50 protein-coding genes (2 of these 50 only partly in view) are annotated in these 56150 nt (G+C 66.5%); 21 read left to right on the forward strand and 29 right to left on the reverse strand.

The genetic code is table 11. From position 1 onward, the window contains the following. Positions 1–427 carry the 5' portion of a GntR family transcriptional regulator gene (locus ABIC90_RS18610; protein WP_354356562.1) on the reverse strand. The gene continues 269 nt to the left of window position 1, outside the view, so the window shows 427 of its 696 coding nt (coding positions 1–427); the start codon lies at positions 425–427; its stop codon lies off the left edge, out of view. 121 nt (positions 428–548) lie between these two features. Between ABIC90_RS18610 and ABIC90_RS18615 the strand changes: the two genes are divergently transcribed. The 3 genes from ABIC90_RS18615 to ABIC90_RS18625 all read left to right on the forward strand — a co-directional run bounded on the left by ABIC90_RS18615 (position 549) and on the right by ABIC90_RS18625 (position 3680). Continuing rightward, positions 549–1793, forward strand: a complete 1245-nt coding sequence (locus ABIC90_RS18615; RefSeq protein WP_354356564.1) for a pyridoxal-phosphate-dependent aminotransferase family protein — start codon at positions 549–551, stop codon at positions 1791–1793. Between the two features lie 109 nt (positions 1794–1902). Next, a complete protein-coding gene (locus tag ABIC90_RS18620; RefSeq protein WP_354356566.1) occupies positions 1903–2880 on the forward strand; it encodes a Bug family tripartite tricarboxylate transporter substrate binding protein in 978 nt (325 codons plus the stop codon). 38 nt (positions 2881–2918) lie between these two features. After that, positions 2919–3680: a 2-keto-4-pentenoate hydratase gene (locus ABIC90_RS18625; RefSeq protein WP_354356568.1), complete on the forward strand. Its 762-nt coding sequence runs from the start codon at positions 2919–2921 to the stop codon at positions 3678–3680. On the opposite strand, the gene ABIC90_RS18630 is transcribed toward ABIC90_RS18625, so the two are convergent. Beyond that, positions 3629–4591, reverse strand: a complete 963-nt coding sequence (locus ABIC90_RS18630; protein ID WP_354356570.1) for a LysR substrate-binding domain-containing protein — start codon at positions 4589–4591, stop codon at positions 3629–3631. The genes ABIC90_RS18625 and ABIC90_RS18630 overlap by 52 nt on opposite strands. 92 nt (positions 4592–4683) lie before the next feature. Here ABIC90_RS18630 and ABIC90_RS18635 point away from each other — a divergent pair, with 92 nt between their 5' ends. Then, a complete protein-coding gene (locus tag ABIC90_RS18635; RefSeq protein ID WP_354356572.1) occupies positions 4684–5874 on the forward strand; it encodes an MFS transporter in 1191 nt (396 codons plus the stop codon). 88 nt (positions 5875–5962) lie between these two features. Continuing rightward, complete coding sequence (locus ABIC90_RS18640; protein ID WP_354356574.1) at positions 5963–6469, forward strand: GNAT family N-acetyltransferase; 507 nt, start codon at positions 5963–5965, stop codon at positions 6467–6469. Positions 6470–6489: 20 nt separating this feature from the next. Here the strand turns inward: ABIC90_RS18640 and ABIC90_RS18645 are convergent, their stop codons facing one another. Next, complete coding sequence (locus ABIC90_RS18645) at positions 6490–8064, reverse strand: hypothetical protein (protein ID WP_354356576.1); 1575 nt, start codon at positions 8062–8064, stop codon at positions 6490–6492. A gap of 443 nt (positions 8065–8507) precedes the next feature. On the opposite strand from ABIC90_RS18645, the gene ABIC90_RS18650 reads away from it, so the two are divergent. Beyond that, entirely contained in the window at positions 8508–9383 is an 876-nt protein-coding gene (locus ABIC90_RS18650; protein ID WP_354356578.1) for a helix-turn-helix transcriptional regulator, read from the forward strand. Between the two features lie 10 nt (positions 9384–9393). Here the strand turns inward: ABIC90_RS18650 and ABIC90_RS18655 are convergent, their stop codons facing one another. Continuing rightward, complete coding sequence (locus ABIC90_RS18655) at positions 9394–10092, reverse strand: FMN-dependent NADH-azoreductase (protein WP_354356580.1); 699 nt, start codon at positions 10090–10092, stop codon at positions 9394–9396. A gap of 117 nt (positions 10093–10209) precedes the next feature. On the opposite strand from ABIC90_RS18655, the gene ABIC90_RS18660 reads away from it, so the two are divergent. Further along, positions 10210–11139: a LysR substrate-binding domain-containing protein gene (locus ABIC90_RS18660; protein ID WP_354356582.1), complete on the forward strand. Its 930-nt coding sequence runs from the start codon at positions 10210–10212 to the stop codon at positions 11137–11139. 19 nt (positions 11140–11158) lie between these two features. Here the strand turns inward: ABIC90_RS18660 and ABIC90_RS18665 are convergent, their stop codons facing one another. Further along, positions 11159–11812 carry a TetR/AcrR family transcriptional regulator gene (locus tag ABIC90_RS18665; protein WP_354356584.1) on the reverse strand — a complete coding sequence of 218 codons (654 nt, stop codon included), beginning with the start codon at positions 11810–11812 and terminating at the stop codon, positions 11159–11161. A gap of 86 nt (positions 11813–11898) precedes the next feature. On the opposite strand from ABIC90_RS18665, the gene ABIC90_RS18670 reads away from it, so the two are divergent. The 3 genes from ABIC90_RS18670 (at position 11899) to ABIC90_RS18680 (ending at position 13762) form a co-directional block, all read left to right on the forward strand. Continuing rightward, positions 11899–12738 (forward strand): NAD(P)H-binding protein, encoded by an 840-nt coding sequence (locus tag ABIC90_RS18670; protein WP_354356586.1) that lies wholly within the window; start codon positions 11899–11901, stop codon positions 12736–12738. After that, positions 12735–13220, forward strand: coding sequence for an anthrone oxygenase family protein (locus ABIC90_RS18675; protein WP_354356588.1), 486 nt, complete (start codon positions 12735–12737; stop codon positions 13218–13220). The genes ABIC90_RS18670 and ABIC90_RS18675 overlap by 4 nt, the downstream gene beginning before the upstream one ends. 98 nt (positions 13221–13318) lie before the next feature. After that, complete coding sequence (locus ABIC90_RS18680; RefSeq protein ID WP_354356590.1) at positions 13319–13762, forward strand: hypothetical protein; 444 nt, start codon at positions 13319–13321, stop codon at positions 13760–13762. Here ABIC90_RS18680 and ABIC90_RS18685 read toward each other — a convergent pair. The 19 genes from ABIC90_RS18685 to ABIC90_RS18775 all read right to left on the reverse strand — a co-directional run bounded on the left by ABIC90_RS18685 (position 13759) and on the right by ABIC90_RS18775 (position 37556). Then, positions 13759–14661, reverse strand: coding sequence for an SDR family oxidoreductase (locus ABIC90_RS18685; protein WP_354356592.1), 903 nt, complete (start codon positions 14659–14661; stop codon positions 13759–13761). The genes ABIC90_RS18680 and ABIC90_RS18685 overlap by 4 nt on opposite strands. A 118-nt stretch (positions 14662–14779) precedes the next feature. Next, on the reverse strand, positions 14780–15718 hold the full coding sequence (locus ABIC90_RS18690) for a glutathione S-transferase family protein (RefSeq protein WP_354356594.1): 939 nt from the start codon (positions 15716–15718) through the stop codon (positions 14780–14782). A gap of 29 nt (positions 15719–15747) precedes the next feature. Further along, positions 15748–17388, reverse strand: coding sequence for an isovaleryl-CoA dehydrogenase (locus ABIC90_RS18695; protein WP_354356596.1), 1641 nt, complete (start codon positions 17386–17388; stop codon positions 15748–15750). A 105-nt stretch (positions 17389–17493) separates the two neighbouring features. Further along, the gene (locus ABIC90_RS18700) at positions 17494–18510 is read right to left on the reverse strand and encodes an NADP-dependent oxidoreductase (protein WP_354356598.1); all 1017 of its coding nucleotides are present in this window, start codon (positions 18508–18510) and stop codon (positions 17494–17496) included. Between the two features lie 26 nt (positions 18511–18536). Next, positions 18537–19007 carry a PaaI family thioesterase gene (locus tag ABIC90_RS18705; protein ID WP_354356600.1) on the reverse strand — a complete coding sequence of 157 codons (471 nt, stop codon included), beginning with the start codon at positions 19005–19007 and terminating at the stop codon, positions 18537–18539. A 109-nt stretch (positions 19008–19116) separates the two neighbouring features. Beyond that, positions 19117–19914: an SDR family oxidoreductase gene (locus ABIC90_RS18710; protein ID WP_354356602.1), complete on the reverse strand. Its 798-nt coding sequence runs from the start codon at positions 19912–19914 to the stop codon at positions 19117–19119. A gap of 51 nt (positions 19915–19965) precedes the next feature. Further along, the gene (locus tag ABIC90_RS18715) at positions 19966–20199 is read right to left on the reverse strand and encodes a hypothetical protein (protein ID WP_354356604.1); all 234 of its coding nucleotides are present in this window, start codon (positions 20197–20199) and stop codon (positions 19966–19968) included. Between the two features lie 2 nt (positions 20200–20201). After that, entirely contained in the window at positions 20202–22058 is a 1857-nt protein-coding gene (locus ABIC90_RS18720) for an acyl-CoA dehydrogenase (RefSeq protein ID WP_354356606.1), read from the reverse strand. Positions 22059–22228: 170 nt separating this feature from the next. Next, positions 22229–23404 (reverse strand): acetyl-CoA C-acyltransferase, encoded by a 1176-nt coding sequence (locus tag ABIC90_RS18725; protein WP_354356608.1) that lies wholly within the window; start codon positions 23402–23404, stop codon positions 22229–22231. A 157-nt stretch (positions 23405–23561) separates the two neighbouring features. Further along, positions 23562–25031 carry a M20 family peptidase gene (locus ABIC90_RS18730; protein ID WP_354356610.1) on the reverse strand — a complete coding sequence of 490 codons (1470 nt, stop codon included), beginning with the start codon at positions 25029–25031 and terminating at the stop codon, positions 23562–23564. A gap of 25 nt (positions 25032–25056) precedes the next feature. Beyond that, positions 25057–27162 carry a 3-hydroxyacyl-CoA dehydrogenase NAD-binding domain-containing protein gene (locus ABIC90_RS18735; protein WP_354356612.1) on the reverse strand — a complete coding sequence of 702 codons (2106 nt, stop codon included), beginning with the start codon at positions 27160–27162 and terminating at the stop codon, positions 25057–25059. Positions 27163–27385: 223 nt separating this feature from the next. Then, entirely contained in the window at positions 27386–28081 is a 696-nt protein-coding gene (locus tag ABIC90_RS18740; protein WP_354356614.1) for an ABC transporter ATP-binding protein, read from the reverse strand. Between the two features lies 1 nt (position 28082). Then, positions 28083–28859, reverse strand: a complete 777-nt coding sequence (locus tag ABIC90_RS18745; RefSeq protein ID WP_354356616.1) for an ABC transporter ATP-binding protein — start codon at positions 28857–28859, stop codon at positions 28083–28085. Continuing rightward, complete coding sequence (locus ABIC90_RS18750; protein WP_354356618.1) at positions 28860–30164, reverse strand: branched-chain amino acid ABC transporter permease; 1305 nt, start codon at positions 30162–30164, stop codon at positions 28860–28862. 4 nt (positions 30165–30168) lie between these two features. After that, the gene (locus tag ABIC90_RS18755) at positions 30169–31122 is read right to left on the reverse strand and encodes a branched-chain amino acid ABC transporter permease (protein WP_354356620.1); all 954 of its coding nucleotides are present in this window, start codon (positions 31120–31122) and stop codon (positions 30169–30171) included. 78 nt (positions 31123–31200) lie between these two features. Beyond that, positions 31201–32442, reverse strand: coding sequence for a branched-chain amino acid ABC transporter substrate-binding protein (locus tag ABIC90_RS18760; RefSeq protein WP_354356622.1), 1242 nt, complete (start codon positions 32440–32442; stop codon positions 31201–31203). Positions 32443–32644: 202 nt separating this feature from the next. Continuing rightward, positions 32645–33874, reverse strand: coding sequence for a branched-chain amino acid ABC transporter substrate-binding protein (locus ABIC90_RS18765; RefSeq protein ID WP_354356624.1), 1230 nt, complete (start codon positions 33872–33874; stop codon positions 32645–32647). 148 nt (positions 33875–34022) lie between these two features. Then, positions 34023–35666 carry a 3-(methylthio)propionyl-CoA ligase gene (locus ABIC90_RS18770; RefSeq protein WP_354356626.1) on the reverse strand — a complete coding sequence of 548 codons (1644 nt, stop codon included), beginning with the start codon at positions 35664–35666 and terminating at the stop codon, positions 34023–34025. A gap of 117 nt (positions 35667–35783) precedes the next feature. Then, the gene (locus ABIC90_RS18775; RefSeq protein WP_354356628.1) at positions 35784–37556 is read right to left on the reverse strand and encodes a carboxylesterase/lipase family protein; all 1773 of its coding nucleotides are present in this window, start codon (positions 37554–37556) and stop codon (positions 35784–35786) included. Positions 37557–37763: 207 nt separating this feature from the next. Between ABIC90_RS18775 and ABIC90_RS18780 the strand changes: the two genes are divergently transcribed. The 6 genes from ABIC90_RS18780 to ABIC90_RS18805 all read left to right on the forward strand — a co-directional run bounded on the left by ABIC90_RS18780 (position 37764) and on the right by ABIC90_RS18805 (position 42562). Next, the gene (locus ABIC90_RS18780) at positions 37764–38852 is read left to right on the forward strand and encodes an AraC family transcriptional regulator (RefSeq protein WP_354356630.1); all 1089 of its coding nucleotides are present in this window, start codon (positions 37764–37766) and stop codon (positions 38850–38852) included. Positions 38853–38909: 57 nt separating this feature from the next. Next, positions 38910–40391, forward strand: a complete 1482-nt coding sequence (locus tag ABIC90_RS18785; protein ID WP_354356632.1) for a protein adenylyltransferase SelO — start codon at positions 38910–38912, stop codon at positions 40389–40391. Continuing rightward, on the forward strand, positions 40388–40798 hold the full coding sequence (gene msrB, locus ABIC90_RS18790; protein ID WP_198788542.1) for a peptide-methionine (R)-S-oxide reductase MsrB: 411 nt from the start codon (positions 40388–40390) through the stop codon (positions 40796–40798). The genes ABIC90_RS18785 and msrB overlap by 4 nt, the downstream gene beginning before the upstream one ends. Then, positions 40795–41334 carry a septation protein A gene (locus ABIC90_RS18795; protein WP_354356634.1) on the forward strand — a complete coding sequence of 180 codons (540 nt, stop codon included), beginning with the start codon at positions 40795–40797 and terminating at the stop codon, positions 41332–41334. The genes msrB and ABIC90_RS18795 overlap by 4 nt, the downstream gene beginning before the upstream one ends. Beyond that, positions 41331–41615 carry a BolA family protein gene (locus ABIC90_RS18800; RefSeq protein WP_354356636.1) on the forward strand — a complete coding sequence of 95 codons (285 nt, stop codon included), beginning with the start codon at positions 41331–41333 and terminating at the stop codon, positions 41613–41615. Before ABIC90_RS18795 ends, ABIC90_RS18800 begins: the two co-directional genes overlap by 4 nt. 161 nt (positions 41616–41776) lie before the next feature. Continuing rightward, the gene (locus ABIC90_RS18805) at positions 41777–42562 is read left to right on the forward strand and encodes a peptidylprolyl isomerase (RefSeq protein WP_354356638.1); all 786 of its coding nucleotides are present in this window, start codon (positions 41777–41779) and stop codon (positions 42560–42562) included. A 77-nt stretch (positions 42563–42639) separates the two neighbouring features. On the opposite strand, the gene purL is transcribed toward ABIC90_RS18805, so the two are convergent. Further along, positions 42640–46647, reverse strand: a complete 4008-nt coding sequence (gene purL / locus ABIC90_RS18810; RefSeq protein WP_354356640.1) for a phosphoribosylformylglycinamidine synthase — start codon at positions 46645–46647, stop codon at positions 42640–42642. A gap of 200 nt (positions 46648–46847) precedes the next feature. On the opposite strand from purL, the gene map reads away from it, so the two are divergent. Continuing rightward, positions 46848–47672 carry a type I methionyl aminopeptidase gene (gene map, locus ABIC90_RS18815; RefSeq protein ID WP_354356642.1) on the forward strand — a complete coding sequence of 275 codons (825 nt, stop codon included), beginning with the start codon at positions 46848–46850 and terminating at the stop codon, positions 47670–47672. Between the two features lie 22 nt (positions 47673–47694). Continuing rightward, positions 47695–50316 (forward strand): [protein-PII] uridylyltransferase, encoded by a 2622-nt coding sequence (locus tag ABIC90_RS18820; protein ID WP_354356644.1) that lies wholly within the window; start codon positions 47695–47697, stop codon positions 50314–50316. A gap of 30 nt (positions 50317–50346) precedes the next feature. Here ABIC90_RS18820 and ABIC90_RS18825 read toward each other — a convergent pair whose 3' ends face one another. After that, positions 50347–50679, reverse strand: a complete 333-nt coding sequence (locus ABIC90_RS18825) for a hypothetical protein (RefSeq protein ID WP_354356646.1) — start codon at positions 50677–50679, stop codon at positions 50347–50349. A 182-nt stretch (positions 50680–50861) separates the two neighbouring features. Between ABIC90_RS18825 and ABIC90_RS18830 the strand changes: the two genes are divergently transcribed. From ABIC90_RS18830 to ABIC90_RS18840, 3 genes are read left to right on the forward strand one after another with little or no spacing between them, the layout of a single operon-like run. Then, positions 50862–51545, forward strand: a complete 684-nt coding sequence (locus ABIC90_RS18830) for an HAD family hydrolase (protein WP_354356648.1) — start codon at positions 50862–50864, stop codon at positions 51543–51545. Beyond that, positions 51542–53197 (forward strand): phosphoglucomutase (alpha-D-glucose-1,6-bisphosphate-dependent), encoded by a 1656-nt coding sequence (gene pgm, locus ABIC90_RS18835; protein WP_354356650.1) that lies wholly within the window; start codon positions 51542–51544, stop codon positions 53195–53197. The genes ABIC90_RS18830 and pgm overlap by 4 nt, the downstream gene beginning before the upstream one ends. 16 nt (positions 53198–53213) lie before the next feature. Next, positions 53214–53612, forward strand: a complete 399-nt coding sequence (locus tag ABIC90_RS18840; RefSeq protein WP_354356652.1) for a PPC domain-containing DNA-binding protein — start codon at positions 53214–53216, stop codon at positions 53610–53612. Between the two features lie 15 nt (positions 53613–53627). On the opposite strand, the gene ABIC90_RS18845 is transcribed toward ABIC90_RS18840, so the two are convergent. The 3 genes in view from ABIC90_RS18845 to ABIC90_RS18855 are tightly spaced (each overlapping or abutting the next) and all read right to left on the reverse strand, a layout consistent with a single transcriptional unit that may run on beyond the window. Then, the gene (locus ABIC90_RS18845) at positions 53628–54686 is read right to left on the reverse strand and encodes an amino acid ABC transporter permease (RefSeq protein ID WP_354356654.1); all 1059 of its coding nucleotides are present in this window, start codon (positions 54684–54686) and stop codon (positions 53628–53630) included. After that, positions 54683–55684, reverse strand: a complete 1002-nt coding sequence (locus tag ABIC90_RS18850; protein WP_354356656.1) for an amino acid ABC transporter permease — start codon at positions 55682–55684, stop codon at positions 54683–54685. Before ABIC90_RS18850 ends, ABIC90_RS18845 begins: the two co-directional genes overlap by 4 nt. Further along, positions 55681–56150, reverse strand: the 3' portion of a protein-coding gene (locus ABIC90_RS18855; protein ID WP_354356658.1) for an amino acid ABC transporter substrate-binding protein. It continues 568 nt past the right edge of the window; the window shows 470 of its 1038 coding nt (coding positions 569–1038); the start codon falls outside the window, past its right edge — the gene reads right to left on this strand; its stop codon occupies positions 55681–55683. The genes ABIC90_RS18850 and ABIC90_RS18855 overlap by 4 nt, the downstream gene beginning before the upstream one ends.

Here is a 56150-nt window from a genome sequence, read left to right on the forward strand (position 1 = left end):
TGGCGGTGTGGATGCGCGCGTTCAGGCGGTAGTAGCCCGAGAGATCGCGCCGCGAAAAGCAGGCCAGCATTTCGTAGTGCAGCGCGCGCAGTTCGGCCAGTTCTTCGTCGGTGATGCGCTTGGCGGCCAGTTCGCCCGACATGCCCTCGAGCATCGCCAGCACCTCGAAGGTGTCCAGCACATCGGCCTCGGTGAGCTTGACGGCCACCGCGCCGCGGTTGGGCAGCAGGTCGACCAGCCCCTCGGCCGCGAGCAGCTTGATGGCTTCGCGCAGCGGCGTGCGCGACACGCGCATCTGCAGGCACAGCTCGCGCTCGTTGAGCTTGGCGCCGGGCGCGATGTGCCCTTCGACCAGCAGGGTGCGAAGGCGCGCCGCGACCTGGTCATGGAGGGCGAGCCTGGAGATTTCGATGATTTCGGCGGTCATGGGTTTTCCCTTTGAATGCATTTTGAATGCAAAAAATGGGACTCACAACCCCATCAATTAAGGGTAAACCATCGAACATAAATGCATTTTGAATGCAAAACTGAAAGCGAAAGGACAGTCCATGCTGCAACTCGACATCCACCCCACCGGCCGCCACTTCCTCCAGATCCCCGGCCCCAGCCCGGTGCCCGACCGCATCCTGCGGGCCATGAGCCTGCCCACCATCGACCACCGAGGGCCCGAGTTCGGCACGCTCGGTTTGAAGGTGCTCGGCGGCATCAAACAGATCTTCAAGACCAAGCATCCGGTCGCGATCTACCCCGCCTCGGGCACCGGCGCCTGGGAGGCTGCGCTCGCCAACACGCTGAGCCCTGGCGATCACGTGCTGATGTACGAGACCGGCCACTTCGCCTCGCTGTGGCAGAAGATGGCCACGCGCCTGGGCCTCTCGACCGAATTCCTGGCCGTGTCCGGCACCGACGAACATTTGCCCAACGCGCCAAGCTGGCGCCGTGGCGTGCAGGCCGAACTCATCGAAGCACGCCTGCGCAAGGACACCGAAAAGAAGATCAAGGCCGTGTGCGTGGTGCACAACGAAACCTCCACCGGCGTCACCTCCGACATCGCCTCGGTGCGCAAAGCCATCGACGCGGCCGGCCACCCTGCGCTGTTGATGGTCGACAGCATCTCGGGCCTCGCGAGCGCCGATTTCCGGCACGACGAATGGGGTGTGGACGTCACCATCAGCGGCTCGCAGAAGGGCCTGATGCTGCCGCCCGGCATCAGCTTCAACGCACTCTCGCCGCGCGCGCTCGAAGTCTCGAAGACCGCAAAGCTTCCGCGCGCCTTCTGGGCCTGGGACGAAATCGTCGAGATGAACAAGGACGGCTACTGGCCCTACACGCCCAACACGAACCTTCTGTACGGCCTGTCGGAATCGCTGGACATGATCCTCGGCGAAGGGCTGGACAACGTGTTCGCGCGCCACCAGCGCTGGGCCGCCGGCGTGCGTGCGGCGGTCAACGCCTGGGGCCTGCCGATCCAGTGCGCCGACCCTTCCGTCTACTCGCCGGTGCTCACGGGGGTGATCACGCCCGAAGGTGTGGATGCCGATGCGCTGCGCCGCTTGATTCACCAGCGCTTCGACCTTTCGCTGGGCACGGGCCTCGGCAAGCTCAAGGGCCGCATGTTCCGCATGGGCCACCTGGGCGACAGCAACGACCTCACGCTGGTGGCCATGGTCGCGGGCGTCGAGATGGGCATGAAGCTCACCGGCATCAAGCTCGCGGGCAGCGGCGCGCAGGCGGCGATGGACCATTTCGCCAACCACGCGGCCGCGCCCGTCGGCCTGCAGAAAGCCGCCTAAGCCAGAGACACACCGGCCGCAACGCGTCGCTCGAACGGCGCGGCGGCCCTTCCTGTCGGGCACATGCCCCGGCACGCATCGGACCCCCAACACAACGGAGACAAAGATGATGCAAAGACGTTCCCTCATCCAGGCCGCAGGCGCCGCGGCCGCCACGCTGGGCGTGCCCCGGCTCTTCGCGCAGGAGTGGCCCACGGGCCCGGTGCGCATCGTGGTGGGTTTTCCGCCGGGCGGCGGCACCGATGCGTTGGCGCGCGTGGTCGCGCAGAAGCTCACGATCATGTGGGGCCAGCAGGTCATCGTCGAGAACAAGGGCGGCGTTGCCGGCGTGCTCGCAGCCGACTATGTGGCACAGCAGCCCGCCGACGGCAGCACGCTCTTGATGGCCCACATCAACAGCCACGCGCTCGCGCCCAGCCTGCAGCCCAAGCTGCGCTACAACGTGGAACGCGACTTCGTGCCGATCGTGCTCGTGGGCGTCACGCCCAATCTGCTGATCGCCGCGCCGGCGCAGAAGGCGCTCACGGTCAAGGACATCGTCGCGGCCTGCAAGGCGTCGCCGGGCACGGTGAGCTTCGGCTCGGCCGGCGCGGGTTCGGCGCAGCACCTGGCGCTGGAGATGTTCAAGCTGCAGGCGGGCATCGATGCGATGCACGTTCCCTACAAGGGCAGCGGCCCGTTGCTGGCCGACCTGATGGGCGGGCAGATCCAGTACAGCTTCGAGACCATGACGGCCGCCACGCCGCATGTGAAAAACGGTCGTGTGATTGCTGTCGCTCAAACGCGCACCAAGCGCGCCAAGGGCCACCCGAACGTGCCGACGATGCAGGAGCAAGGCTTTGCGGGCTTCGAGGCCACCACCTGGTACGGCCTTGCCGGTCCCGGCAAGTTGCCGCCCGCGATCGCGCAGAAGGTGAACCGCGATGTCAATACCGTGCTTGCGATGCCCGATGTGCAGGAACGCCTGGACACCTACGGCGCGGAAGACGGCGGCGGCTCGCAGGACAAGTTCAAGCAGTTCATCAGCACCGAGATCGCCAAGTGGGCGAAGGTGGTGAAGGACGGCAACGTGCACGTGGAAACCTGAACCCGCAGCTGCCAGAATCGCGAGCCATGACCCCCTCCATGACAGCCCTCGCCGACGCCCTGATCGCCGCACGCAGCGGCAACCGCACCCTCGACGCCGCCCCCTGGACCGACGCACTGCAAGACGCGGCCCAGGCCTATCAAGTGCAGGACGCGGTGGCGGCTGCGCTCGACTGGTACGGTGACGACGGCGCCGTTGCAGGCCACTGGAAATCCGGCGGCGGCTCGCGCAGCGCAACGCTCACGCATGCGCCGCTGCCGCCGGACGGCGTGCGCCAGAGCCCGGCCCACTTCGACGACCTGATGTTCCACACGCCCGGCATCGAATCGGAAATCGCGCTGCGGCTCGGCCAGGACGTGACGCCCGAACAGGCCGCGAAGCTGAATCACGACAACGCGGCTGCGCTCATCGATGCGATGGCCGTCTCCATCGAAATCGTCGATTCGCGCTGGCAAGACCTCGCCTCCACGCCCGCCCTGCTTCGCCTTGCCGATTCGCAAGTGCACGGCGCGCTGGCGCTGGGCGAATGGCAGCCCTACACGGCCATCGACTGGGCCGCGCAGCGCTGCGAAACGCGCATCGGCGACGCCGAAGTCGTCGTACGCCAGGGCACCCATCCGCTGGGCGACCCGGCCTGGCTGCTGCCGATCTGGCTGCGCCACCTCACACGGCATGGCCAGACCGCGCGCGCCGGCACGGTTGTCACCACCGGTTCGTGGGTCGGCGTGTTGCCCTGCCGCCGCGGCGATCAGGTGACGGCCGAATTCGCCGGCATCGGCGCCGTGCGCTTGCGCGTGTAGCGCCCCTCGCCGACGCCCGAGCACGCCACCAGAAAGTCGAGCACCGCGCGCACCCGCGCGGGCAGCGTGCCGGCCTTGCCGATGTAGACCGCGTGGATCGGCTCGATCTCGCCGGGGTTGAATTCCTCGAGCACCGGCACCAGCCGCCCGGCATCGATGTCGTGCTGTATGTGATACAGCGACAACCGCGCCACACCCGCCCCCGCGATGGCCAGTTGCCGCAGCGTCTCTCCGTCGCCCGCGCGCACCGGGCCGGCGATGGGCATCGCGATCGTCCGGCCGTCGACGCGCAGCGGCCAGTCGGGCGAACTGCGGCGGTAGGTCCAGCCCAGGCGGTTGTGCGCTTCCAGTTCCTGCGGCGTTCGCGGCGTGCCGTATTTCGCCAAGTAGCCGGGCGAGGCCACGATGGCCTGGCTGGTTTCACCCAGGCGCCGCGCCACCAGGTCGGACGACGGCAGCTGGCCCCAGCGGATCGCGATGTCGGCGCGTTCGTCCATCAGGTCGACGATGCGGTCGGTGAGCGCGATGTCCAGCGTGATCTGCGGATGCAGCTCCAGCAAGCGCGGCACCAGAGGCACCAGCTTGTGATGGCCGAAGGACACGCTCGCGTTGATGCTCACCCGCCCGCGCGGCGCCGCACCGGCGGCGGCACAGCGCTCGGCTTCGTCCATGTCGGCCAGCACGCGGGTGCTGCGCTCGTAGAAATGCAGCCCTTCGGGCGTGAGCTGCAGCTTGCGCGTGGAACGGTGCACCAGCTGGATGCCCAGCCGCAACTCCAGCCGTGCAACCAGCTTGCTGATCGCCGAGGGCGTCATGTCCAGGAGGCGCGCCGCTGCGGAGAATCCGCCCGACTCGACCACCTGCACGAAGGCTTCCATTTCGCCGGATCGGTTGACATCGAGACGGGGCATGGCGAATCCTTGTCTGTGATTTCAAATCACAAGTGCATGTAGCGGCGGCATTCTAGTCACAAGCGGCGAATGTCCGCACAGTACAGCGCATCATGCCAATCGCTCTACTTGCCCTCACCGCCGGTGCCTTCGGAATAGGCACCACCGAATTCGTCATCATGGGCCTGCTGATGCAGGTGTCGACGGACCTCCATGTCTCCATCACGATGGCGGGCCTGCTGATTTCAGGCTACGCGCTCGGCGTTGCGGTCGGCGCGCCGGTGCTCACCATCGCCACCCGCAAGCTGCCGCGCAAGACCGTGCTGCTCGCGCTGATGGCGATCTTCACGCTCGGCAACCTGGCCTGTGCGCTCGCGCCCAACTACGAGATGCTGATGGCCGCGCGCGTCGTCACCTCGCTGGCGCACGGCACCTTCTTCGGCGTCGGCTCGGTGGTGGCCACCGGGCTCGTGGCGCCCGAACGCCGCGCCTCGGCCATCGCGATCATGTTCACCGGCCTCACCGCCGCCACGCTGCTGGGCGTGCCGGCCGGTGCGTGGCTGGGCCTGCAGTTCGGCTGGCGCTCGGCTTTCTGGGCCGTGACGCTGATCGGCATGCTGGCCTTCGTGGTGCTCGCGGTGTTCGTTCCCCGTGTGAAGGGTGAAAGCAAGCCCGCGCCGCTGCGCGAAGAGCTGGCCGTGCTGGCGCGCCCGCAGGTGCTGCTGGGCCTGGCGATGACGGTGCTCGGCTTTGCCGGCGTGTTCGTGGTGTTCACCTACATCCAGCCCTTGCTGACGCAGGTCACCGGGCTCTCGGAGTCGGCCGTGTCGCCGATCCTGCTGGTGTTCGGCGGCGGCCTGGCCGTGGGCAACATCCTGGGCGGCAAGCTGGCCGACCGTGCGCCGATGGCCGCGGTGCTCGGCACGCTGGTGGCGCTGGCCGTGGTGCTCGGCGCGATGCAGTTCACCATCGGCACGCCGTTCGCCGCCGTGGTCTTTGTCGGCCTGCTCGGTGTGGCCTCCTTCGCGACCGTGGCGCCGATGCAGTTGCGGGTGCTGGAAAAGGCCTCGGGCGCGGGCCAGAACCTGGCGTCCAGCCTCAACATCGCGGCCTTCAACCTCGGCAACGCGCTGGGGGCCTGGGTCGGCGGCATGGTGATCGACCACGGCCCGGGGCTGCGCGCGCTGGGTTGGGTCGCGGCGCTGCTCACGCTCGTCGGCCTGGCGATTGCGCTGTGGAGCCGCTCGCTCGATCGGCGCGAAGCCTGCGGTGCCGTGGCAGACTGCGCCTCGGCGCGGGCCTGAGGGTTTCGACTGCTTCAAGACGAAGCGGCGCTCGCGCATTCAATAGCGCGACCGAAGCACGCCGCACACAAGAAAGGCTGCAGTCGAAGTGACCCTGGCCACCCGCCCCGAAATCTCCGTTCGCGCCGCCGTTGCGGCGGATGCGCACACGCTCGCCGCCTTGTCGATCCAGGTCTGGCTGAGCACCTACACCGAAGGCGTGAGCGATCTGCTTGCGCGCCACGTGATGTCGGAGTTCACGCCCCAGAAGTTTCTTGCGCTGGCAGAGGCGCCCGATGTTTCGCTGCAGGTCGCCCTGGCCGACGAGCGCCTCATCGGCTACGCATTTGTGCGCTACGGCGTGCGGCAGCCTTTGGTGCCGGGGGCCGATTCGGAACTCTGCACGCTGTATGTGCAGGAGCCGTTCACGCGTTCGGGCGTCGGCTCCGCGTTGCTGCACGCCGCAAGCGCGGACAACGGCAAGCTATGGCTCACGGTCAATGCGCAGAACCTGCGCGCGCGCCGCTTCTACGAGAAGCACGGATTCGTCGTGAAGGGCACATCGTGGTTCGTGCTTGGAGCGGGCCGCCACGAGAACCTCGTGCTCGGGCGCTGACCGGCGCCCGACAAGAAGGTTCAGGGGTTCAATGCATCGCCCTTGCCGTCGGGCTTCGATGCGTCGTAGCGATGGTTGTCGCGCCAGTTCGCAAACCCCGGACCCGACACGACAGCCACGGGATACCAGTCCGTCGTCGGCCTGAACCTGTTGTCCAGCGCGTCGAGATTGCCGTAGCTCGCGTTGGCTGTGCGCTCCAGATAGAGGTTGTAGCCGCCGCCCTCCAGCAGGTTGCCCTCGATCCTCACGTTGTGGATCGGCAGCCAGGTCGGCTGGATAAAGAGCGCGCCGGTGTCGTTGGCGGTCGAGCAGTCGAGCCGGTTGTTGAGGAACACGGCGGTGCGACCGGGTGCGTCGCTGAAATCGCGGATGGTCGCGGCCTCGTTGTGCGAGCCGGTGGTCGCGGGGTTGCCGAAGGCGCGCAGCCCGCGCACATAGTTGCGCTCGGCGCGCGCGCTGTGTACCGCGCCGGTTTCGAAGAAGCAGATGCCCGATCCCATGCCCTGGATGAGGTTGCGCTCCAGCGTGCCGACGCCGAGGAAGGCGCAGGACTTCGCAACGGCCGAAGCGGCCAGGTGCGCGGTATCGATGTCCGAATCGCGAATGACGACGTTGCCGGCCTGCGTGGCGGTGCAGGTGCCGTCGCGGCAGGTGGTGGTTGTCACGATGTAGTCGTGGTGCTCGCCCAGGCGGTCGGGGCGTATGCACGATTTCTCCACCAGGATGTTGCCGTTCGACAGGTCGAGCGGCCCGGCGATGCGTACGCCGCTCAGCACGGCGCCCGATGCGGGCTTGAGGCTGCCCGTGTACGCCGGCAACTGGTCGCACGTGAGGCCAACGCCCGCCAGGCCGACGTTGGCGGTCGTGATGTTCCAGCCGCGCGCGGGGTCCGAAACCGGCGGTTCGGTCGGCGGTTCCTGCGGCGGCGCGGTGCCGGCCTTCAGGCCGTGGATCGCATAGCGAAGGTTGCCCTGGCCGTCGGTGCGGGTCAACTGCGCGGGCCAGGCGCTGCCGAAGTCCTGCTTCGTCCAGCGCAGCCCGCCCGCGGTGCCGCTGCCGTCCGCACCGATGCCGGCTGCAGCATCGCCCGACCAGATCGCGAGCCAGTAGGCCCCACCCTTGCGCACGGACACACGGTTTGCGAGCGGCAGATCGAGCCAGCCCGATGCCCGGGCCACCGTCCTGTCGCTGGAAGACAGCAGTTGCGGGCCGGCGTCGCCCTCGAGATAGAGCGCCGCCTTGTACGCAATGCCGCCGGCGTCGGGCCGGCCCTTGACCCACGCGCGGATGCGGTCGAGCTCGGCGTCTTCTCCGGCCGCGAAGAGATTCAGGTTGATGTAGTGCCCGCTCGAATCGACCAGGCTGTCGGTTTGCGAACCCGCATCGCTGTTGCCGAGCGCCTGGCCTGCGCTGGACGGGTTCGGCGCGTTCAACGATGCCTTCTGCGCCGGCTTCTGTGCCGACGCTGCTTCGCTCAAGCCGCTGGTTGCGCCCAGCGGGCCGCCACCGCCGGACCCGCCGCCGCCGCATGCGCCGATGGCAATTGCGCAGCTTGCCGACAGGAGAAATCGAACCCACACATGCGATGTTTTCATTCAGGAAGATTCTTTCGTTCAGAAGTTTGCCGGTCACGCCGAAGTCGCTGTCGCCCCGCTGCACCCCACTCACCAACTGCACCCGGTTGCGCGCCGTGAAGCGCCGACAACGCGGAAAGAATCAGGGGCGGTCGATGAAGGTGCCGCATGCATCGATCGAAGCCGCGGGCATGGCGCCAAATTAACAAAGGGCGTGGGCACCGCCTTGTAGATTCTTAGCTTCCAGCGCCTGCGCATCCCCCGCGATACGGCGAAAACGCGCGTGGCTGGCAATGCCGCGATGCAACTGAATACCTTCGCATGACCGGTGCGTGGGGCGCATCCATCTGAATGAAATCAGCGCTTCACGAACGCGGCAGGCGCTGGCATGCTGCGTGCCCACAACCAACAAGGCGCCAACACGGCACCCACAAGGCAATCACGCGCGAGGAGGCCTGCGCTCGATGGAAACACTGGCTTGCCGCTACTGGCGAGACGCTGACCTGACGGGTCTTCAGTTCACGGCCAGCCGGCATCTGCATCGCGAGATCCGGCCGCACCGGCACGTCGGATTCACGCTCTCGGTGTCGGACACCGAACTGCATGTGCGCACCGGCACCCGCGTGACGGTGGTGCCGCCGGGCACCTTGCTGCGCATCGCGCCGCAGGCCTGGCATGCCGTGCAGGCACGCAGCGCGCCGTGGCGCGAAGACGCGATGTACTGCAGCTCCGCCGTTGCCCGCTGCATCAGCACGGCGAGCGACGACGCGCCGATGGCGCGCGCGGCGGGCGACGATGGCGTATCGCTCTGCCTGGACGCCTCGGCGGCATTCGAATTTCTCGAGTGCCACCGGCTGCTCTACGAGCCGACGAGCACCGGCAACGAAGAAGACGCCGCTGCGGGCCGCGCCCTGTTGCGCCAGCGCCTGGCGCGATGGGTTCCGCTGCAAACGCGGCCTACACCTGTCTTCGACAGCGGCGACGCGCGCATGAACCGGCTCTACGAAGCAATCGCCGCCGGCTTTCAGCAGCGCATGACGCTCGACAGCCTCGCCGACGTGGCGGGCATGCACCCGGTGCATCTGCAGCGGCGCTTCAAGGGCGCCATGGGATTCACGCCGCACGAGCTGCTGGTGGGCCACCGCGTCGGGTACGCGCGCGACCTCATCGCCGGCGGTGCGCGCGTGACCTATGCGGCGCATGCGGCCGGCTTTGCCGACCAGAGCCACCTGCACAAGATCTTCACCAGCACCTACGCCGTGCTGCCCGGCGACTATCGCAAGCTCGCCGCGCTCGATGCGCTGCAGCCGCTGTCGGCCAGGAACGGCATTCCCGGGTAGCCGGAGCGGCTCACTGCGCAACGGCTTGCGGTTCCGTCGCACGCCCAAGTTCATCCACGAGGCGATCGACCGCAGCCTCGGCCTTGCGCATCGACTGCGCAAGCTGCTCACCGCCGAACTCGTCGCACTCCACCGCCGCGTCGAACAGGTCGGTGATGCCGATATAGCCGAAGACCGCGCGCACCGTGCCCTCGACATGGTTCAGGTGCGCAACGCGCCCGCCCGGGTCGTAGCCGTGGTCGCCGCGTGCGCCGAGCAGCACCATGCGCTTGCCGGCGTCCGCCAGCATCGGCCAGTACGGCACCGCGCCCCGCGCGCGGTCGAAGCCGAAGGTGCGGCCCACGCGCACGATGTTGTCGATGTAGGCCTTGAACTGCGACGGCACGCTGAAGTTGTACATCGGCAGGCCCACCACGATCAGGTCGGCGGCGACGAGCTGGTCGACCAGGCGGTCGCTCTTGGCCAGCACCTCGGCCATCCACGGTTCGCGCTCGGCCGGTGCGGTGAAGGCGGCATGGATCCAGCGGCTGCTGACGTGCGCGGGCGGCTGCTGGCCGACGTCCAGGTAGTCGATGCAGTCGTCGGGCCGGGCTTGCCGCCAGCGCTCGACGAAACGTGCGGAAAGCCGCCGTGTGTGCGAGCCATGCGGGTCGATGCCCGAGAGACCCGGGCGCGCGCTGGCGTCGATGTGAAGCAGGTTGAAGCTCATGGTTTTGATCGATGAATGGATGAATTGGATTGCTCTGTATTGCGCTGTCAGAATGGCGGCACAGGGCTTGAATTTATGGATAAGCTCGCCCGCTCACAAACGATCTTTTCTCCCGCCATGCAAGAGATGGATTCATCTGTCCGCCCACCGCGCCGCCTGCCTCCCCTGCTCTCGCTGCGCGCCTTCGAGGCCGCTGCCGCGCACCTGAGCTTTCAGCGCGCGGCGGTCGAGCTTTCGGTCACGCCCTCGGCCATCAGCCATCAGGTGCGCGCGCTGGAGGACACGCTGGGACAGCCGCTGTTTCGCCGGCTCACGCGGCAGCTCGCGCTGACGCCTTCGGGCCAGCGGCTGTTCGACGACCTGCGCACGGGCTTCGATGCGCTCGAAGCGGGCATCGACAGGCTGCGCCGCCCGCCGGTATCGCAGCACGTCACGCTCACCACCAACACGGCCTTTGCGGCGCGCTGGGTGCTGCCGCGCATGGCGGCGTTCCACAAGGCCTGTCCGGGCATCGAGCTGCGGCTGCACGCGAGCGACACGCTGGTCGACCTGTCGCGCGGCGATGCCGACATCGCGGTGCGCTCGGGCAGCGGCAACTGGCCCGGGCTGGTGTCGCGCGAGCTGATGCGCGAGCGCTATGCGCCACTGTGCAGCCCGATGCTGAAACTGCGCCGCGCAAGCGAGCTGCCCAGGCACCCGCTGATCCACTGCGACTGGCAGCCGCATGCGTTGGCCCCGGCGTTGTGGCCGCGGTGGTTTCGCGAGGCTGGCATCGCGCAACCACCACGGGCACTGCAGGCGCGGTTGGCGAAAGGGCTGTCTTTCTCCGATGAAACGCACGCCATGCTCGCCGCGCTGGCGGGCCACGGCGTGGCGCTGTTGAGCCTCACGCTGGCGGCCGAAGAACTGCGCAGCGGCGCGCTGGTGCAGCCCTTCGGCCCGGCACTGGACACCGGAAGCTACTTTCTAGTGACCGCAGGCGGACGAGAGAACGAGCCCGCGATCCGCGCGGTGTGGGCATGGATCGCATCGCAAGCGCCCGGCTGATGGCCGCGGCCGCGCCGCATCAGGCACGGGGTTCCGCAATCTCCCGCAATGCCATGCGCTTGAATGTTTCCACCAGCGCCGCACCCTCGGCCGGATCGACCGCAATGGCCAGTCGGATAGTGGCCTCGCCCATCTCCCAGATGAGGAATGCGGTCTGCCCGATACGCCTGGCCTGCGCGCGGCCGTGCACCTTGTGCATGGCCTCGGCCAGCATCTGGCCGCAGGCGCGGCTCTCGGCGACCTGCAGCGCCAGCAGTTGCCTGTCGGCCTGCATGCCGCTCCAGATGTCGCGCATCACGGGATGCTCGCTGACGATCGCGTAGTAGGTGTCCACGAGCGCGGCGAACGACGTCTTGAGGCTCGCGAGATCGCTCACGTCCTTCAGGCCCTCGCGGATGCACTCTCGGCTTTGCGCGTTGATGCGCTCGGCGAGCATGCGGATGAGTGCGGCCTTTTCAGGGAAGTACTGGTAGAGCGATCCGATCGAGATGCCGGCCGATGCGGCGACCTCGCTCATCTTCAACTGGTCGCTTCCGCCGCGCACGATCAGCTCGCCGGCGGCTTCGAGGATGCGCTCCACGCGCGCCTTGCTGCGCTCCTGCATCGGGCTTTTTCTGGCCGAGGGCGCTTCGATGGCGACCACCTGGGATTGCAAAGGGGCACTGCGTGTCATGGCTTCATCCCGGGTTGACATTCAAAATGTGAGTAACTATCATTTTTTACGTGAGCATTTCTCACATTATCTCCAGGAGTTCAAAAATGGCCACGGACAGCAACCCCATCCTCGTACTGGGCGCCAACGGCAAGACCAGCGGCCGCGTTCTACAGCGGCTGCGCGCCGCCGGTCACACCGTGCGCGCGGGCTCGCGCTCGGCACAGCCGCGCTTCGATTGGGAAGAGCCTGCCACCTGGACTGCCGCACTCGACGGCGTGCGCGCCGTCTACGTCGCCTACCAGCCTGACCTGTGCGTGCCCGGCGCCGTGGAAACAGTCACCGCGTTCTACGACGCAGCCGCGAAGGCCGGTGTGCAGAGGATCGTGCTGCTGTCAGGCCGTGGCGAGCCCGAAGCGCAAGACGCCGAGAAAGCCCTGCAGGCCACGCCGCTCGACTGGACCATCCTGCGGGCCAGTTGGTTCTTCCAGAACTTCAGCGAGAACTACTTTCTGGACGAGATCGTTGCGGGCGCGATCACGCTGCCCGAAGGGCTCGCACCGGAGCCTTTCATCGACGCGGACGACATTGCCGAGATCGCCGCAGAGGCACTCACCGGCAGCCGCCACAACCGTCAGCTCTACGAACTGACCGGCTCGCAGGCGCTGACCTTCCAGGAGGCCATCGCGCAGATCGGCCAGGCGACCGATCGCCAGATCGCGTGCCAGATCATTTCCAAGGCGGACTACGCGCTGGCCTTGTCCGAAGCCGGACTGCCGCCCGACGTGGCGCAGTTGGTGATCTACCTGTTCAACACCGTGCTGGACGGTCGCAACACGCCGGTCGCCGATGGCGTCGAACGCGCGCTCGGCCGCCCGCCGCGCAGCTTTGCCGACTACGTTGCGCGCACCGCTGCCAGCGGCCTGTGGGGAGCGAAGCGGTCATGAGCAAGACGATGACGGTACTGATCCTGGCGAGCGCCCTTTCCACCGCGCTTGTCGCGGGCATGTTCTACGCGTTTTCTTCGTTCGTGATGGCGGCGCTCGCGCGCATCCCGAACAGCGAAGGCATCCACGCGATGAACGCGATCAACATCACGGTGATCACGCCGAGCTTCATGGTTCTCTTCATGGGAAGCACCTTGCTGTGCGTGGTGCTCGGCGGCTGGTCAATGTTCTCGATCTCGCAGCGCGACTCGCAACTCGTGCTGCTCGCCTGCCTGTTCCATGTGGTCGGCTGCTTCGGCGTGACGGTGTTGTTCAACGTGCCTTTGAACGACCAGCTCGCAGCGACCTCGCACACCGACGGCCACGCGTTCTGGCAGACCTATCTCAAGACCTGGACGCGGTGGAACACGGTGCGAACGGCATCGTCGGCACTGGCCGCGATCGTCTTCGTCGCAGTCGCATTGCGACGGGCCGCTACATAGGTGCTTTGCATCTTGCGTTCACCAGTGGAACGTGATTTCATCCGATCAGAACAGCAATAACAAGCCGCGAGAACTCACTCTTCAGGGAGAAGATCGAAATGAAACACCATGACTCGCGCGTGTTCGCAGCACTGGCATTGCTGTCCACCTGCATGGCATCCGCCGCTGCGTTTGCAGCCGACGGGACCATTCATTTCACCGGCGAGATCGTCGCCTCCCCGTACGAAATTCGCAGTGCCGCAGTGCAAGCGCCGGCACTGCGGACCACGGCGGCCCGCCGCGTCGACGGCACGGGACCGGCCGTCGAGATTTCGTTTCTCCGACAGGACGTAGACCGCCCGAGCGGCAGCGTGAGCGTCGATGCGCTCGGCGCCCTGCCCTTGCGTACCGTGTTCACCGATGCTCGCGGTCGCCGGCATGTCATCGATACCTCGAAGGCGCAGGCCATCGGCCAGGACGGGGGCGTGCTTTCCATCGCGGCGCAGCACAAGCCGCCCGCAGGCCGCGTGGCGGCCGCGATGGTGACGGTCAGCTACAACTAGGCGCGAAGCTGCTCGCGCAGCTTCTGGCCGATCTCGGGCCTCTCGAGGAACGGGTCGGCCGGGTTCGTGACCGCCACGATGTTCTCCATGCGCGCGCGCACATTGCCCAATGCCTTGGGATGGCTGAACACGTAGAACTGGTTGTCGCTGATGGCGTCGAACACCTTGTTCGCCACTTCGGCCGCGGTGATCTTGCCGCTGCTCACCGCCTTGTTGCTCATGGCCTGGCCGATGAGCTGGCTCTTGGTGAGCTCGGTGTCCTTGGGCGCATTCGGGCGGTTGCGCTCGCTGCTTGTGATGCCGGTGGGCACGAAGTACGGGCACAGCAGGCTCGCGCCGATCTGGTCGGTGACGAGCGTCAGGTCTTGATACAGCGTTTCGGTGAGGCTCACGACCGCCGCCTTGGCGGCGTTGTAGATGCCCATGTTGGGCGGCGTGAGCAGCCCCGCCATGCTGGCGGTGTTGGTGATGTGGCCGCGGTAGGCCGGGTCTTTGGCGGCAGCCTCCAGCATCATCGGCGTGAACAGGCGCACGCCGTGGATCACGCCCCAGAGGTCCACGCCCAGCACCCATTCCCAATCGGAAACCGTGTTCTCCCACACCAGCCCGCCCGCGCCGACGCCGGCGTTGTTGAACACGAAGTGCGGCGCGCCGAAGCGCTCCTTCACGGCGGCGGCCAGCGCTTCCATCTGCGCGGCGTCGGACACATCGACCTTGCGGGCCAGCACCTCGACGCCGGTGGCTTCCATCTCGGCCTTGGCCTTGTCGAGCGCGTCCTGCTGCACGTCGACCAGCACGAGGTTCATGCCGCGTGCGGCGCCGATGCGCGCGCATTCGAGGCCGAAGCCCGAGCCTGCGCCGGTGAGAACGGCGGTCTTGCCCTTGAAGTCCTGAATCATTTGCCGGTGTCCTTCTTGCGTTGAATGTCTCTGACGTTGGAGGCGCTATTGAAATACGGAACGCGCCGCCGCGCAGTCACGAAGGTGCCCGGCGCCATCGCCTTGAGCGCTGTCTTCTTCAGGCTTCTGCTTTCTTCAACACGTAGCCGATGCGCGGGAAATGCACATGCACCGTGCCCACGCGCTCGCTGCTGCGCTCCAGCGTGTAGTGCATGCGGGTGGCGGCGATCAGCGTGCCGGTCGTTTCTTCCAGGCCGAAGCTCTCGGCGCGGATGGTCACGGCGCTGCCGAGCGGAATGCCGTGGTCGTCCTGGAAGGTGCTGTCGGTCAGCAGCGAATGCGGCGTGGCGGCCTTGGCCAAGGCGATGGCTTCGTCCGAGCTGAACTTCTCCGGTGCGCCGTGGCCGATGGCCGCCATGCGGTCCATCCAGTCGACCACCGCGGGCGTGAGGTCGAGGATGGTGCGGACCGATTCGATGCGGCGCGTGTACCAGAGCGGGTGATAGGCCGCAAAGTCCGAAATGCTCGACACCTCGCCCAGCAGAAAGGGCTTGTCGTCCAGCATGTCCGACAGGCGGCGCAGGTACGACTTGTAGGCGCTGGTGGCGTCGGCCGGGCGCAGGCGCGTCATGTTGCCGGCGCTCATCTTGCCGCGGTCTTCGCCGAAGGCCTTGAGGGCTTCGGGCGGCGCCTTGGCGAACACCTCGGCCGCGCCCCTGGGCTGCAGGTTCCAGGCCATCGCGGCCCAGAACAGCGTGGTGTCGGCCCACTGCGCAAGGATGCGCGACATGCCCTTCTCGGGCTCGGGGTAGAGCGTGGGTTCGGGCTGCAGGTGCTCCAGCACATCGGCGATGAGCGCGCTGTCGCAGTACATGTCGGCGCCGATCTGCAGGAACGGCGTCTTGCGGTAGCCGCCGGTGAGGGTTTCCACATCGGGCTTGGGCATGATCGGCGGGATGAACACCGACTTCCACGGCAGCTTCTTGGCGCCGAGGATCAGCCGCACCTTTTCCGAGAACGGCGAGGTGGTGTAGTGGTGGAGGATCAGGTCGGCCATGGTGTTTCCTGTGGGGTGTTCTTGTGTGGTCAGCGCGGCTGGGCCCGCTGGATGATCGAATCGAAATCGGTGCCCGCGCCCAGCGTGCCGAAGGCATTGCCCCAGTCGCCGCCCAGGCGCGATGCGCAGAAGGCGCCGACCACCGCGGGCGGTGCGGTCTGGGCAAGCAGCGAAGCCTGCACGGCGAGCGCCACGTCCTGTGCCAGACGACGCGCCTCCACCTCGGAGGCCATGGCCTCGATGCGCGCCGGCAGCGCGTCGGCCATGCGGTCGAGCGCGGCATGCTGCCCGCGCGCGGGCGCCAGTTCCTTCGCGAGCGCCGCCACGGCATCGCCCTTGCGCAGGCCACGCAGCAGGTCGAGCGCCATGATGTTGCCGGCGCCCTCCCAGATCGAGTTGAGCGGCATCTCGCGGTAAATGCGCGTCATGACGCCTTCGCCGCCCTCTTCCACATAGCCGTTGCCGCCCAGGCACTCCATCGCTTCCTGCGCGAAGTGGCTGCCGCGCTTGCAGATCCAGAACTTGGCGACCGGCGTGAGCAGGCGCGCCATGAGGCGTTCGTGTTCGTCGTCGGGATGGTCGAAGGCGCGGGCCAGGCGAATGGCCAATGCCGTCGAGGCCTCGCTTTCGAGCGCGAGATCGGCCAGCACGTTCTTCATCAGCGGCTGCTCGATCAGCGGCTTGCCGAAGGCGTTGCGCTGCGATGCGTGGTTGATGGCGATGCCGAGCGCCTGCCGCATGAGGCCGCTGGTGCCCAGCGCGCAGTCGAGCCGGGTCATCGTGCCCATCTCCAGGATCTGCGGAATGCCGCGCCCCTCTTCGCCCACGAGCCAGGCGCTGGCGCCATGGAATTCGACCTCGGAGCTCGCATTGGCCTTGTTGCCCAGCTTGTCCTTCAGGCGCTGGATGTGGATGGCATTGCGCGATCCGTCGGGCAGCACGCGCGGCAGGAAGAAACAACTCAGCCCGGCCTCGGCCTGCGCAAGCACCAGGAAGGCATCGCACATCGGCGCCGAAAAAAACCACTTGTGGCCGGTGATCGCATAGCGCTCGCCCCATGCGTCGCTGCCATCGCGCGCAGCCCGGGTGGTGTTGGCCCGCACGTCGGAGCCGCCCTGTTTCTCGGTCATGCCCATGCCCATGGTCACGCCGGGCTTGTCCTTGAAGGACTTGAGCGCGGGGTCGTACCGGAGGCTCGCGAGTTTGGGGCCCCAGTCGGCGTACACGGCCGCATTGCTGCGCAGCGCGGGCGTGACTGCGTAGCTCATCGAGATCGGGCACAGGATGGAAGGCTCCAGCTCGGTGAACAGCATGAAGCCAGCCGCGCGCAGCACATGCGGCGAGGCCGAAGTGCCGGTCCACGGCGTGCCGTGCAAGCCGGCCCCTACAGCGGCCTTCATCAGCGCGTGATAGCTCGGATGAAACTCCACCTCGTCGATGCGCCGCCCGAAGCGGTCGTGGGTGTGCAGCTCGGGCGTGTGGGTGTTGGCCAGGCGCGCATGCGTCTGCATCTCGGCCGAGCCCGCGGTCGCGCCCAGTTCCTGCAAAGGCCCCAGCTGCAGCGCCGGCGCGTTGAACTTCAACGCATCGCGCAGCGGCCGGTTGGTTTCGAAGAGGTTGTAGTCCGCCAGCGGTGCGGGCTGGTTGAACACCTCGTGCGTCGAGTTCATTCGCATACCTCCATGCTTCGCATTGCGGTGCGCGCTTGCTTGGGGCGGCCCGGCGCGGCGCGCATACCGGCCTCCTTGCCGTGCGTTCAGTTCATTCGAAGCAGGTCAGATCAATTTGACCAACTGCTTGCCGAAATTCTTGCCCTTGAGCAAACCCAGGAAGGCTTCGGGGGCGGATTCGATGCCCTGCGCCACCGACTCACGCGGCTTGAGCTTGCCCGTGCCCACCAGCGTGCCCAGTTCGTTCAGCGCCTCGGGCCACACTTCCATGTGCTCGCTGACGATGAAGCCTTCGATCTTCAGTCGGTTGATGAGGATCAGCGCGGGGTTGGCCAGCGGCAGCGGCGCGCCGTCGTAGCCCGCGATCATTCCGCACAGCGCCACGCGGGCGAAGGCGTTGCAGCGCAGCAGCACGGCGTCGAAGATATAGCCGCCGACGTTCTCGAAGTAGCCGTCGATGCCGTCGGGACAGGCTTCCTTCAGCGCGGCGCTCATGCTCTTGACGTCGGGGTGCTGCTTGTAGTCGATGCAGGCGTCGAAGCCGAGTTCGTCGGTCACGTACTTGCACTTGTCCGGACCGCCCGCGATGCCCACCACGCGCAAGCCGCGCGCCTTGGCCAGCGCACCGAAGGCGCTGCCCACCGCGCCGCTGGCGGCCGTGATGACCACGGTTTCGCCGGCCTTGGGCGCGATGATCTTCACGAGTCCGTACCAGGCCGTCACGCCCGGCATGCCGACCGCGCCGAGGTAGTGCGACAGGGGCACATGCGTGGTGTCGACCTTCTTCAGCGAGCCGGGCTGCGAGGCATCGACCACGCTGTACTCCTGCCAGCCGCCGAAGCCGACCACCTTGTCGCCGACGGCGAACTTGGGGTGCTTGCTCTCGACCACTTCGCCGACCGTGCCGCCCTGGAAGACCTGGCCCACGGGCTGGTTGGCGGTGTAGCTTTTCGAATCGTTCATGCGCCCGCGCATGTACGGATCGAGGCTCATGTAGTGGTGGCGCACCAGCACCTGGTTGTCGGTGAGCGCGGGCGTCTCGACGGTCACCAGCTTGAAGTTGCTCGCGGTGGCTTCGCCGTCGGGGCGGTTGTCGAGGTGGATCTGCTTGTTCGTGGGCATGTGGTTCTCCTGGGGAATTCGTTGAGTCAGTCGGTGGAAGGCGGCCGCATTTCATTCGCGCTGGCGGGGCCCGTCGGCAGACGGCGCTTCACGTACTTGAAAGTGCCGGTGGCATGGGCGCACACGCGCTCCTGTTCGTCGTAGATCTTGGCTTCGGTAAACGCCAGCGTCGCAGTGCGATGGATCAGCGTGCCGCGCGCATGCAGCGGGCCGACCGAAGGCTGCATGAAGCTGGTCTTCATCTCGATGGTGACCACGCCGGTCTCGGGCGCCACGCTGCGCGCGGCCGACGCCATGGTGATGTCCAGCAACGTCATGCAGGCGCCGCCGTGCGTCACGTCGAAGGTGTTCAGGTGCTCGGGCTTGGCGGTGTAGATGATTTCGGACTCGCCGCCCTCGAACTTCGTGAGCTCGAAGCCCAGGTGGCGCGCGAACGGAATCTGGCTCGTGTACGAGCGGATGTTGATGTCGGTAGAAGGCGGGGTTTCAGTGGTCATGGATTCCAATCGTGAGACACCGCGGAACCGGCTCCGCCGGGCCGCCGGTGTCGCCCCCGGCGAGGGGGGTGGCGAAGCGACACGAAGTGCGCGCAGCCTGGGGGAGTGCCTATGCCGCGCCCAGGACCACGCTCACGCCGCCGTCCACCGCCAGCCACTGGCCGGTGATGTGCTTGCCGGCATCGCTTGCATACAGAAGCGTCAGGCCCTTGAGGTCTTCGTCGTCGCCCAGGCGGCCGAGCGGCGCCTGGGCGGCCATCTTCTCCTCGCCCAGCGACTTGATCAGGCCCGCCGCCATCTTCGTCATGAAGAAGCCCGGGCAGATCGCGTTCACGGTGATGCCGTACTTGCCCCATTCGGCTGCCAGCGTGCGCGTGAAGCCGATCACCGCCGTCTTGGAGGTGTTGTAGGCCAGTGTCTGCATCTCGGGCGGGTTGCCGTTCAGACCGGCGATCGAGGCGATGTTGATGATGCGGCCCGTCTTCTTCGGGATCATGTAGCCGTTGGCGATCTGCTGCGACAGGATGAAGTAGCCGCGCACGTTGAGGTTCATCACCTTGTCCCAGGCCTCGACCGGATGGCTCTCGGCCGGCGCACCCCAGCTCGCGCCGGCGTTGTTGATCAGGATGTCGACCGCACCCATGCGCTGCAGCGTCTCGTCGGCCAGGCGGCGGGTGTCTTCTTCCTTCGAGCAATCGGCGGCGATCCAGCGCGCGTCGATGCCCGCAGCTTGCAACTCGGCGGCGGCCTGCTCCAGGTCGTCGGCCTTGCGCGAGCTCAGCATGATCCTGGCGCCCGCTTCGCCCAGCGCATGGGCCATCTGCAGGCCCAGGCCGCGCGAGCCGCCGGTGATGAGGGCGGTCTTGCCGGTGAGGTCGAAGAGTTGCTGGGTGGTGCGGGCAGTCATGGGTTGTCTCCGGTGTTCTGTGAGGGGGGCGGTCGGATTGCGTGTTTCTTTTTACTTGCCGTCGAGGCGGGAGCGCACGTAGATGAGCACGACACCCACCAGGGCGACCACGCCGCCGGGCACGGCCAGGGACCAGCCCAGTGTGGCGTCGGTGCGGCCCGTGGCGATGCCCAGGATCACCAGGAACAGGCCGGCGTAGATCAGGATCCAGATCCACTTCTCGAGCCGGGCGTGCGGCTTCGGAGGTTTGACGGGGGTGGGAGTGTTGGGGGCGGCGTTGGCCATTGTCAGAAAGCGTCCTCGGGCAAAGCGGTACAGGTGGGGTCGCGGCTCTCGACCACGTTGAGCCAGGCACCGATTTTCGGCAGCTCGTAGTGGAAGAAATAGTCCGTGGCGCCGATCTTGCCAGCTGTTACCGCCCTCGCCTTGTCCGCGTCGATCTCCAGCGCGCGCCGCGCCACGTCCAGCCAGATCCAGGCCAGCACCGTATGGCCGAAGGCCTGCATGTAGGGCACGGCATTGGCCAGCGCGTCGGCCGGGTCGCCGGTGGACCAGGCCGCTTCGGTGGCGCTGCCGATGCGCTGCAGCGCTGCGCCCAGCGCCTCTGCATGGGCCGCGAGCGCCGGCACCTTGGCCGTGCGGCCGATGGTTTCGGTGATGCGGCCGGCCAGCAGTTGCAGGCCCCGGCCCTTTTCCATCAGCACCTTGCGGCCCAGCAGGTCGGCCGCCTGGATGCCGTGGGTGCCCTCGTGGATCATGTTCAGGCGGTTGTCGCGCCAGTACTGCTCCACCGGAAAGTCGCGCGTGTAGCCGTAGCCGCCGTGCACCTGGATCGCGAGCGAATTGGCCTCCAGGCACCATTCGCTGGGCCAGCTCTTGGCGATGGGCGTGAGCACTTCCAGCAGCAGGCGTGCGTCGTCGGCGGCCTGTGCATCGCCGGTCTTTTGCGTGTCGACCAGCCGGGCGCAGTACAGCTCCAGCGCCAGCGCGCCTTCGCAGTACGACTTCTGCGCGAGCAGCATGCGGCGCACGTCGGCGTGTTCGATGATGCGCACCTGCGGGCTGGCGGAGTCCTTCGCGACTTGCGTGCCGGCGCCCGCCTCGGGCTTCTTCACGAGACGGCCCTGCGGTCGGCTCTTCGCGTAGTCGAGCGAGGCGTAGTAACCCGCCATGCCGAGCATGGTCGCGGCCGTGCCCACGCCGATGCGGGCCTCGTTCATCATGTGGAACATGCAGTGCAGGCCCTTGCCGGGCGCACCGACGAGGTAGCCGACAGCGCCCGCCTTGCCATCGACCGGGTACTTGCCCTCGCCGAAGTTCAGCAGCGTGTTGGTGGTGCCGCGCCAGCCGAGCTTGTGGTTCAGGCCCGCGAGCGCCACGTCGTTGCGCACGCCGGTCAGCTCGCCCTGGGGATTGACCATGCGCTTGGGCACGATGAAGAGCGAAATGCCTCGCGTGCCTGGCACCAGCTTGCCGTTCTCATCGGGGATCTTCGCGAGCACGATGTGCACGATGTTCTCGGTCAGCTCGTGGTCGCCGGAGGAGATCCACATCTTGTTGCCGGTGAGCCGATAGCGCGGGCCCAACGGGTCGTTCTGATAGTCCGCGCCATCGGGCACGGCGCGCGTGGCCACGTCGCTCAGCGACGAGCCGGCCTGCGGCTCCGACAGGCACATGGTGCCGGCCCAGCGCCCCGAAAATTCGTTCTTGGCGAACACCTCTTTCTGCATCTCGGTGCCGTGCACCATCAGCAGGTTGGCGTTGCCGCTGGTGAGCATGTTGGAGCCGATGCTCACCGAGGCCATCGCGAAGAAGCTGTTGGCCGCGGCCGACAGCGTGTAGGGCAGCTGCATGCCGCCAATGTCGTAGTCCTGCGCGGCGCTCATCATTCCCGACTCGACGAAGGCCTTGTGCGCGTCGTGCGTGGCCTTGGGCAGGATGACTTTCTCGCCGTCGAAGTGCGGCTCCTGCGTATCGACCGTGCGGTTGAACGGCGCGTATTTTTCGCGCGCGATGCGCTCGCAGGTGTCGAGCACGGCGTCAAAGGTTTCGCGCGAGTGGTCGGCGAAGCGCTCGCTCTGGTTGAGCGACTCGGCATCGAGCCAGTCGTAGAGCAGGAAGTCGAGGGTGGGACGCAGGCTCATGATTGGGTCTTGATGTGGAGGCTACCGACCTTCGCCGGTAGCGCTCGTCGGCCGGCGAAGCCAGGCCCGTTCGTGAAACACCGCGGAACCGGCTCAACCGGCCCGCCGGTGTTGCCCCCGGAAGGGGGTTGGCGAAGGCGGCGCGCAGTGCGCCGCAGACTGGGAGAGCGTCAGAGAACCTCGAACACGCCCGCAGCGCCCATGCCGCCGCCGATGCACATGGTGACCAGCACCTTCTTGGCGCCGCGGCGCTTGCCTTCGATGAGCGCGTGGCCCGTCAGGCGCTGGCCGCTCACGCCGTAAGGGTGGCCCACGGCGATGGCGCCGCCGTCCACGTTCAGGCGGTCGGCCGGAATGCCGAGCTTGTCGCGGCAGTAGATCACCTGCACCGCGAAGGCTTCGTTCAGCTCCCACAGGTCGATGTCGTTGACGGTGAGGCCCAGGCGCTTGAGCACCTTCGGAATGGCGAAGACCGGGCCGATGCCCATTTCGTCGGGCTCGCAACCGGCCACGGCAAAGCCGAGGAAACGGCCGAGGGGCTTCAGGCCCTTCTGCTCGGCGTACTTCTCGTCGACCACCACGCAGGCGCCGCCGCCGTCGGAGAACTGGCTGGCGTTGCCGGCCGAGATCAGGCCGCCGGGCATGGCCGAGCGGATGCCGCTGATGCCTTCCTTGGTGGTGCCGGCGCGGATGCCTTCATCGTTCTCGATGGCGACTTCCTTGGTGCGCAGGCCCAGCACCGGGTCGGCCACGCCGGCCAGCACAGTGATGGGGGCGATTTCTTCCTTGAAGCGGCCGGCTTCAAGCGCGGCGGTGGCCTTCTGCTGGCTCGCTGCGCCGTATTCGTCCATGGCGTCGCGGCCGATGTTGTAGCGCTTGGCGACCTGCTCGGCCGTCTGCAGCATGTTCCAGTAGATCTCGGGCTTGTGCTTCACGAGCCAGGGGTCGGCCAGCATGTGCTTGTTGGCTTCGTTCTGCACGCACGAGATGCTCTCGACGCCGCCGGCCACGTACACATCGCCTTCGCCCGCGATGATGCGTTGCGCGGCGGTGGCGATGGTCTGCAGGCCCGAGGAGCAGAAGCGGTTGATCGTCATGCCCGAGGTGGTGACCGGGCAGCCGGCGCGCAGCGCGATCTGGCGCGCGATGTTGGAGCCGGTGGCGCCTTCGGGCGTGGCGCAACCCATGATGACGTCGTCGACTTCGGCGGCATCGATGCCGGCGCGCGAGATGGCGTGCTGAACGGCGTGGCCGCCGAGCGTGGCGCCGTGCGTCATGTTGAAGGCACCCTTCCAGCTCTTCGCGAGCGGCGTGCGGGCGGTGGAAACGATGACGGCGCTGGTCATGGTGAGGTCCTTTCGGGAAGAGAGAAACAGAAGGAATGAGGGCCCAGAAGAGGTGAGAAAACCGTCGCGAGCGGCCCGAGCTTGCATTGAGGACCGGAACCGTATGTGGATACGGTGAGGACCGGAGATGCGAGATCGGGTCGCGCAGTAGGTTTGCTCATCTCTTCTCGTTGGTGTTGCTGAGGAGCCGGTGATAGAAGCCGATCATCTCGCCGTAGTTGGAGATGGCCAGGCGTTCGTTGTTGCCGTGAAAGCGTGCGAGGTCTTCGCTCTTCATGCGGAACGGCGAGAAACGGAACACCGCGTCGCTCACTAGGCTGAAGTGGCGCGAATCGGTCGCGGCGGTCATGAGGCCGGGCGCCACGACCACATCGGGGAACGACTCGCGCACGGCCTGCTGGATCGCCCGATAGCCGGTGCTGTCGGTCGGCGACACGGGTGACGGCTCGGAGTTGCCGGGGTAGCGCTTGATCTTGATGTCGTCGTTGGCCAGCGCCTTGCGCAGATGCGCCTCGACGCTGTCGATGGAGTCGCCCGGCAGGATGCGGAAGTTGACCGCAGCCTCGGCGCGGCCGGGCAGCACGTTGTCCTTGTTGCCGGCGCGCACGATGGTCAGTGCCGTCGTCGTGCGCAGCATGGCGTTGCTGCTCGGGCTCTTCTCAAGCTGGCCGCGCACCAGCGGCTCGGTGAGCCACAGGTTGGACAGCATCACGCGGTTGATGCCGCTCATCTCGGGCGCGAGCGCGCCGAACATCTGGCCGGCCACGCCCTGGATGCTGCCGGGCATCGGGTTGGCTTCGAGCCGCGCGAGCGCCGCGCTCATGCTGCCGATGGCGCTGTGCTGCGGCGGCATCGACGAATGGCCGGGGGCGGTATCGAGCGAAAGGAAAAAAGTGCCGTAGCCCTTCTCGGCCAGGCCGATCAGCGCCGCGGGCTTGGAGAGGCCGGGCAGCACGCCGTCGAGCACCAGCAGGCCCTCGTCGAGCACCCAGTCCAGGCGCACGTTGCGCGACTTGAGCAGCTCGGCGATGGGTTGCGCGCCGCGCAGGCCGCTCACTTCCTCGTCGTCGCCCATCACCAGGTAGACGGTCTGCTTCGGCTTGAAGCCGGCGCCAATGAGCAACTCGATGGCTTCCATCTGCGCGAAGAGATTGCCCTTGTTGTCCAGCGTGCCGCGGCCCCAGATGAAGCCGTCCTTGATCTCGCCGCTGAAGGGCTCGACCGTCCAGGCCTTCTCGGTGCCGGGCGCGATCGGCACCATGTCCTGGTGCGCCATCAGCGCAATGGGCTTGGCGGCGGGATCGGAGCCGGTCCATGTGTAGAGCAGCGCCTTGCTGCCGACCACTTCCTTCTTGAGGGTGGCGTGGACCTTGGGGTAGTTCTGTTCGAGGTAGGCATGCAGCTTGTCGAACTCGGCCAGGTTGGCGGCCGGATCGTCGAGGCTGGACACCGTGCGGATCGGAATCGCACCCGAAAGACGCCTGGCGGCGGCCTGCAGATCGATGTCCAGCTTGGGTGCGGGCGCCACCGCGAGCTGCTGCGATGGCGTGGTCCAGGTCTTGACCGCCACGGCCGCCACCAGTGCCAGGAGCACCAGCAGCAGCCCGAGGAAGATGCGTTTCAACATGGGCGGTCTTGATCCCGGCTCAGTCTCAGCTGAAGGACTTGCCTTCGGCCACCAGCTTCTGGATCAGCGGTGCCGGCTGCCAGAACTCGGCGTCGTCGCGCGGGTTCTTCGCAAAACGCTTCATCGACTCGGCCACATTGAAGAGGCCGACCTGCGATGCGTAGTGCATCGGGCCGCCGCGCCAGATCGGGAAGCCGTAGCCGGTGAGGTACACCATGTCGATGTCGCCCGACTTGGAGGCGATGCCGTCTTCGAGGATGTGCGCGCCTTCGTTGACCAGCGCGTACACCAGGCGTTGCACGATCTCTTCGTCGGAGATCTTGCGCGGCGTGATGCCCAGTTCCTTGCGGTGGTCCTCGATCATCTTGTTGACCAGGTCCGACGGAATCGCGTCGCGCTTGCCGGCCTGGTAGTCGTACCACCCGGCCCCGGTCTTCTGGCCGAAGCGGCCCAGTTCGCAGAGCTTGTCGGCCGTGCGGCTGTACTTCATGTCGGCGCGCTCGGTGGCGCGGCGCTTGCGGATCGCCCAGCCGATGTCGTTACCGGCCAGGTCGCCCATGCGGAATGGGCCCATGGCAAAGCCGAACTTCTCTACGGCCTTGTCCACCTGCTGCGGCGTGGCGCCTTCGTCCAGCAGGAAGCCCGCCTGGCGCGAGTACTGCTCGATCATGCGGTTGCCGATGAAGCCGTCGCACACGCCCGAGACCACCGAGGTCTTCTTGATCTTCTTGCCGATGTCCATGACCGTGGCGAGCACGTCCTTGGCGGTGGCCTTGCCGCGCACCACTTCGAGCAGCTTCATCACGTTGGCGGGGCTGAAGAAGTGCATGCCGACCACGTCCTGCGGACGCTCGGTGAACGAGGCAATCTTGTCGACGTCCAGCGTGGAGGTGTTGGAGGCCAGGATCGCGCCCTTCTTGGCCACGCGGTCCAGTTCCTTGAAGACCTTTTCCTTGACGCCGATTTCCTCGAACACCGCTTCGATGATGAGGTCGGCGTCCTTCAGGTCGTCGTAGCTCAGCGTGGTGCTCAACAGCGCCATGCGCTGCTCGTACTTGTCCTGCTTGAGCTTGCCCTTCTTGACCTGGGCTTCGTAATTTTTCTTGATGGTGGCGACGCCGCGGTCCAGGGCCTCCTGCTTCATCTCGAGGATCTTGACGGGGATGCCCGCATTCAGGAAGTTCATCGAGATGCCGCCGCCCATGGTGCCGGCCCCGATCACGCCCACGGCCTTGATCTCGCGCTTGGGCGTGTCTTCGGCCACGTCGGGAATCTTGGAGGCGGCGCGCTCGGCCATGAACAGGTGGCGCAGCGCCAGCGATTCGGGCGTGAACATCAGCGCGGTGAAAAGGCGGCGCTCTTCGGCCATGCCTTCGTCGAACTTCATCTTCGTCGCGGCCTGCACGGCGTCGACGCACTTGAGCGGCGCGGGGTAGTTCTTGGACATGCCGCCGACCATGTTCTTGGCGAACTGGAAGTAGGCATCGCCCTGCGGGTGCTTGCACGGCAGGTTGCGCACCAGCGGCAAGGCTTCGCCGGTCTTGCCGCCCACGCTCTTGGCCAGGGCCACGGCTTCCTCGAACACCGACTCGGGGGAAACAGCCAGCCGGTCGAACAGCTTCTGGCCCGGCAGGCTCGCGAGCAGTTCGCTCTTGACGGCTTCACCGCTCACGATCATGTTGAGCGCGGTTTCCACACCCAGCACGCGCGGCAGGCGCTGCGTGCCGCCCGCGCCCGGCAGCAGGCCGAGCTTGACTTCGGGCAATGCCACGCTGGTGCCGGGTGCGGCCACGCGGTAGTGGCAGCCGAGCGCCAGCTCGAGGCCACCGCCCATGCACACCGAATGGATGGCCGCGACGATGGGCTTGGGGGAGGCTTCGAGCGCGAGGATCACGCTCAGCAGGTTGGGCTCTTGCAGCGCCTTGGGCGTGCCGAATTCCTTGATGTCCGCACCGCCGGAGAACGCCTTGCCGGCGCCGGTGATGACGATGGCCTTGACCGCGTCGTCGGCATTGGCCTTGGTCAGGCCGTCGGTGATGCCGATGCGGGTCGAGAAACCGAGACCGTTGACCGGAGGGTTGGTCAGTGTGATCACGGCGACATCGCCGAGCACTTTGTATTCAGCCGTCATGCTGCGTTCCTTGGTGTGTGAAGAAAAAAAGAAGAAAAAGCACGAGTGTTCTTTTTCAGAAGATTCTAGGCTTTTGTCGCGACGCAACAATGGCATGCAGTCGCTGTAGCGACAAGCCCCCAAACCCTTCGGGCAAAGCGCCCCAAACCGTTCGGGCTGAGCTTGTCGAAGCCTGCGCGCGCCCTGGCGGCCCTTCGACAAGCTCAGGGCGAATGGATTCCGCTCAGACCTCCAGCCACTCTTTGCGAGTGGTGGAGTCGGCGCGCAGGCCGTCCGGCGTGCCGTCGAACACGATGCTGCCGTGGCCCATGACCAGCGCGCGATCGGAAATCTGCATGGCGATGGTCAGCTTCTGCTCGATCAGCAGCACCGAGATGCCCTTGTCCTTGAGCGTGCGCAGGTACTGGCCCACCAGCTCGACGATCTTGGGCGCCAGGCCTTCGGTGGGCTCGTCGATGATGATCAGGTCGGGATCGCCCATGAGCGTGCGGCACAGCGTGAGCATCTGCTGCTCGCCGCCCGAAAGCACGCCGGCTTCGTTGTGCTGGCGCTCCTTCAGGCGCGGGAACATGTCGTACATGTCGTCGAACTGCCACCGGCTGCCCTTGCCCGTGCCCTTCTGTCCCAGCAGCAGGTTCTGGTGCACCGTGAGCTTGGGAAAGATGTCGCGGTTCTCGGGCACGTAGCCGATGCCCAGGTGGGCGATTTCGTAGGCCTTCCTGCGAAGGATGTCCTGGTCTTTCCAGCGCAGCGTGCCTTCGGCATGCACCAGGCCCATGATGGCCTTGGCGGTGGTCGAGCGGCCCGAGCCGTTGCGGCCCAGCAGCGCGACGATCTCGCCGGCGCCGACCTCGAAGGAAACGCCGTGCAGCACATGGCTCTTGCCGTAGTAGGCGTGGATGTCGTGAAGCTTCAGCATGTCAGTGTCCCGCTCCTTGTGCATCGGCCACCGCGGACCCGAGATACGCCTCCTGCACGCGCGCATTGGCGCGAACGGCGGCGGGCGTGTCGAAGGCGATGACTTCGCCGTACACCACCACCGCGATCTTGTCGGCGAGGCCGAAGACCACGCCCATGTCGTGCTCCACCGTCAGCAGCGTCTTGCCGACCGTGACGTGCTTGATGAGCGAGATGAAGTGCGAGGTCTCGGTCTTGCTCATGCCGGCCGTGGGTTCGTCCAGCAGGATCACGCCCGCACCACCCGCGATCGTCACGCCGATCTCCAGCGCGCGCTGCTCGGCATAGGTGAGGTTCACCGCATGCACGTCGCGCTTGCGCTCCAGGCCGATCTGCTTGATGAGCTCTTCGGTGCGCGCATTGGCGTCGTCCAGGTTCGAGAGAAAGCGCAGGAAGGTGTACTTGTAGCCCAGGCTCCACAGCACGCCGCAGCGCAGGTTCTCGAACACGCTGAGCTTGGGGAAGATGTTGGTGATCTGGAAGCTGCGCGACAGGCCCAGCCGGTTGATTTCATAGGGCTTCTTGCCGTCGATGCGCTCGCCGTTCAGCAGCACCTCGCCGCTGGTGGGCGCGAGGCGGCCGCTGATCAGGTTGAACAGCGTCGACTTGCCCGCCCCGTTCGGGCCGATGATGGCCACGCGTTCGCCGGCGTTCACCGCCAGGTCCACGCCGCGAATGATCTCGGTCTTGCCGAAATTCTTGCGCAGCGCCTTCAGTTCCAGTGCATGTTGCGCGCTCATTTACGCCGCCTCCCGACGTTTGATTTCTGCTTCGATCTCTTCTTGCGCCTGCCCCCAGACACGCACGAAGCGGCGGCGCGCCACCTCCAGCGCGGCCAGGCCGATGGCCAGGATCACCGCCGCGCCGAGCCAGCTGCCCACGCCTGCCGTGTCGAGCGCCACGCCGAAGAAGTTCAGCGTCGGGCCCATCGCCGCGTTGAGCTGGATGTGATAGATCATCTCGATCAATGCGGCCGCGCCCACGACCACCGGCACCAGTGCCACGGCGAGCGCGAGGTACAGCCACCAGAAGCGGTCGAACTTGCCGAACTTGGCCACGCGCAGGTTCATCATGATCAGGCTCGCGATGCCGCCGGGGGCGAACATCACCATGAACACGAACACCAGGCCGAAGTACAGCTGCCACGCCTTGGAGAGCTCCGACAGCAGGATCGAGGCAAACACCAGCAGCACCGCGCCGATCATCGGCCCGAAGAAGAACACCGCGCCACCCAGGAAGGTGAACAGCAGGTAGCCGCCCGAGCGGATGGCATTGAGGCTGTCCGCGGCGTTCACGATCTCGAAGTTGATCGATGCCAGGCCACCGCCGATGCCGGCGAAGAAGCCCGCGATGATGAACGCGAAGTAGCGCACGCGCTGCGTGTTGTAGCCGATGAACTCCACGCGCTCCGGGTTGTCGCGCACCGCGTTCAGCATTCGGCCGAGCGGCGTGCCGGTGAAGGCAAACATGAGCGCGGTGCAGACGAAGCAGTAGGCGGCGATCAGGTAATACACCTGGATCTGCGCACCGAAGTTGAAGCCGAAGAAGGTAGGCCCGTACACGCGGTCGGTGGTAATGCCGCCCTCGCCGCCGAAGAAGGTGGGGAACATCAGCGCCATCGAGGCCACCAGCTCGCCGATGCCCATGGTGATCATCGCGAAGGTGGTGCCCGACTTCTTGGTCGTGACAAAGCCGAACAGCACCGCGAAGAACATGCCCGCCAGCCCGCCGACCAGCGGAATGAGCACCAGCGGAATCTGCATGCCGCCCTTGGCGCCCATGTTCATCGCATGGATCGCAAGGAAGGAGCCCAGGCCCACGTACACCGCATGGCCGAAGCTCAGCATGCCGCCCTGCCCCAGCAGGATGTTGTAGCTCAGGCAGATGATGATGAGGTAGCCCATCTGCGAGAGCATGGTGAGCGCCAGGCTGCTCTTGAACAGCATCGGCGAGACGATCAGGACGACGGCGAACAGCGTCCAGATCAGGTAGCGACCGATGTTCCAGGGCTTGAAGCGGTAGTACTGTTTTGTTGCGGTAGTCATGGCGTCAGTCCTCCCGGGTACCAAGAAGACCCTTGGGCCGGAAGATGAGGATCAGCACCAGGAACAGGTACGGCAGGATCGGCGCGACCTGCGAGATCGTGAGCTTGAGCAGCTCGTAGCCGAAGGTCTGGTCGGTCACCGTCATGCCGATGGCGCGCAGGCCTGTGGCCAGCGATTGGTCCATGGCCACCGCGAAGGTCTGGATGGTGCCGATCAGGAGCGACGCGAGGAACGCGCCGGCCAGCGACCCCATGCCGCCGACCACCACCACCACGAAGATGATGGGGCCGACCGAGGCCGCCATGGCGGGCTCGGTGACGTAGGTGTTGCCGCCGACCACGCCCGCCAGGCCCGCGAGCGCAGCGCCGCCGCCGAACACCAGCATGAAGATGCGCGGCACGTTGTGGCCCAGCGCCTCGACCATGTCGGGGTGCTTGAGCGCCGCCTGGATCACCAGGCCGATGCGGGTGCGCGTGAGCAGCAGCCACACCGAAATCAGCATCAGCACCGCCACCAGCATGATGAAGGAGCGCGACTTCGGAAACTGCGTGCCGTAGAGCGTGAAGAGCGGACCCTGCAGCTGTGTCGGCAGGCCGTAGGGCACGGTGGAGCGGCCCCAGGCCAGCTGCACCAGCTCCAGGATGAGGTACGAAAGACCGAAGGTCACCAGCAATTCGGGCACATGGCCGAACTTGTGCACCCGGCGCAGGCTGTAGCGCTCGAACGCGGCGCCCAGAAGGCCCACCAGCAGCGGCGCGATGAAAAGCGCCGGCCAGAAACCGACGATGCCCGACAGCGTGTACGCAATGTAGGCGCCGAGCATGTAGAAGCTCGCGTGCGCAAAATTGAGCACGCCCATCATGCTGAAGATCAGCGTAAGGCCAGAGCTCAGCATGAACAACAGCAGCCCGTAGCTGACGCCGTTGAGCAGCGAGATGACGAAGAATTCGACGTTCATCGGTCTTTCGGATGCGTGAAAAAAGAAAGAGGCCCGAGTGTTGAAGTCGGGCCTCGACCGGTCAGGCGACGGCTGCGATCAGGACGCGCCGCCGGGTCGCTTCATCTGGCACGTCGTGGGGGTGCTCGAGACGTAGGGCTCGTAGTACTTCACGGGAGCCAGCGTGTAGCCGGTGTTTTCCGGGCTGTACGGGTTCTTGGCGTCGGCCTTCTGCCAGCGCGTGATCCACAGGCCCTGCTGCAGCTGGTGGTCGGCCTTGCGCATCTCGACGTCGCCGTTGAAGCTCTTGAACTTCATGCCTTCCATCGCGGCCGCCACCTTCACCGGCTCGGTCGACTTGGTGCGCACGAAGGCTTCGCTGAGCATCGCGTACACCGTGTAGATGTCGGTGGTGTACATGTCGTCGTTGAAGCGCTTCTTGAACTCGCCCATCAGCGGCTGCACCGGGCCCGGCGCGTTGTAGTGGCTGTAGCCCACCTGGTAGACCTTGCCGTCCGAGGCCGCGCCCATGGCGGTCGGCGTGCCGGTGGTCACGGCGTAGTAGGTGTAGAACTTGACGTTCAAACCCGCGTCGTTGGACGACTTGATGAGCAGCGCCAGGTCGGAGCCCCAGTTGCCGGTGATGACGGTGTCGGCGCCCGAGGCCTTGATCTTGGCGATGTACGGTGCGAAGTCGCGCACCTGCGCAAGCGGATGCAGGTCGTCGCCGACGATCTCTACGTCGGGGCGCTTGGTCTTGAGGTTGTCCTTGGCGAACTTGGACACCTGCTGGCCGTGCGAGTAGTTCTGGTTGATCAGGTAGACCTTCTTGATGTCGGTCTGGTCCTTCATGAAGGTGGTGAGCGCCTCCATCTTCATGGAGGTGTCGGCGTCCAGGCGGAAGTGCCAGTAGCTGCACTTGCTGTTGGTGAGGTCGGGGTCGACCGCCGCGTAGTTGATGTAGAGCACTTCCTTGCCCGGGTTGCGGGCGTTGTGCTTTTCGAGCGCATCGATGATGGCGAGCGCGGGACCCGAGCCGTTGCCCTGCACCACGTAGCGTGCGCCTTGGTCCATGGCCGAGCGCAGTGCGCTGGTGGTTTCCTGCGGGCTCAGCTTGTTGTCGATGCCGATGATCTCGAACTTCACGCCGGCCGCGTTCTTCTTGTTGAACTCTTCGGCCAGAAACTGGAAGGTCTTGAGCTGGTTGGTGCCCACCGCGGCCATCAGGCCCGAGAGCGGGTCGAGCCAAGCGATCTTGACGGTTTCACCCTTCTGGGCCAGAGCGCCGGTGGCACTCGCGGCAAGGATGGCTGCGGTAGCGATTTTCAGAGCGAACTTCACGATCTATGTCTCCTGGTCAAACCGAATCAAAAAGCCTTGCACGAGCGTACAAGCGTTCACTGCCCCTACCCTCAGGGAATGCCCGTAAGGGGGTGGCCGCAAAGGCCCGTTTCTATCGCGCAGGCGACAGCGCATTTCTCCAATTGCTACCCGCCGGTAGACCTTTGCTACCAGCGAGTAGGAAATGCGTTCACAAAGACCCTCAGGGGCGCTTCATCTGGCAGGTCGTCGGCGTGCTCGCCACATACGACTCGTAGTACTTCACGGGAACGTTCGTGTAGCCGGTGTTCTCGGCGTCGTAGGGGTACTTGGCGCTGGCCTTCTCCCAGCGCGAGATGTAGAGGCCCTGCTGCAGCTGGTGGTCGGCCTTGCGCATCTCGACCTCGCCGTTGAAGCTCTTGATCTTCATGCCTTCGAGCGCCGCGGCCACCTTGACCGGGTCGGTCGACTTGGCCTGCACGAAGGCGGCGTCGAGCAGTGCGAAGGTATGAAAGATCGAGGCCTGCGTCAGGTCGTCGTTCATCTTCTTCTTGTAGCCGGCAAGCAGCCTCTGGATCTCGCCGCCCATGTTGTAGTGCGCGTAGGCCACCGTGTAGACCTTGCCCGCCGAGGTGGCACCCATGGCCGTGGGCGTGCCGGCGCCCGGTGCGTAGTAGGTGAGGAACTTGACGTCCAGGCCGGAGTCGTTGGCCGCCTTGATGAGCAGCGACAGGTCGGAGCCCCAGTTGCCGGTGATGACGGTGTCGGCGCCCGAGGCCTTGATCTTGGCGATGTACGGTGCGAAGTCGCGCACCTGCGCAAGCGGGTGCAGGTCGTCGCCCACGATCTGGATGTCGGGGCGCTTGACCTTCAGGTTGTCCTTCGCGAACTTGCTGACCTGGACGCCATGCGCGTAGTTCTGCCCGAGGATGTAGACCTTCTTGATGTCCGCCTGGTCTTTCATCCAGGTGGTCAGCGCTTCCATCTTCATGGAGGTGTCGGCGTCCAGGCGAAAGTGCCAGTAGCTGCACTTGCTATTGGTCAGGTCGGGGTCCACCGCCGCGTAGTTCAGGTAGAGCAGTTCCTTGCCGGGATTGCGCGCGTTGTTCTTCTCGATGGCGTCGATGATTGCGAGCGCCGGGCCCGAGCCGTTGCCCTGGGTGATGTAGCGCGCGCCCTGGTCCTGCGCCGAGCGCAGCGCGGCGGTGGTTTCCTGCGGGCTCAGCTTGTTGTCGATCGCGATGATCTCGAACTTCACGCCCGACGCATTCTTCTTGTTGAACTCCTCGGCCAGGAACTGCGTGGTCTTGAGCTGGTTCGTGCCCACCGCGGCCATCAGGCCCGACAGCGGATCCAGCCAGGCGATCTTGACCGTCTCGCCCTTCTGGGCGAAGGCGCCGGCGGCGCCCACCAACATGGCACAGGCAGCGACTGACTTGAGGACAAATGGCATGAAGAGTCTCCTGATTGAAAGGGCGGTATCGGGCGGATGCCAGCGTACAAGTGCTACTTTTTTCCACGCACAGGGATTGCCCGGAAGGAAGACCGCCGAGGCGGCCTTCCTATCGCATGCGCGACAGTGCGGGCGTGTCCCGGGGCGGTCAGAGCGTGGGTAACTTGTAGTCCTTGAGCACCTCGCGCAGCTTGGTCTTCAGGATCTTTCCGGTGGCGCCGATCGGAATCGCCTCCACGAAGACCACGTCGTCGGGAACCTGCCATTTGGCGGTCTTGCCCTCGTAGAACTTCAGGAGCTCCTCGCGCGTGACTTCGGCGCCCGGCTTCCTGACGACCGCGATGATCGGCCGCTCGTCCCATTTGGGATGAAACACGCCGATGCAGGCGGCCATGGCCACGGCCGGGTGTGCGACGGCGATGTTCTCGATTTCGATGGAGCTGATCCACTCGCCGCCGGACTTGATCACGTCCTTGCTGCGGTCGGTGATCTGCAGGTAGCCCTCGGCGTCGATGGTGGCGACGTCGCCGGTGGGGAACCAGCCGCGGCCCTGCGCGTCGGGAATGAGCGGATCGCCGCCCTCGCCCTTGAAGTACTCCTTGACGATCCAGGGCCCCTTGACCAGCAGGTCGCCGTAGGCCTTGCCGTCCCAGGGCAGCTCGTTGCCGTCGCCGTCGACGATCTTCATGTCGACGCCGAAGATGGCCCGGCCCTGCTTCATGCGGATCTGCAACTGCGCATCGGCCGGCAGCGACAGATGCTTGTTCTTGAGCGTGCACAGCGTGCCCAGCGGGCTCATCTCGGTCATGCCCCATGCATGCAGCACCTCGACGTCGTACTTTTCCTGGAAGGCCTTGATCATGGCCGGCGGGCAGGCCGAGCCGCCGATGACGGTGCGGTTGAGCTTGCTGAATTTGAGCTCGCCGGCCTGCATGTGGCCCAGCATCATCTGCCACACGGTGGGCACGCCCGCCGCGAAGGTCACGCCTTCGGACTCGATCAGCTCGAACACCGACTTGCCGTCCAGCGCCGGACCGGGAAACACCAGCTTGCAGCCCACCAGCGCCGCCGAATACGGAATGCCCCAGGCGTTGACGTGGAACATGGGCACCACCGGCAGCACCGAATCGCGCGCCGACAGGCGCATCACGTCGGGCAAGGCCGCGGCATAGGCGTGCAGCATGGTCGAGCGGTGGCTGTAGAGCGCGGCCTTCGGGTTGCCGGTGGTGCCGCTCGTGTAGCACATGCTCGACGCGGAGTTCTCGTCGAAGGTCGGCCAGTCGTAGTCGGACGGCTGCGCGCCCATCCAGGCCTCGTAGCTCACCAGGTTGGGCACGCCGCTGTCGGCCGGCAGCTTGTCGGCATCGCACAGCGCAATCCACTTGCGCACCGTGGGGCACCTGGCATGCACCGCCTGCACCAGCGGCAGGAAGCTCAGGTCGAAGCACAGGATCTGGTCTTCGGCGTGGTTGGCGATCCAGGCGATCTGGTCGGGGTGCAGCCGCGGGTTGATGGTGTGCAGCACGCGGCCGCTGCCGCTCACGCCGTAGTACAGCTCCAGGTGGCGGTAGCCGTTCCAGGCCAGGGTGGCGATGCGGTCGCTGAAGAGCAGTTGCTCGCCGTCCAGCGCGTTGGCCACCTGCCGGGCACGCGATGCGATGCCGCCCCATGTGGTGCGGTGAATGTCGCCCTCGACCCGGCGCGAGACGATCTCGCCGTCGCCGTTGTGGCGTTCGACGAACTCGATCAGCGACGAGATCAAAAGCGGTTGGTCTTGCATCAAACCCAGCATCTACGGACTCCTGAAAAAGTGACTTCATGAAAGCTTGGCGAACAACGGATTCACGCAAGCTTCGGCCACTTCCACAATGACACAAACCCGCACTGCCGGATTGAACGAAGCGGCTCTTCAAGGCGCGACGACGGGCGTGATGCTGGCCGCCGTGGGCGTGGCGTCGAGCAGCATCTGCGAGGGCCAGGTTCCCCAGGTTGCGCCCAGCTCGGGCGTGTTGGGATCGCCCTTGCGCATGAAGGCGCCCACGCTCGCGATCATGGCGTTGGACAGCGCGATGCGCCCCGGCTGGCTGGCCTTGCCGCCCATCACCTTGCTCAGCAGCGAGCCTTCGAAGTTGCCGAACACGAAGGGCAGGTCGAAGGCGTGCGAGGCGCCGTACACCTCGTTCCACGGCGCCGCCTCCTGCGACCAGTCGAGGCGGTAGTGCCAGATGTTGGACTGGCGCGTCTTCATGGTGTTGAGCAGGTTGTCGCGGCTGGCGCCGAACAGGCCCTGCGTGATGGTGTCGGTCGCCGCGTTGTAGCTGACACCCGGCTTGTCTACCGGGAGGTAGGACGGATCGATGATGTCGTTGACCGTGAGCGTGGGGGCGGCATCGGGGTCGAAGTTGAACATCATCGAAAAGCGCTGGGCGTCGGTGACGATCCAGCCCGGCTTCGGAAAGCCGATGTTCTGCAGCAGCGACGCGAAGAGCTTGCCCTCGTCGCGCGTGTTGCCGGCGAGCATGGGCACCTTGACGTAGTTGTCGGCCGCGATGGCGCCGATCGGATCGACCGGCAGCACCGTGCCGTCGGGAATGGGCGCAACGGCGCCCAGCCCGGCGGCGGTGACCGCGGTCAGCAGCGCCCCGCCCTCCTGGGCGCGCAGGTAATCGGCAATCTGCTGCGGCGTGCGCGCGGCGATGTAGACCTTGGCGGCGGCGGAATCGGCCACGGTCCCGTCGGCGATGAGAAGTTTCTCCAGGATGGCCTGGCCCTGCGCGAGCGAAGCCGATGCGGGCGACAGCGTCGGCAGCGTGAGCGGCGGCAGATTGCTGGCGAGCGAAATCCCGCCGCTCATTTCAAATGCCTTGTGAAACAGCCCCTTGGCCATCGGCGAGGTCATCACCGCCAGCAGGTTGGTGGCGCCGGCCGACTCGCCCGACAGCGTCACGTTGCCGGGGTCGCCGCCGAAGTTGGCGACGTTGCCCTGGATGAAGCGCAGCGCCGCCATGTTGTCGAGCAGCGCAAAGTTGCCCGAATCGTCGCCCGCGGTGCCGCCCGGCCGGATCTGCGGCACGTTCAGGAAGCCCAGGATGCCCAGGCGATAGCTCGCGGTGATGACCACGGCATTGGCCTTCCTGGCCAGCGTGGCGCCGTCGTACAGCGGGTCGGCCGTGTAGCCCGAGATGTTGCTGCCGCCGTGCACGAACAGCAGCACCGGCAGGTTCGTCTCCGTCGTGGCCGGGCGCCAGATATTGACGAACAGGCAGTCTTCGCTGCCGACCGGCTTGCCCAGGTTGGTGCCGATGGTGGCGTCGTAGGTGTTGCTGGTTCCGGGGCTGAAAAGCCGGCCGATCTGCAGGCAGGCGTTGCCGAAGGTCGTGGCCGGGCGGATGCCGCTCCAGGCTGCGGGCTCGACCGGCGCGCGCCAGCGCAATGCGCCGACCGGCGGCTGGGCGAACGGAACGCCCTTCCAGAACCAGGTGCCGGTCTTGGCGCTGTCGTCCACGCCTTCGATCTTGCCGGCGGTGGTCTGGCGGACCATGGGGCCGTCGGCGGGCGGTGGGGGCTCCGCCGCGGGCGGCGTCGTGGGCGGGACGATCGGTGTGAAGGAATAGCCGGAGCCAGAGCCCCCGCCGCAAGCGCCGAGCGCAAGGCAGGCCGTCACCACCATGGCGCCTGCCATGGTCTTTGCGGTTGGCCTGGGCGCGCCTTGGTTGTCCGTTGTCTCTGCTGTGTTCATTATTTGTCTCCACACCGGGTTAATCGGAATTCCTGCATCGGTGTCCGGTGCCCATACTCCGGCCGGCCGAACCCGCCAAAAAATTCTAGGAACGGACCGCGTTTCCCCCGCTATCGCAAGCGCGCCAATTCAATGACTTCAGGAGCCTCCATGCAGCAGCATTCACAGCGCCGGCCGCAACGTCGGGCGGGCTGCGCACAGCAGCCGGAGCTGCGGACCAGCTCGGCGGCCTGGCTCGAAGGCGTGCTTTCGATGTTCGAGGCCGAAGGGCTGGACGTGCCTTCGCTGCTGCGCGAAGCCGGCTTCGATCCCGATTCCCTGCACCGGCAGAACGCGCGCGTACCCGTCGACGAAATTTCCGTGCTCTGGCAGCTTGCGGTGGCACGCGCCGGCAAGTCCACGCTGGGCCTGGACCGCGACCTGGCCGCCACGCACAGCAAGCTGGGCACGGTCGGACACGCCATGTCCTGCAGCGCCGATCTGGGCGCGGCGCTCACGCGGCTCACGCGCTACATGGCCGTGATCTCGGACGCGACCGCCTTCTCGATGCAACCCGACGCCCGGGGCTGCTGGATGGTGATGGCGCACACCGGCGGCAGCCTGCCGATTCCGCGCCAGCGCGTCGAATACGCCCTCCTGACCGTGTTCATGCAGTGCCAGTGGCTCACCCGGCGCGAGTTGCAGCCGCTGGCCATGGAGTTCGTCTACCCGCCGCCGGCCGATGACCGGCTGCACCGCGCGGCCTTCGGCTGCGCGATCCGCTACAACGCGCCGGCCAACCGCCTCCTGCTGTCGGCCGCCGACATGACGATGCCGCTGCCCACCTTCCACCCGACCCTGGGCGAGATGCAGGAGCATCTGCTGGACGACCAGCTCAACCTGCTGGGCCAGACCACCACCAGCACGCTGGTGTGCGCCGAAATCGCACGCCGGCTGCCGCAGGGCGAGCCGCGCCGGCAGGACGTGGCCGCGGGCCTGGGCCTGGCCGAGCGCACGCTGCAGCGACGGCTGCAGGAGGAGTCGGAGTCTTTCCAGTCGCTCCTGGACCGCACCCGCCGCGAGCTCGCGCAGCAATACCTGGCGGAAGACCGCCACACGCTCACCGACGTGGCGGACATGCTGGGCTTCGTCGACAGCAGCAATTTCTTCAGGGCCTGCAAGCGCTGGTTCGGCCTGCCGCCGGCGCAGTACCGGGCGCGGATCTGGGGAACCTGGGACACGCCGGCGCTGGCCCACTGAGCCCGGCGCGATGGCCCGCGCGGCAAGGGGTTACGCCCGGTGCCGGACAATCCGGGCATGAGCCTGCTTGCTGAAGACACGGACGTCGCGGACCTGGGATTGCGCTGGAAACCCGGCTTTTCTACCCTGGGACCCGCCTTTCTGACCCACCTGCGGCCGACGCCGCTGCCCGACCCGTACTGGGTGGGCCACAGCGAATCGGTGGCGCGCGAGCTGGGATTGCCGCCGGATTGGCGGCAATCGGCCACCACGCTGGCGGCCCTGACCGGCAGCCTGCCTGTCGCTGGAACGCAGCCTTTTGCCACCGTCTACAGCGGCCACCAGTTCGGCGTGTGGGCCGGCCAGCTCGGCGACGGGCGGGCCATCATGCTCGGCGAAACCGACGGCGGGCTCGAAGTGCAGTTCAAGGGCGCGGGCCGCACGCCCTACTCGCGCGGCGGCGACGGCCGCGCGGTGCTGCGCTCCAGCATCCGCGAGTTCCTCTGCAGCGAGGCCATGCACGGCCTCGGCATCCCGACCACCCGCGCGCTCTGCGTGACCGGCTCCGACGCCCGCGTGTTCCGCGAAGAACCCGAAAGCGCAGCGGTCGTGACCCGCGTGGCGCCCAGCTTCATCCGCTTCGGCCACTTCGAGCACTTTGCGGCCAACCAGCGCGAAGACGAGCTACGCGCCCTGGCCGACTACGTCATCGACCGCTACTACCCCGCCTGCCGCACCACCGAGCGCTTCAACGGCAACGCCTACGCGGCGTTCCTGGAAGCCGTGAGCGAGCGCACGGCCGCCCTCCTCGCCCGCTGGCAAGCCGTGGGCTTCTGCCATGGGGTGATGAACACCGACAACATGAGCATCCTCGGGCTCACCATCGACTACGGGCCGTTCCAGTTCCTCGATGGCTTCGATCCGCGCCACATCTGCAACCACAGCGACACCCAGGGACGCTACGCCTTCAACCAGCAGCCCAACGTGGCGTACTGGAATCTGTTCTGCCTGGCCCAGGCGCTGCTGCCGCGGATCGGCGACCAGGAAGTCGCCGTGGCCGCGCTGGAGTCGTACAAGACGGTGTTCCCGAATCAATTCGAGGCCCGCATGCGCGAAAAGCTGGGCCTTGCCGATGCGGCTGAAAGCGACCGCGCGCTGATCGAAGGCGTGCTCAAGCTGCTGGCCGCCGGCAAGGTCGACTACACCATCTTCTGGCGCCGCCTCTCGCACTGCATGGCCGACGGCAATGCAGAGCCGGTGCGCGACCTCTTCCTGGACCGCGCCGGCTTCGATGCCTGGCTGCTATCTTTTTCAGAGCGCCACGCGCAGGGCGCGAGAGCGGAAGCCGCCGCGACGATGCTGAAGTTCAACCCCAAGTTCGTGTTGCGGAACCACCTGGGCCAGCAAGCCATCGAATCGGCTGCGCAAAAAGACTTCTCGGGTGTGGCAACCTTGCTGACCCTGCTGGAAACCCCATTTGAAGAACATCCCGGCGCCGATGCGTATGCCGGCTTCCCGCCCGACTGGGCCTCCACGATTGAAATCAGCTGCTCATCATGACCACTCCCGTTGAAAAAACCGATGCCGAATGGAAAGCCCTGCTCGCTGAAAAAGGCGCGGAACCCGCCGCCTTCGAGGTGACCCGCCACGCGGCCACCGAACGCCCCTTCACCGGCAAATACGAAGCCCACTGGGACGACGGCACGTACCACTGCGTGTGCTGCGGCGCGAAGCTTTTCGAGTCGGGCACCAAGTTCGACGCCGGCTGCGGCTGGCCCAGCTTCTCGGAAGAAGCCGTGCCCGGCGCCATCCGGAACATCGTCGACCGCTCGCACGGCATGGTGCGCACCGAGAATGTCTGCGCCAATTGCGGCGCCCACCTGGGCCACGTGTTTCCCGACGGCCCCACCGAGACCGGCCTGCGCTACTGCATGAACTCGGCGTCGCTCGACTTCCAGAAAAAATGAAACTGCTCCTCGATTTCTTCCCGATCCTGCTGTTCTTCGGCGCCTACAAGCTCGCCGACATCTACACCGCCACCGGCGTGCTGATGGCCGCCACCGTGGTGCAGATGGCCGTCATCTATGCAATGGAACGCAAGCTGCAGGCAATGCAGAAGGCCACGCTGGTGCTGATCCTTTTGTTCGGCACGCTCACGCTGGTGCTGCACGACGACCGCTTCATCAAGTGGAAGCCCACGGTGCTCTACGGCGCGATGGCGTTTGCGCTGGCGGTGGCGCTCTGGGCGCTGAAGAAGAACTTTTTGAAGATGCTGCTCGGGCAGCAGCTCGAGTTGCCCGAACGCATCTGGTCCCGGCTGAACGTGGCGTGGATCGGCTATTGCATCTTCATGGCGCTCATCAACGGCTACGTGGCGGCGTACTTCACCACCGAAGCCTGGGTCAACTTCAAGCTCTGGGGCTACGCGTTCCCGATCGTCTTCCTGGTGGCGCAGGGCCTGTACATCGCGCCGTACCTCAAAGAAGACAAGCCGACCGCATGACGACGGGCAGCACCACCATTCCCCTGCCGACCGTGGCCGCGCTCGAGAGCGCGCTGCGCGAGGCGCTGGCACCCACGCGGCTCGAAGTGATCGACGAAAGCGCCCCGCACGCAGGCCACGCGGGCGCCAACGCCGAGGGCTACGGCACCCATTTCCGGGTGCGCATCGCCTCCCCGCAGTTCGACGGAAAGCCCCGCGTGGCGCGGCATCGGCTTGTGTATGATGCCCTCCACGTTTTTATCGCACAGGGGCTGCACGCCATTGCCATCGAGGTGCTCTGAGTCGTCAATCGGTTGCACGACGGGTTGCATCGGATATGCAGACGGCCTTCGCCGTGATGCCTCATCAGCCCTCTTTCTCCCCCTTTTTGTCGCCCCTCTCCGCTTTCTTTCACGCGCCCTTTCCTACAAGCGCATTTCCTCTCCAGCCTGATATTCATTCCATGAAAAAACACATCTTGCAGGCCGTTGCGGCCGCAGCGCTGATCGGTGCCATTCCCATGTCGGCACTGGCGCAGAACGCAGCCATCGTGAACGGCAAGCCGGTGCCCAAGGCCCGCATGGACGTCCTGGCGCAACAGCTGGCAGCCGCGGGCCGCCCGGTGACGCCCGAGATGCAGAGCCAGCTGCGCGAGGAAGTCGTCGCGCGCGAAGTGTTCATGCAGGAAGCGCAAAAGCAGGGCCTGGATGCCAATGACGACTACAAGAACCAGCTCGAACTCGCCCGCCAGGCCATCCTGATCCGCGCGCTGTTCGACAACTACCGCAAGACCAACCCGGTTTCCGACGCCGACGTGAAGGCCGAGTACGACAAGTTCGTCGCGGCCAACGGCGGCAAGGAATACAAGGCCCGCCACATCCTGGTCGAAACCGAAGACCAGGCCAAGAAGATCATGGCCGACCTGAAGAAGGGTGCCAAGTTCGAAGACATCGCCAAGAAGCAGAGCAAGGACCCGGGTTCGGGCGCCAACGGCGGCGACCTCGACTGGGCCAACCCCGCGAGCTTCGTGCCCGAGTTCTCGGAAGCGATGATCAAGCTCAAGAAGGGCGAGACCACCCCGGCTCCCATCAAGACGCAGTTCGGCTATCACATCATCCGCGTGGACGACATCCGCCAGGCGCAACTGCCGAAGCTGGAAGAAGTGAAGCCTCAAGTGACGCAGCAGCTGCAGCAGCAGCGGCTGCAGAAGTACCAGGAAGAATTGCGCGCGAAGGCCAAGGTCGAGTAAGCCTCGGTCTTCTCTCTCCCATAAAAAAACGGCCCGCGGGCCGTTTTTTCATGGGCGCAGCAGCAGCCCTCAGGCGATCAACCCACCCACTTGCGCGCGTTGCGCCAGATCTGCATCCACGGGCTCAGTTCGCTGCGGTCGCCCGGTGTCCAGCTCATCTGGATGTTGCGGAACACGCGCTCCGGGTGCGGCATCACGGCGGTGAAGCGGCCGTCCGGCGTGGTCACCGAGGTCAGTCCGCCGGCGCTGCCGTTCGGGTTGAACGGGTACTGCTCGGTGGCCTTGCCGTGGTTGTCCACGAAGCGCATCGCCGCGATGGCCTTGGCCGCATCGCCGCGGTGCTTGAAGTTGGCGTAGCCCTCGCCGTGCGCCACGGCGATCGGCAGCCGGCTGCCGGCCATGCCCGCGAAGAAGAGGCTCGGCGATTCGAGCACTTCGACCATCGACAGGCGCCCTTCGAAGCGCTCGCTCTGGTTGGTGGTGAAGCGCGGCCAGGCTTCGGCGCCCGGGATGATGTCGGCCAGCTCGGCGAACATCTGGCAGCCGTTGCACACGCCGAGGCCAAAGGTGTCTTCACGGCCGAAGAAGGCCTTGAACTGCTCGGCCAGCTTCGGGTTGAAAGTGATGCTGCGCGCCCAGCCGATGCCCGCGCCCAGCGTGTCGCCGTAGCTGAAGCCGCCGCAGGCGACCACGCCCTTGAAGTTGGCGAGGTCCGCCCTGCCCGTCTGCAGGTCGGTCATGTGGACGTCGTAGGCCTCGAAGCCGGCCTCGGTGAAGGCGTAGGCCATCTCGACATGCGAGTTGACGCCCTGCTCCCGCAGGATCGCGACCTTGGGGCGCGATTGCAGGATGGCGGGCGCCGCAGGCTGTGCGTTCGGCAGGAACACATGCATGCCGGGGTCCGAAGGCTCGCCGGCCGCGGCGTGCTCGGCATCGGCACACGCTGGGTTGTCGCGCTCACGGGCGATCTTCCAGCTGACCGAGTCCCAGACCTGGTGCAGGTCGTGCAGGCTCGCGCTGAACACCGACTTGGCATCGCGCCAGACTTCGAGCTTGCCCTTGCCCGCATCCATGGCCGAGCTGGCCGGCCGGGTCTTGCCGACGAAATGGCTGTGCGCGCTGAGGCCGTGGGCGCGCAGCACCTGCATCACATCGTTGCGCTCGGCCGTGTGCACCTGCAGCAGCATGCCGAGCTCTTCGTTGAACAGCGCCTTGAGCGTGAGTTCTTCGCGGCGCGCGCTCACCTGCTGCGCCCAGTTCTTGGCGTCGCCGGTTTCCATGCGGCTGTCGGAAATGCCGTCGCCTTCGGTGACCAGCATGTCGACGTTGAGCGCCACGCCGACATGGCCGGCAAAGGCCATTTCGCAGGCGGTGGCGAACAGGCCGCCATCGCTGCGGTCGTGCATCGCGAGGATCTTGCCGTCGGCGCGCAGGGCGTTCACCGCGTTGACCAGCGCGACGAGCTGCGCGGGGTCGTCCAGGTCGGGCACGGTGTCGCCGCTCTGGCCGAGCGTCTGCGAGAGGATGCTGCCGGCCATGCGGTGCTGGCCGCGGCCGAGGTCGATCAGCACGAGCGTGGTGTCGTCTTCCGTGGCATCCAGTTGTGGCGTGAGCGTGCCGCGCACATCGGCCAGCGACGCGAAGGCGGTCACGATCAGGCTGACTGGCGATGTCACCTTCTTGGCTTCGTCGCCGTCCTTCCACTGCGTGCGCATCGACAGCGAATCCTTGCCGACCGGAATCGACACGCCCAGCGCCGGGCACAGTTCCAGGCCCACGGCCTTGACGGTTTCGTACAGCGCGGCGTCTTCACCGGGTTCGCCGCAGGCAGCCATCCAGTTGGCGGACAGCTTGACGCGCGAGAGTTCGATCGGTGCGGCCAGCAGGTTGGTGATGGCCTCGGCCACGGCCATGCGGCCCGACGCAGGCGCGTCGAGCGCGGCCAGCGGCGTGCGCTCGCCCATGCTCATCGCCTCGCCGGCAAACCCCTTGTAGTCGGCGAGCGTCACGGCGCAATCGGCCACCGGCACCTGCCACGGGCCGACCATCTGGTCGCGGTGGCTCAGGCCGCCCACGGTGCGGTCGCCAATGGTGATCAGGAAGCGTTTGGAAGCCACCGTCGGATGCGCGAGCACGTCGATGGCCGCCTTCTGCAGATCGACGCCTGTGAGGTCGAGCGGCTTGAAGCTGCGGACGACGGTCTTGACGTCGCGATGCATCTTGGGCGGCTTGCCGAGCAGCACGTCCATGGGCATGTCGACTGGCTGCACTGCGGCGCCTTCGTCGGCCACCAGCAGCTGGCGCTCTTCGGTCGCCACGCCGACCACCGAGAACGGGCAGCGCTCGCGCTCGCAGAAGGCCTTGAACTGTTCCAGCGATTCGGGCGCGATGGCCAGCACGTAGCGTTCCTGGCTCTCGTTGCACCAGATTTCCTTGGGCGCCATGCCCGACTCTTCGAGCGGCACGGCGCGCAGGTCGAAGCGCGCGCCGCGGCCAGCGTCATTCGTCAGCTCGGGAAAGGCGTTGCTGAGGCCACCCGCGCCGACGTCGTGGATCGCCAGGATCGGGTTGTTGGCGCCCTGCTGCCAGCAGTGGTTGATGACCTCCTGCGCACGGCGCTCGATTTCGGGGTTGCCGCGCTGCACCGAGTCGAAGTCGAGCTCGGCCGCGTTGGCGCCGGTGGCCATCGAACTCGCGGCGCTTCCGCCCATGCCGATGCGCATGCCGGGGCCGCCGAGCTGGATCAGCAGCGAGCCGGCTGGGAACAGGATCTTCTTGGTCTGCGTGGCATCGATGCTGCCGAGGCCGCCCGCGATCATGATGGGCTTGTGATAGCCGCGCTGCACGGTGTCGAGGTCGCTCGCGATGGCCTGTTCGTATTCGCGGAAGTAGCCCAGCAGGTTGGGCCGGCCGAATTCGTTGTTGAACGCGGCGCCGCCCAGCGGGCCCTCGGTCATGATCTGCAAGGGGCTGGCGATGTGCTCGGGCTTGCCGTAGTGGCCGTCTTCCGGCCACAGCTTCGACACGGTGAAGCCGGTCAGGCCCGCCTTGGGCCTGGAGCCGCGCCCGGTGGCGCCTTCGTCGCGGATTTCGCCGCCCGCACCGGTCGATGCGCCCGGAAACGGCGAAATCGCGGTCGGGTGGTTGTGCGTCTCGACCTTCATCAGCACGTGGCTCAGCGCGCTCTCTTTTTGATAGCTCTGCGTGCCTTCGACCGGAATGAAGCGCTCGATGGTCGCGCCTTCCATCACCGAGGCGTTGTCCGCATAGGCGACCACCGTGTGCTGCGGGTTCTGCTTTTCGGTGTGGCGGATCATCGAGAACAGGCTCTGGGGCTGCGCCTTGCCGTCGATGGTGAACTGGGCGTTGAAGATCTTGTGGCGGCAGTGCTCGCTGTTGGCCTGCGCGAACATCATCAGTTCGACGTCGCTGGGGTTTCGGCCGAGGCGCGTGAAGGCTTCGACGAGGTAGTCGATCTCGTCCTCGGCCAGCGCCAGGCCGAAACCGGTGTTGGCCGCCACCAGGGCCTCGCGGCCGCCGGTTTGCACGTCGACCTGCGCCATCGGCTGGGCCGGCAGTTCGCTGAACAGGCTGGCCGCCTGCTCGACGGCGGCCAGCACCGATTCGGTCATGCGGTCGTGCAGCGAGCCGGCCACGGCGGCGAGCGCATCGCCTTCGAGCACCGGGGCCTTGCCGATCAGCGGCGCCTTGAGCTTCAGGTGGTATTGCGTGACGCGTTCGACGCGGCGCAGCGCCAGGCCGCAGTTGTGGGCGATGTCGGTGGCCTTGGAAGCCCAGGGCGACACGGTGCCCAGGCGCGGCGTGACAACCACCGAGGTGCCCGCCTTGGCCGGCGCCTCGAAGGGCTCGCCGTAGGTCAGCAGCGCGGCGAAACGCTCATGGTCTGCCGGGCTCAGCGCCGCATCGGTGACCACCAGATGAACGAAACGGGCCGAAATGCCCTCGATGCGCGGCTCGATGGCCTGCAGCTTCGGCAGCAGTTGCCGCGCGCGGAAGTCGCTGAGCGCGCTGCCGCCCTCGAACAGGGTTACGACGGGAAGGGCTTGAGGTGCGGGCTGCGTCACGGTCGATGGGGGCCTCGGGGGCCGCGTTGGGAATCAAGGAATCGAGGCGGATGGCCGCTGACTGGGGCCATCCGCGTGAGCCGGGGATTTTAGGCCAACGCCGGGCCGCCCCAAGTTGGCCGTCCCCCTCGGGGGGCAGCGGGAACACGGAGTGTCCCGCGTTGGGGGCAAATTCGTTCTGCGATGGGATAATTCCGGGCATGAGCATTACCTACAAAGACGCTGCAGGCATCGAAGCCATGCGCGTCGCCTGCCGCCTCGGGTCCGAGGTGCTGGACTACCTCACGCCCTTCATCAAGCCCGGCATCACGACCAACGACGTGGACCGGCTCGCCGCCGAATACATGGTCAAGCAGGGCACCACCTCGGCCACGGTGGGCTACATGGGCGCCAGCAGCGTGCCTTTTCCGAAGTCGCTGTGCACCTCGGTGAACCATGTGGTGTGCCACGGCATCCCCAATGACAAGCCCTTGAAGAAGGGCGACATCATGAACGTCGACGTCACCGTCATCAAGGACGGCTGGTTCGGCGACAACAGCCGCATGTTCGTGATCGGCGACGCGTCCATCGCCGCCAAGCGGCTGTGCAGCGTCACCTACGAGGCCATGTGGCACGGCATCCTGCAGGTGCGCCCGGGTGGGCACCTGGGCGACGTGGGCCATGCGATCCAGAAATTCGCCGAGGGCCAGGGCTTCTCGATCGTGCGCGAGTTCTGCGGCCATGGCGTGGGCCAGCGCTTTCACGAAGAGCCGCAGGTGCTGCACTACGGCCGGCCGGGCACCATGGAAGAACTCAAGCCCGGCATGATCTTCACCATCGAGCCGATGATCAACGCCGGCAAGCGCGACGTGAAGGAAGACTTCAAGGGCGGCCAGTACGACGGCTGGACCATCGTCACCCGCGACCATTCGCTGTCGGCCCAGTGGGAGCACACGGTGCTGGTCACCGAAACCGGCTACGAAGTCCTGACCCTGTCGGAAGGCAGCCCGCCGCTGCCCTCCTTCGTCACCTCGACCAAGACCTGACGCGCCCCGAGCGCCCCCGGCCGTGATCGAAGCAGCCAAGATCGACGTGGCAACGCTGCGCGAAGCCTATCGCGCGAAGAAGCTCGCCCTCTTCGACACCCTGCGCTTTGCGCGCGCCCCCACCCGCAGCGTGCACACGGTGCTGCGCCAGCTCTCGGCGCTGGCCGACCAGACGCTCTGCGCGCTCTGGCGGGACGCCGATTTCGGCGACTCGCTGGCGCTGGCCGCAGTGGGCGGCTTCGGGCGCGGCGAGCTGTTTCCGTATTCCGATGTCGACGTGCTGCTGCTTCTGCCGCCCGAAGGCCACGAGAGCGAGATCGATCCGGCCCGCATCGAAGCCTTCATCGGGCATTGCTGGGACGCGGGCCTTGAAATCGGCTCCAGCGTGCGCACCGTCGACGAGTGCCTGGCCGAGGCCGAGAAAGACGTCACCGTCCAGACCTCGCTGCTCGAAGCGCGCCTGATCGCGGGCGACAAGAAGCTCTTTGCCGGCTTTCGCCAGCGCTTTACCCGGGCCGTCGACCCGCAGGCTTTTTTCGTGGCCAAGTCGCAGGAAATGCGGCACCGCCACCAGAAGTTCGACAACACGCCCTACGCGCTCGAACCCAATTGCAAGGAGTCGCCAGGCGGCCTGCGCGACCTGCAGACCATCCTGTGGATGACCAAGGCCGCCGGCTACGGCAGCCGCTGGGACGACCTGGCCCGAAACGGCCTGGCCACCTCCTTCGAGGCGCAGCAGATCAAGCGCAACGAGGCGCTGCTTTCGCTCATTCGCGCCCGCCTGCACGTGATTGCCAACCGGCGCGAAGACCGCCTGGTGTTCGACCTGCAGACTGCCGTGGCCGCGAGCTTCGGCTACCAGAGCACGATCGACGGCGGGCAGCGCAAGGCCAGCGAGGCGCTGATGCGGCGCTACTACTGGGCGGCCAAGGCGGTGTCGCAGCTCAACCAGATCCTGCTGCTCAACATTGCGGAGCGGCTGCAGCCCATCGACGAGCAGCCCACGCCGATCAACGAGCGCTTCTACGAGCGCGCCGGGCTGATCGAGATCGCCAGCGACGACCTCTACGAGCGCGAGCCGCATGCGGTGCTCGAAACCTTCCTGCTGTACCAGAAGACCATCGGCGTGAACGGCCTGTCGGCGCGCACGCTGCGTGCGCTCTACAACGCGCGCCACGTCATGGACAGCAAGTTCCGCAACGACCCGGTCAACCACCAGACCTTCATGCGGATCCTGTTGCAGCCCTACGGCATCACGCATGCCTTCAGGCTGATGAACCAGACCTCGGTGCTGGGGCGGTACCTGCGCGTGTTCCGCAGCATCGTGGGGCAGATGCAGCACGACCTGTTCCATGTGTACACGGTGGACCAGCACATCCTGATGGTGCTGCGCAACGTACGGCGCTTCTTCATTGCCGAGCATGCGCACGAGTACCCGTTCTGTTCGCAGCTCGCCGCGGGCTGGGACAAGCCCTGGATTCTTTACGTGGCGGCGCTCTTCCACGACATCGCCAAGGGCCGCGGCGGCGACCACTCCACGCTGGGCGCGCGCGACGTGCAGCGCTTCTGCAAGCAGCACGGCATCGAGCGGGAGGATTCGAAGCTCATCGAGTTCCTGGTCGCCGAGCACCTGGTGATGAGCCAGGTGGCGCAAAAGCAGGACCTGAGCGACCCCGAGGTGATCGGCGCCTTCGCCAAGCGCGTGGGCAACGAGCGCTACCTCACGGCCCTGTACCTGCTGACCATCGCCGACATCCGCGGCACCTCGCCGCGCGTGTGGAATGCCTGGAAAGGCAAGCTGCTCGAAGACCTGTACCGCTACACGCTGCGCGCGCTCGGCGGCCGCATGCCCGACCCCGACGCGGAGGTCGAATCGCGCAAACGCGAGGCGCTGGTGCAACTGGCCCTGCACGCGCAGCGCTTCGAAGCCCACAAGGCCTTGTGGGACACGCTGGACGTCGGCTACTTCATGCGCCACGACGCCACCGAAATCGCTTGGCACGCCATGCAGCTCTCCCGCTTCGTGCCGCCCGCGAAGGTGCCCGTCGATCCCAAGGCCCCGCCCATCGTGCGCGCGCACCTGTCGCCGGTGGGCGAAGGCCTGCAGGTGGTGGTCTACACGCCCGACCAGCCCGATCTGTTCGCGCGCATCTGCGGCTACTTCGACCAGTCGTCGTTCAGCATCCTGGACGCCAAGGTGCACACCACCAGCAACGGCTATGCGCTGGACACCTTCCAGATCGTGACCACCTTCGTGCCGGACCACTACCGCGACCTGATCAGCATGGTGGAGTCGGGCCTCGCGCAGACACTCACCGAGGCCGGCCCCCTGCCCGCGCCAAGCATGGGCCGGGTGTCGCGCCGGGTGCGCAGCTTTCCGATCAAGCCGCGCATCAGCCTCCTGCCGGACGACAAGGCGCAGCGCTGGCTGCTCAACATCTCGGCCAGCGACCGGGCCGGGCTGCTGTATTCGGTGGCGCGCGTGCTTGCGCGCCATCACCTCAATCTGCAGCTCGCCAAGGTCACGACCCTGGGCGAGCGGGTGGAAGACACCTTCCTCATCAGCGGCCCCGAGCTTCAGGGCCAGAAGACGCAGCTGGCCATCGAGACCGAACTGATGGAAGCCCTGGCGTCGGCGCCCTGACCCACAGCCACAGCTGGCCCCGCCGGCTCGCTACCCGCAATAGGCGCCGACGATGCGCCCGGTGGGTTCTACCTGCAGGTTGAGCCGCGCGGGATCCTGCTGCGGACTCGCGGTTTCCGTCGCCGGCACCGTGCGGCCTGTCTTGGCGCCCGCGCGTTGCATCATTTCCTGCAGCAGCGCCTGGGTGGCCTGCAACCCGAGCCCGAAGCGGGCGGCAGCGGCTTGGCAGGTTTCGGGCGGCGGCGCAAAGCTCGGCGGCTCGGGCACCTCGGACGTCAGCGGCCGGTCCTTCGGTTGGGACTCGCAGCCCGCCAGCAACAGGGCCAGTGCCGACAGGCACAGCCAGCTTCGACCAATCGTCATGCGCATCTTTCTTGCTCCTTGAAACTGGGCTGAAGCTTAGTCGCCAAAAACCGCATGCGGCATATGTGTCAAAGCGACCGAAGACAAAGCATCAACCAATTCATCGTCGTATCAGTGCCTTCTTTTCATTGGCGTATGCTGAAAGCGATGCATGCAGTTCAAGCCCGAAGGGCGCCTCCTCCATGACACAGCGCCCCGATACCGTTTTTCTTATCGACGTCGACAACACCCTGCTCGACAACGACCGCGTCACCGCCGACCTGCGCGCCCACCTCGAACAGGCCTTCGGCGCCGAGAGCGCCGACCGCTACTGGGCCGCCTTCGAGACGCTGCGCACCGAGCTCGGTTACGTCGACTACCTCGGCGCATTGCAGCGCTACCGGGCCGAGGAAAGCCAGCGTGGCATGAGCGATTCGCGGCTGCTCTTGATGTCGGGTTTTCTCATCGACTACCCCTTTGCAGACCGGCTGTACCCCGGCGCACTCGATGCGCTGAAGCATCTGCGGCGGCATGGCCCCACGGTGATCCTGTCCGACGGCGACGTGGTGTTCCAGCCGCGCAAGGTGCAGCGCTCGGGCCTGTGGGACGCCGTCGAAGGCCGTGTGCTGATCTATGTGCACAAGGAGCAGATGCTCGACACCATCGAGGAATGCCACCCCGCGGCGCACTATGTGATGGTGGACGACAAGCTGCGCCTGCTCTCCGCCATGAAGGCGATCTGGGGAGAGAAGCTCACCACCGTCTTCGTGCGGCAAGGCCACTACGCGCTCGATGCGCAGGCCATCGCCGCCTACGCGCCCGCCGACATCACCATCGAACGCATCGGCGACCTCCTTCAAATCGACGACTGGGCACCCCAAAAATGAGTCAAAAAACGAATCCCCTCGCGGGCCAACCCGCGCCATTCGACCTGCTGGTGAACGTGCCGCGCCTGATCTCGGCGTACTACACCGGCCGGCCCGATCCTTCCGTGCCCGCGCAGCGTGTGGCCTTCGGCACCTCGGGCCACCGCGGCTCGTCGTTCGACGACGCATTCAACGAATGGCATGTGCTGGCGATCAGCCAGGCGATCTGCGACTACCGCAAGCAAAAGGGCATCGACGGCCCGCTGTTCCTGGGCATCGACACGCACGCCCTTTCCACGCCCGCCTTCAGCAGCGCTGTCGAAGTGCTGGCGGCCAACGGCGTCGAGCTGATGCTCTCGAAAGACGACGAGTACACGCCAACGCCCGCTGTGTCGCATGCGATCCTGGTCTACAACCGCGGACGCACCACGGGGCTGGCCGACGGCATCGTCATCACGCCCTCGCACAACCCGCCCGAGAGCGGCGGCTTCAAGTACAACCCACCGAACGGCGGGCCCGCCGGCACCGACATCACCTCCGCCGTCGAAGCCGCCGCCAACGAGATGCTGGCGAACAAGCTCGAAGGCGTAAAGCGCATGCCGCTCGCGCAGGCGCTGAAGGCTTCGACCACGCACCGGCACGACTACCTCCACACCTACGTCGAAGACCTCGCGCAGGTGCTCGACATGGACGCGATCCGCGGCGTGCAGATCGACCTCGGCGTCGATCCGCTCGGCGGCGCCGGCGTGCACTACTGGCCGGCCATTGCCGAGCGCTACAAGCTCCAGCGCCTGAACGTGCTGAGACAGGAGGTGGACCCCACCTTCCGCTTCATGTCGCTCGACTGGGACGGCCGCATCCGCATGGACCCGTCCTCACCCGATGCGATGCACCAGCTGATCGCGCTGAAGGACCGCTTCGGCATCGCCTTTGCCTGCGACACCGACCACGACCGCCACGGCGTGGTCACGCGCAGCGCGGGGCTGATGCAGCCGAACAGCTACCTCGCGGTGATGATCGACTACCTCTACGCGCACCGCCCGCAATGGCCGGCGGGTGCGGCCGTCGGCAAGACGGTGGTGAGCAGCCAGATGATCGACCGCGTCACGGCAAAGCTCGGCCGCAAGCTCTACGAAGTGCCGGTCGGCTTCAAGTGGTTTGTCGACGGCCTCGTCGATGGGTCGCTGGGCTTCGGCGGCGAAGAGAGCGCAGGCGCGACCTTTCTGCGCCACGACGGCTCGGTGTGGACCACCGACAAGGACGGCATGGTCCCCGCCCTGCTCTCGGCAGAGATCGCCGCGCGCACCGGGCGCGACCCGGGCGAGCGCTATGCGGAACTGACGCAGGCGCTGGGGCAGCCGGTGTCCGACCGCGTGGACGCGGCGGCCACCGTCGAGCAGAAGAAAAAACTCTCGAACCTGTCGCCGCAGCAGGTCAGTTCGACCGAGCTGGCGGGCGACAAGATTCAGGCCGTGCTGAGCCATGCACCGGGCAATGGCGCGGCCATCGGCGGCGTGAAGGTGGTGACGGAGAACGGCTGGTTCGCGGCGCGGCCCTCGGGCACGGAGAACATCTACAAGATCTACGGCGAGAGCTTCAAGGGCGCGGAGCACCTGGGGCGCATTCTCGAAGAGGCGCAGCAGCTGGTGGACAAGGCGCTGTCGGCCGATTGAGGCAAGAACTCAGGCCATGGAAGCCCACGCGCTGCGCCTGAACCCGGGCGACGACCTGCGCGCCGCGCTCGATGCGCTGCTCGCGCAGCGCGGGGCCGAAGCGGCCTTCGTGGTGTCGGGCATCGGCAGCCTGAGCGGTGCGCGCATCCGATACGCGGGTGCCGAAACCGCGACCACGCTGGAAGGCGATCTTGAAATCCTCACGCTGTCCGGCACGCTCTCGCCGGATGGCGCTCATCTGCATATCAGCGTGTCGGACAGTGCGGGGCAAGTGCGCGGCGGCCATGTCGCTCCTGGCTGCATCGTGCGCACCACCGCCGAAATCCTGATCGCCTGGCTGCCCGAATGGCGCTTCGCCCGTGCGCACGATCCGGCGACCGGTTTTCCCGAACTGGTGCCGCGGCCGAAGCCCTGAAGTCGTGCCGCTCGCTCAGGTCGGCGCGCTCGCCAGCCTGCGCTCCAGCCACACGCTGTAGCGAGAGAGCCCGAAGCACAGCAGCCAGTAGATCGCGGCAATGAACAGGTAGCCCTCCAGGTAGAACGGCCGCCAGACGGGGTCGCCGCCCAGCGCAAGGCCCAGCGCACCGGTCAGCTCGAACAGGCCGACCACGGTGACCAGCGAGGTGTCTTTCAGCGTGCCGACCACGCTGTTGGTCAGCGCCGGCACCACCAGACGCAGGGCCTGCGGCAGCACGATGTCGCGCTGCACCGGCCAGCGTCCGAAGCCCAGCGCCATCGCCACCTCGGTCTGCCCACGCGGCACCGCCTGCAGGCCGCCGCGGATGATCTCGGCCAGATAAGCGGCAACGAACAGCGTGAGGCCCGCGAGCACGCGCACCAGCACATCGGGCTGCCAACCCGCAGGCCACAGCAGCGGCAGCAGGAACGACGCCATGAACAGCACCGAGATCAGCGGCACCCCGCGCACCAGCTCGATGTAGCTCGCGCTCAGCGTGCGCACCACGGGCCAGCCCGAACGGCGACCCAGGGCGAGCAGCAACGCGAGCGGAAAGGCCAGCGCCAGTCCCACGACCGCCAGGCCGATGGTGAGCGGCAGCCCGCCCCAGCGGCTGGTCGGCACAGGGCTCAGGCCCAGCACGCCGCCGCGCATCAGCAGCACGAACAGCAACAACGCCGCCACCCACAGCGGCAGCAGCCACCAGCGCCAGGTACGCGGCCAGGCGCTCAGCACGGTCACGGCCGACAGCACGACCACCGCGATGGCCGGGCGCCATTGCTCTTCGTAGGGAAAGCGGCCGAACAACATCGGGCGCCACTTCTCGGCCACCACACCCCAGCACGCGCCGTGCTTGACCGCGCGGCAAGCGTCCGCATCGGGCCGGAACACCGCGTGCACCACGGCCCAGTCGACGATGTGAAATCCGATCCAGGCGAGCAGCGCGATCAGCGCCATCGTCGCGAGCGCACGCAAGGGCGAACCCCAGAGTTCGCTGCGCCATGCGATCGGGCCTTGCGCGACGTTCCTCATCGCCACCCCCGCAAGGCGACGCGCGCGTTGTAGCGGTTCATGCCGAAGGAGATCAGGAGCGACAGCATCAGGTAGATCGCCATGATGATCGCGATGCACTCGAAGGCCCGGCCGTTCGAGCCGATGGTGGTGTTGGCGACCGACACCAGTTCCGGATAGCCCACGGCCACGGCGAGCGACGAATTCTTGGTGAGGCTCAGCAACTGGTTGGTGAGCGAAGGCACGATCACCCGCAGCGCCTGCGGCAGGATGACGATGCGCAACTGCTGCACGGGCGACAGGCCCAGCGCCTGCCCCGCCAGCACCTGCCCTTGCGAGACCGACAGAATGCCGGCGCGCACGATCTCCGCGACGAACGAGGCGGAATAGAAGCTCAGGCCTGCGACGATGGTCACGTACTCTGGACTCAGCGCCGCGCCGCCGTTCACGCCGAAGTCGCCGCGCTCCGGCCATTCGAAGTGCGTTGGCCACCAGCCGCCCTCGCCCGCCGCCGGCCAGGGCACGCTGAGCCCGCCCTTGCTGAGCCAAACGCCGGGCAGCAAGCGCACCGGCTCGGTGGGATCGGGCAACAGGTTGGCCATTGCGAAGGCCAGCATCAGCAGTTGCACCAGCAGCGGCACGTTGCGCAGCAGCTCCACATACGCTGTGCAGATGCCGCGCAGCAGCACATGCGGCGCAAGCCGGCCGATGCCGATCAAGGTGCCGAGCACGACCGCGAAAATCGCCGCCGGCACCGCCGCCCGCACCGTGTTGATCAGCCCCGCCAGAAAGGCGCGCCAGAACGGCTGGCTGGCGTCGAAATCGAGCCAGCCCTCGCTGATCGAGAAGCCCGCGGGCTCGGTGAGAAAGTCGAAGCCCGAGCGCACGCCGCGTGCACGAAGCACTTCCAGCGCATGGTGCACCACCCAGAACGCGCCGGCCACGACGGCCAGCACCAGCAGCGCCTGGACCACCCAGGCCAGCCAGGCGCCGCGGCGCGAGGCGCCCTCAGGGCTCATCGCACCGGTGGTGCGTAGATCAGGCCGCCCTTGCTCCAGAGGTTGTTCGAGCCGCGCGGCAGCTTGAGCACCGACTTGGGCCCGACGTTGCGCTCGAACATTTCACCGTAGTTGCCCACGGCCTTGATGGCGCGGAACGACCAGTCTTTGTCGAGGCCCAGGAGCTTGCCGAGGTCTTCGCCCGTACCGACCAGGCGTTGTTGCGCCGGGTCCTTGCTGTTGGCCTTGAGCTCGTCGGCATTGGCCTGCGTGACGCCGAATTCCTCGGCTTCGATGAGCGCGTTGGGCACCCACTTGGCAATGGCGAACCATTCGTCGTCGCCGCGGCGCACCAGCGGCGCAAGCGGCTCCTTGGAGATCAGCTCGGGCAGGATGAGGTAGTCGTCGGGGTTCGGCGCTTCCTTGTTGCGCAGACCCGCCAGCGCCGAGGCGTCGGTGGTGAAGGCCTGGCAGCGGCCCGAGAAGA

The organism is Variovorax boronicumulans (genome assembly GCF_040544675.1).
Taxonomy (GTDB): domain Bacteria; phylum Pseudomonadota; class Gammaproteobacteria; order Burkholderiales; family Burkholderiaceae_C; genus Variovorax; species Variovorax boronicumulans_D.

Excerpts from the sequence above, each read along its gene's own strand:
- ABIC90_RS18615 (WP_354356564.1), top strand. The coding sequence starts at position 549 with ATGCTGCAACTCGACATCCACCCCACCGGCCGCCACTTCCTCCAGATC.
- ABIC90_RS18620 (WP_354356566.1), top strand. The coding sequence starts at position 1,903 with ATGCAAAGACGTTCCCTCATCCAGGCCGCAGGCGCCGCGGCCGCCACG.
- ABIC90_RS18625 (WP_354356568.1), top strand. The coding sequence starts at position 2,919 with ATGACAGCCCTCGCCGACGCCCTGATCGCCGCACGCAGCGGCAACCGC.
- ABIC90_RS18630 (WP_354356570.1), bottom strand. The coding sequence starts at position 4,591 with ATGCCCCGTCTCGATGTCAACCGATCCGGCGAAATGGAAGCCTTCGTG.
- ABIC90_RS18635 (WP_354356572.1), top strand. The coding sequence starts at position 4,684 with ATGCCAATCGCTCTACTTGCCCTCACCGCCGGTGCCTTCGGAATAGGC.
- ABIC90_RS18645 (WP_354356576.1), bottom strand. The coding sequence starts at position 8,064 with ATGAAAACATCGCATGTGTGGGTTCGATTTCTCCTGTCGGCAAGCTGC.
- ABIC90_RS18650 (WP_354356578.1), top strand. The coding sequence starts at position 8,508 with ATGGAAACACTGGCTTGCCGCTACTGGCGAGACGCTGACCTGACGGGT.
- ABIC90_RS18655 (WP_354356580.1), bottom strand. The coding sequence starts at position 10,092 with ATGAGCTTCAACCTGCTTCACATCGACGCCAGCGCGCGCCCGGGTCTC.
- ABIC90_RS18660 (WP_354356582.1), top strand. The coding sequence starts at position 10,210 with ATGCAAGAGATGGATTCATCTGTCCGCCCACCGCGCCGCCTGCCTCCC.
- ABIC90_RS18665 (WP_354356584.1), bottom strand. The coding sequence starts at position 11,812 with ATGACACGCAGTGCCCCTTTGCAATCCCAGGTGGTCGCCATCGAAGCG.
- ABIC90_RS18670 (WP_354356586.1), top strand. The coding sequence starts at position 11,899 with ATGGCCACGGACAGCAACCCCATCCTCGTACTGGGCGCCAACGGCAAG.
- ABIC90_RS18675 (WP_354356588.1), top strand. The coding sequence starts at position 12,735 with ATGAGCAAGACGATGACGGTACTGATCCTGGCGAGCGCCCTTTCCACC.
- ABIC90_RS18680 (WP_354356590.1), top strand. The coding sequence starts at position 13,319 with ATGAAACACCATGACTCGCGCGTGTTCGCAGCACTGGCATTGCTGTCC.
- ABIC90_RS18685 (WP_354356592.1), bottom strand. The coding sequence starts at position 14,661 with ATGATTCAGGACTTCAAGGGCAAGACCGCCGTTCTCACCGGCGCAGGC.
- ABIC90_RS18690 (WP_354356594.1), bottom strand. The coding sequence starts at position 15,718 with ATGGCCGACCTGATCCTCCACCACTACACCACCTCGCCGTTCTCGGAA.
- ABIC90_RS18695 (WP_354356596.1), bottom strand. The coding sequence starts at position 17,388 with ATGAACTCGACGCACGAGGTGTTCAACCAGCCCGCACCGCTGGCGGAC.
- ABIC90_RS18700 (WP_354356598.1), bottom strand. The coding sequence starts at position 18,510 with ATGCCCACGAACAAGCAGATCCACCTCGACAACCGCCCCGACGGCGAA.
- ABIC90_RS18705 (WP_354356600.1), bottom strand. The coding sequence starts at position 19,007 with ATGACCACTGAAACCCCGCCTTCTACCGACATCAACATCCGCTCGTAC.
- ABIC90_RS18710 (WP_354356602.1), bottom strand. The coding sequence starts at position 19,914 with ATGACTGCCCGCACCACCCAGCAACTCTTCGACCTCACCGGCAAGACC.
- ABIC90_RS18715 (WP_354356604.1), bottom strand. The coding sequence starts at position 20,199 with ATGGCCAACGCCGCCCCCAACACTCCCACCCCCGTCAAACCTCCGAAG.
- ABIC90_RS18720 (WP_354356606.1), bottom strand. The coding sequence starts at position 22,058 with ATGAGCCTGCGTCCCACCCTCGACTTCCTGCTCTACGACTGGCTCGAT.
- ABIC90_RS18725 (WP_354356608.1), bottom strand. The coding sequence starts at position 23,404 with ATGACCAGCGCCGTCATCGTTTCCACCGCCCGCACGCCGCTCGCGAAG.
- ABIC90_RS18730 (WP_354356610.1), bottom strand. The coding sequence starts at position 25,031 with ATGTTGAAACGCATCTTCCTCGGGCTGCTGCTGGTGCTCCTGGCACTG.
- ABIC90_RS18735 (WP_354356612.1), bottom strand. The coding sequence starts at position 27,162 with ATGACGGCTGAATACAAAGTGCTCGGCGATGTCGCCGTGATCACACTG.
- ABIC90_RS18740 (WP_354356614.1), bottom strand. The coding sequence starts at position 28,081 with ATGCTGAAGCTTCACGACATCCACGCCTACTACGGCAAGAGCCATGTG.
- ABIC90_RS18745 (WP_354356616.1), bottom strand. The coding sequence starts at position 28,859 with ATGAGCGCGCAACATGCACTGGAACTGAAGGCGCTGCGCAAGAATTTC.
- ABIC90_RS18750 (WP_354356618.1), bottom strand. The coding sequence starts at position 30,164 with ATGACTACCGCAACAAAACAGTACTACCGCTTCAAGCCCTGGAACATC.
- ABIC90_RS18755 (WP_354356620.1), bottom strand. The coding sequence starts at position 31,122 with ATGAACGTCGAATTCTTCGTCATCTCGCTGCTCAACGGCGTCAGCTAC.
- ABIC90_RS18765 (WP_354356624.1), bottom strand. The coding sequence starts at position 33,874 with ATGCCATTTGTCCTCAAGTCAGTCGCTGCCTGTGCCATGTTGGTGGGC.
- ABIC90_RS18770 (WP_354356626.1), bottom strand. The coding sequence starts at position 35,666 with ATGCTGGGTTTGATGCAAGACCAACCGCTTTTGATCTCGTCGCTGATC.
- ABIC90_RS18775 (WP_354356628.1), bottom strand. The coding sequence starts at position 37,556 with ATGGCAGGCGCCATGGTGGTGACGGCCTGCCTTGCGCTCGGCGCTTGC.
- ABIC90_RS18780 (WP_354356630.1), top strand. The coding sequence starts at position 37,764 with ATGCAGCAGCATTCACAGCGCCGGCCGCAACGTCGGGCGGGCTGCGCA.
- ABIC90_RS18785 (WP_354356632.1), top strand. The coding sequence starts at position 38,910 with ATGAGCCTGCTTGCTGAAGACACGGACGTCGCGGACCTGGGATTGCGC.
- msrB (WP_198788542.1), top strand. The coding sequence starts at position 40,388 with ATGACCACTCCCGTTGAAAAAACCGATGCCGAATGGAAAGCCCTGCTC.
- ABIC90_RS18795 (WP_354356634.1), top strand. The coding sequence starts at position 40,795 with ATGAAACTGCTCCTCGATTTCTTCCCGATCCTGCTGTTCTTCGGCGCC.
- ABIC90_RS18800 (WP_354356636.1), top strand. The coding sequence starts at position 41,331 with ATGACGACGGGCAGCACCACCATTCCCCTGCCGACCGTGGCCGCGCTC.
- ABIC90_RS18805 (WP_354356638.1), top strand. The coding sequence starts at position 41,777 with ATGAAAAAACACATCTTGCAGGCCGTTGCGGCCGCAGCGCTGATCGGT.
- map (WP_354356642.1), top strand. The coding sequence starts at position 46,848 with ATGAGCATTACCTACAAAGACGCTGCAGGCATCGAAGCCATGCGCGTC.
- ABIC90_RS18825 (WP_354356646.1), bottom strand. The coding sequence starts at position 50,679 with ATGACGATTGGTCGAAGCTGGCTGTGCCTGTCGGCACTGGCCCTGTTG.
- ABIC90_RS18830 (WP_354356648.1), top strand. The coding sequence starts at position 50,862 with ATGACACAGCGCCCCGATACCGTTTTTCTTATCGACGTCGACAACACC.
- pgm (WP_354356650.1), top strand. The coding sequence starts at position 51,542 with ATGAGTCAAAAAACGAATCCCCTCGCGGGCCAACCCGCGCCATTCGAC.
- ABIC90_RS18840 (WP_354356652.1), top strand. The coding sequence starts at position 53,214 with ATGGAAGCCCACGCGCTGCGCCTGAACCCGGGCGACGACCTGCGCGCC.
- ABIC90_RS18845 (WP_354356654.1), bottom strand. The coding sequence starts at position 54,686 with ATGAGGAACGTCGCGCAAGGCCCGATCGCATGGCGCAGCGAACTCTGG.
- ABIC90_RS18850 (WP_354356656.1), bottom strand. The coding sequence starts at position 55,684 with ATGAGCCCTGAGGGCGCCTCGCGCCGCGGCGCCTGGCTGGCCTGGGTG.